Here is a 57,671-nt window from a genome sequence, read left to right on the forward strand (position 1 = left end):
CGCCTTTTTTATGATTCATTATGATTTAATAATTCTGCTTGTAGCTGCGCTAACGCTTTTGAAATATAAACTGGATAATCTGTTCGTTCTGCTAATGTTTGGGTAATCGCCGTTACATTTTTATTTTTAACCTGTTGAATATGCAAAACGTCAGGGCTTTCATACACAACTTGCCCTTGATTAAATACTTGTTGTTGCAATGGTATCGCAATAAAATGCGTTAGTGTTTCTTCTTGAGATTGAACTTTGCCATTGATTCTCTGTCCAATAATTGTATCCATCACCTGTTCATGCTTAAGTGCAATAAGATCGCCAACCATTTGCTGTGTTACACGATCGTACAATCGGTACGTCAACTTTTCTCCAGGTAATGTCACTTTACTAGCTGTACCACTAATTTTAATTTTAGGTATCACTTCTCCATGACGCCTGATGGCAGACAATTTGAACACACCACTTAATACGGGCGATGTTGCACTAGTAATCAATTTCTCGCCAACACCAAAACTATCTAACGGCACATCATCATTGATCATGTCGTGAATAATATGTTCATCCAAGGCACTTGATGCTGTAATTTTAACTTTATGCAAACCAGCCTGATCCAAAACTTGACGCACCTCGCGTGCCAATGCGGCAATATCGCCAGAATCAATCCGAACACCGATTGGCTGGTGGCCATCGGCTGCTAATTGTTTAAAAACTTGAATCGCATGTGGCAAGCCAGAACTTAAAACATCATACGTATCAATCAGCAATAAGCAATTATCAGGATAAATCTCAGCCCATTTTTTAAATGCAGTGAGTTCATCAGGAAAAGCTTGAATCCAGCTGTGTGCCATTGTTCCTGAAATAGGCAAGCCATATTGTTTAGCAGCCAAAACATTTGACGTGCTACTGCATCCACCAATAATAGCGGCGCGCGCACCCAAAACGGCAGCCGAAGGTCCTTGTGCACGACGGGAACCAAATTCCATCACCGCTCTTCCTTGAGCAGCACTCGTAATCCGATGTGCTTTAGTCGCAATTAATGATTGATAGTTAATCAAATTTAAAATAATTGTTTCTAAGAGTTGTACTTGTTCAAGTGGTCCACTTACGGTCAATAAAGGTTCACGAGGTAAAACTGGTATTCCTTCTGGAATTGCTGAAATATCACCCGTGAACTTAAAATTAATCAGCATATCAATAAAAGAGGGCGTGAAAAGATTTAAATTTTTAATATATTGAATATCATCCGCATCAAAGTGAAAATCGCGAACAGCTGTTATGACAGATTCTAATCCTGCTGAAATAACAAAATCTCCGTCATCTGGTACCTTACGATAGAACACGTCAAAAACACCCTCATCTCCAGCTAGTGATTGCTGGAAACCGTTGGCCATTGATAACTCATAAAGGTCCATCACCATTGATAAATTCATTTTTATTAACTCCTAGTGAATTGTGCTATTGCAATTCATTTTTTAGGTATTATTTACTTTTAATAGTAAAGTATAGTCGTTTCTATACTATTAGTCAAAACTTAACGCTTCAATCGGTAAAGCTTTGCTGGTCTCCCCTTCATTCCTGTCGGTTCAATACCCACTTCTTCAAAAATATGCGCATGTGTTTTACGAAAATTCGAATTATCAATTTCTTGATAAGACACACGTAAGAAAACCGCATACACTTCTCTAGCTGTCCGTAGCGTAAAATGATGACCCAAAATGTGCAAAATAGATGGTGCATAATCTAACTTATTGCGAACCCGAATAAAAGCTTCTTTCAAAATTAATCGATGATCAAAAGCTAAACGCTGATTTTCCGGTAAATCATGTTTATTTTGAGCGTAGAATTGTTCATCATTGGTATATTCAGATACCGTCTCAAAACGGTATTGCCCGTAAATGAGGTTATAATTATCATCATTAGCAAAACTCACATCAAACCAACGGGCATCCTTAGCACCATATCCAGGTACTAATTTTGGTGCGCCAGGTAAAAATGTCATGTAGGCTAATGAAAGATGACGAACAGCATTATTCACAAAGCGATTTCGATTGGTAAACGTCTTCAATTGCTCTGTATGAAATTTTGTCAATTGAATACCAATTTTATCTCGAATTAAGCGTAGTGCTGCCTCATCAGCATCTTCAGTAACACGTAGAAATGTCTCTGGTAATCCCCAATAATTTTTAAAAGGTGCTTCACTTTTTTGACTAATAGAATTTGTATTTTTTAGTTTCTTCTTGATATGTCCAAATCACATTATCAATGGCGACAACCGGACGTTCAATAATATCATCAATCATACTTTCTCCAATAAACTGTAGTGATTAATATTTTTACTATACCATACTCAGTTTACTGATCCAGGAATTTATCAATATGTAGTCATTAAAAGTTAAAATAAAAAATATCTTCATAGCTAGAATCACATACTTAACTTAAAGATATTTTTTATTAATAGTAATTTTGGGAATATACAACCCATTCACACTAAATAATGTTGTTATTCATAGATATAGTAACTCATCCGATTATTGATAATTTGGATAATTTTTTGTGATCCATGCCTGATTTGATTGATTATTATAAATATTAATTATCTTATCAACAAACATTTTTTGCTTATCCGGACCATCATACGCCTCATATTGACAAACCGCACTCGTTATCAAGCCGCCTTGCTTTAATCCCTTATAACCTGTTAACCCCTTAAATTCATCATGTGTTGATGCCAAAGGTACGATGCCGGTCTTACCTTTTGCGACAACACTTGGATTATGATTAACAGTATCAATATTTTGTTGCGTTAAGCCAATGCCAAAGAAAACATCTTGGGATTTCAAGGCAGATTCTAACTGTTGGACGCTATTAAATTGTTGCACCGTAATTTCATACTGGTTACCACCCAGATTTTTTACCTCGTCAGCATTTACCACGTATTGCCAAATTTTAGTTTCGTCATTGGTGAGCGTTCCCAAAGATAAGTAAACTGTCGGATTATCTGACGTTTTTCCAGGTGAATACGTCGTTAAACGATGATAAATATTGAATCCAACAATACTAATCGTTAAAATAACCAGAAGTCCTATAATACCTATTAACCATTTTTTCATGACTTAATCCTCTATAAATTCGTAACATCGATTACTTCATCAACACGTGAATAAACATTTGAATCGTGTGTTGCGATAATGACATACGTTTCTTGACTGACTTGATTCAATAAGATATCAATTATTTCTGCGCCTGTTTTCTCATCCAGAGCGCCCGTCGGCTCATCCGCTAAAATAATCTTCTTTTCCTTTAAAATCATTCGTGCAATTGCAACACGTTGGGCTTGTCCTCCAGACAATTCATAAATTTTTGATTTTAAATAGGTGTTATCTAATCCAACTTGTTCTAAAGATTGGCTGATCTGTTGGCTGTCTTTATTGACTAATTTTAAATTTTGTAAAACCGTTTTATTATCAAGTAAGGCATAGTTCTGAAAGACGTAACCCAAATAATTTTTAAAAAAGCGTTTTTCTTTAATCTGCCATATATCTTCATCGTCAATTGTAATTTTCCCGCTAGTGGGGCGATCTAATCTACCAATTGCATTTAATAAAGTTGTTTTTCCTGATCCAGATTGTCCAACCAATGCATATGATTTATTAGGCTCAAAAGACAATTCAACGTTTTCATAAACCGTTTTATGATTAAACTTTTTGCTAAGAGATTGAATAGTAATCATATGTCATTTCCTTTAAGAAGCGTGGTGTAATTATTTCTGATTTTTTGATTAAAAATAGTTGTTGTCATGATTTCCAGAATTATGATAATCACAAATGTTATAATTGCGAGCATTTTTTGTCTCTCGAATGTAGCTATGACCAAAGTCGCAATACCCACTGTTAGCATTAACGGCCACAAATAAGGTATGTAGGTTGTAATTATCGTTGTGCCAATCATTTTCTTCTTGACTATTGTGAGTAACTCAAATTTATAAATCGTGATAATATACGCTGTCACACTAATAATGACTGCACTAAACATCACTACCTGTAATATATTTGCAATTAGCAGTTGATTTTTTAAATCTTTAATATTCAAAATAACTGCCTGATACGGTTCCACCGTGCTACTCGTTAAATGGTCCTGTTCTTGACTAATCATTTTAATTGCTTGCGGACTCAAAATGCCTTTTGTATTTAAGATATTGTTGGCAAAAGTTGCGGCATTATGTTCTAACAATAGACGATCGTTTAGCCGAACTAAAATCTGATTACGTAGACTACCGTAACTTTTAGATAAGTCGTCTACACTACCTGAAAAACGAACTGCATTTTCGTTATACAAAAAACCATTTGGCTTTCAGGAATAACCTTGATTTCAATATCATCTTTTGAGAAATTATAATATTTTAATTGTTCAACGTAGACAGTATTAATTAAGGACTGTTGCTTATTTTGATACCGTTTGGGGATATATATTGTTGCTGCTTTATTCATATGATAGGGATATGTTTGCGATGGATAATCTATCGCTTGTCGATTTATGGCAGTGTTATTTAGATACCACAATTTTTGATTCAAATCTGGATCAGTAATGCCGTCTCTTTTCAACTGATTAACAAATCCATCCTTTGCATCGCCTACCATGAATGGTGCAATATTAGCTGTAGACTGTGTCATATAAATATAGTGATGACTGCCTAATTTTTTAACTAAATCTACATCCCTTTGACTGTTTCCGCTACTATGTAGTTGACCATTTTCTGAAGTTTGGGCGGCATCAAAAGGTTGTGTTTTTTGCCAGCCTTTTAGTGCATACCAAGGCTTCAAATGATTGATTTGAGCACTTAATTGTTGTTTATTACTTTGAACCTGTTCGTTAAGTTTACCGACAGCAATAACCATGATACAGATTAATAAAAGCCAGATAACAAAGATACTTTTACCCTTGGCTTTATTCTTAATCACGTTTAATGGCTTTTCCAAATGAATCATAAATTTCACTATCACCAACGACAAAATGATCATACTACTAAAAATAATGATGTCAGTCATCACTAATGCCATAAATAATTGGGTACTAAGCGTTCGAAATCCCTGACCAAATATTACAGCATAACACAGTAGCATGGCACTACCAATTAATATAATCAATACAACAGGCGATAAAACATCATTGATATTGATAACATTTTTACCAAAAGCAAAACGGATCATACGCTCTCTCATAGATCGTGCATCGAAAATAAAGATACCAGTGAATGCTAGTGCAAACAATATTACTGTTACCACTGTCCTAAATTGCCCATTAAATTGTATCAATCCACCAACAAACCAAGGATAAGATTGATTCGCACTAACCGTAATACCCCTTGTTTTTAGTGCTTTTAATGACTGATCACTCAATTTACCTGAAGTATAGATAATCCCATTTGCACTCACCTTATGTAAAAAATGCTTCTTAGGATATTCAGATAAATTATAGTAATCAACCTCACCTGAAGTATTCACATACGACTTATACATATTTATATTGTCTTTTTTGTGATCTCTTGTAGTGTCTGATAAGTTTTATCATTTGAGGTATTACCAACCATTAGAGAAATAGCACCATCCACCGGTAAAGGTGCTGGCATCGTCGTATTATTAATTGCTATAACCCCAATCATGACAAGCAACGCAAAGACCGTGCCAAGAAAGGTAAATTTTATTTTCAAAATTCTATCCTGTTCACTTTCGTAAAAAATATATTTACAATAGATTCTTCATATATACTCAAAAATGTCATTTTTTGACACAGTATTGAGTATAACGAACCGCAAAATAAAAAGTTACGCCCAAATGGCGTAACTTCACTTTAATTTAAGTTGGGTATGCACTAACAAAGTCGGATTAATTTCAAAATGCGTTGCGATATGAAATATTGTAAACACATCCGGTGTCCGCCTTCCAGTCTCCCAATTTGCAATAGCCTGTTGCCCGACATGAAAAATCTCTCCCAATTTTTCTTGAGATAATTTTCTTTCTTACGCAAATATCTTAGGTTCTCCCCCAAATGAACGCCCATACTGCTCCCCCTTTTATGCTATAGCACGTTGTCTACAACGATAATCATAATAATATCATATAATACGTCACTACTATTAGGAAGTATTAACATCAAAACGCACCTACCAACATCCCATTGGATGATTTATCTTTGGATAAATTAGTCAATCTATATTCATCAATAGGCGTGTTCAAATAAAAACAGGCGCCATGTATTGCTATAATGTCAACACATGGCGCCTGAATAAAAGGAGCAGATATTTAATTTGATCGTTAAGTATGCCCAACACACCATAAGGTTCTATCTAGGATTCGTCTCTACAGTGTGATTAAAATAATCATTTAACGCCGCTGTGACGTTATTAGCAATCTGCTGCTGATAACTGACCCTGCGTATATATCTGAAATCCTTATCATTGTTGATATAACCATTTTCTAATAATACTGCCGGCTGTTGATTATCACGTAGCACTTGGAAATTACCAAAGTCAACACCACGATTCTTTAATGGCAACTTATTTAGACGCTTTGAAAGATATTGCGCGATGATCTTAGAATGATTTTGTTTATGATAATAATATTGTGTTATACCAGAAGCCGTATTAGCTTCATCTGATGAATCAAAATGAAATGAAATAAAAACATCGACATTTTGTTTGCGAGAAATTTCTGGTCGTTGTGCTAGCGAGACGAAATGATCATCATCACGCGTTAGAACAACACGGGCACCGCGTTGTTCTAACAATTTTTGAACCCGTTTTACTGTTTTGAGCGTGTAAGTTTTCTCAAAACTCTTACCATTATTTGCAATAGCACCACTATCTGAGCCACCATGACCAGCATCTAGTTGAATCGTTGCCTCACTCAAGGGCGTGCTACGCTTTAAATGCTTAGACTGTACAACCCAGCTTGCAACCCAACCGACGGTCTGGTCATCATTTTTATCGTCTCGACGCACTTTATACCATGCACTTTTGTTATCAAGTACAATCAGCTTCGTCCCCTTAGGTACTTTTGCCAAAGATTTCGCCGTTGGTTGTGGCGATTGGCGAATCTGTAAATCATCTACCTGATTCACAATCACATTAATACGTAACAATAATATTAATATCACGATAAATATTGTCAATATGACAAAGGTAATCGCAAGACCAATTTTATTATTCAAGATATAATGTTTTATCTTTGACATATGACACCTCCACACCACAATACAGTGTATTAATCGGTTACCTGATCATCATTACGGCATAAATTACATAATCCATATATCTCTAATTTATAGCCCAACACAACATAATCCGTCAACTGAGATTCAAGGTGGTCATCGATTGGTGATTCAATTTTAATGACACGACCACAATTTTGACAAATAAAATGACCGTGATGAGGTGAATGAAAATCACACTGGAATTTAACATATAATTGTCCATTATCCAAGCGTTGTTCCAATAGCCCAAGCTGTGTAAACTCTTTAATATTACGATACGTCGTCGCATGGCTGGCGTTAGGATAAATATCTTGCATATAGTGATCAACATCAATCACTGACACATAATTCTCTTCAAATGTTGCCAAATACTTTAAAAGATCCATCCGCTGTTTTGTCACTTTAAACGCACTCTTTTTTAAAATATCTAATGCTGTATCGTACTCCGTCACCATTCCCATGCCACGCCTACCTTTCTAATTATCTACCTTGTTCCAAGTCAAAGCTAAAGTATAAATCACACCTTCAATAGCTGTAATAAAGAAACTCACTGGCCAATTCGTCAAATAACTCAAGTATAATCCTAACCATGTACCGATTAAAGCAAATATAAACGTTAGAATCATCATCCCAACAACGGTTTTAGCCAAATATTTAGCTGCCGAAGCGGGTATCGTGAGTAAAGCAAAAATTAATAATGAACCGACAACTTGTGCAGTAACACTAACTGTACAAGCAACCAGTACCAAAAATAAAATTGAAACATACATATTAATCGTAGAATTATACTGCGCACCAACACCATCAAACGTTGTGTACTTCAGCTTACGATAAATTAGTGCGACCACTACTAAAATTACTATACTCAATGCAATTAATTCATGCAAGCCATGAATGTCAATTCCTACAATACTCCCAAATAAAATATTTGTAGCATAGCTGGATTGTTTATCAGACAAGGATAGAAATAAAATACCAAGACCAATAAAAATAGCGGAGAAAACGCTAATAGATGATTCGCGTCGGCTAATTTGATTACCAGAAACACCCACAAAAAGCGCACTCGTTATTGTAAACAAAATCATACCACTAATGGGTGAAATTCCCATAAAGACACCAAAAGCTGCACCTGAGAAGCTAATTTCTGACAGTGTATGTGTGAAAAATGCCGTACGTCGTGCAACAACAAAGACCCCCATCACACCACATAATATTGAAATAAACAGGCTCGCAATAAATGCATATTGCATGAAAGCATATTCAAACATCAGCATCCTCCCCCGTCAATTTTTTGAAAGTTCCTGTTTTATTTTCAATATGTAATTCATAATCACCAAATAAATCAACCAATTCAGGATCATGAGTAATGAAAATAACTGCCAAGCTTTTATTTTTAATAATTGTTTTGACTAACGCCAACAAAATATGCCGTGACTTTTTATCTAAATTGGCAGTACTTTCATCTAATATTAATAAACGTGGATCTGTAATTAATGCTTGTGCCAGATAGGCACGTTGCTTTTCACCACCAGAAGCACGCCCTAAACTTTCATTAGCAATATCTGTTAGGTTAGTATCCGATAAAACCCGCTTTAAACGTATTTTTCTTCCTTTTTAACCAAGGTAACATCCCTTTTTGTAAGCTGAGGGCGACAAAATCTTGGATGCGTAAAGGATATTCGTCATCGATATCTCTAAATTGCGGTACTAATTGTATATCAGACTTTTTCACTGAAAAATCAATCTGCTCATTTTTGGTTTCAACTGATCGTAATAATGTCTTAATTAATGTTGTCTTTCCAACCCCATTATCTCCAGTGATACAAGTTAATGAACCATCAGAAATCACAAAAGAAAGGCTCTTAATTAGGAGCCTTTCTTGAACAGAAATATTGAGATTGTTAACAGCTAACACGCTCTGTTTCATAACTATTTCTCTGTTTCTTGTATTTTTTCAATTGATTATATTGTGATAACATCCATTGCTTATAATTTTGTCCCTTTGGCATTGTTTCTGTTACCTTAAGTACCGGCACATCATTTTTCTTAGCCAAACTTACAAGACTATCAACTGTCTTATCCGTTGCCTGTGTATTTTGCACGAAGAACGAAATCTTCTTAGACTTGATGTCATCTTGCATTGCCTTAATATCCTTAGGTGAAGGATCAGTACCATCTTCAACAGACTTAGAGAAGTGATTGTTATTCTTACGGTAACCCAACTCTTGCAATGAATAATCGAAGACTGGTTCGCTGACATCAGCTAACTTATTATCACTATTAGCCTTTAATTCGTCAACTGTTGTTTGAATTGGCTTCAAGCTAGCAATATATTTTTTAGCATTTGCTTCAAACTCTTTTTTGTGACTTGGCTCAATCTTACCAAATTCTTCAGCTAAGTAGTTAGCAACTGCTGGCATTGTCTTGGTACTGTACCACAAGTGTGGGTTATCACCATCTTTTTTGTTCAAGATGTCTTCACCAACACGGACTTGCTTGACTTTACCATTTTTAGCTAATTTTTTCATCCATGAATCATAGCCTATACCATTATACAAGACTAAATCAGACTTTGCGACGTTTTTCGCAACTTTGGCTGTTGGTTCATAATCATGAGGATCCAAATTAGGATTATCAATAATTGATGTTACCTTACCATGATCGCCCAACACTGCTTTCGCGGCTTCGCCATAAAAATCAACTGAGGCAACAACCTGAATTTGGTCTTTATCTTTTTGATCATTGGCATCCTTTTTATGGCCACCAAAAGCAAAAATTAATCCCAAAATAACAACCACTGCAACTAAAATCACACCATAAAATGTTTTACGCTTCATTGTTCTTTCCTTCTATATTAAGTAACAAACTTATGTATGCTAATATGACAAATTATTGTTGCCGACGCTTAGCATCTTTAATAATTTTCAAAGCTCTTTTACGTGTCTTAATATTAGGACTATGTAATCGGCGCTGTGCACTGCTGACATCTTCTCTTTCTGCCATCTGCTCACTCTCTTTCCCATTATTTTTAACTTATCACTTACCGCAACATTATCATTATAGTAATGATTACTTTTAAAGTCAACAAAAAGTAATCATTACTTTTTGAAAAAATAAAAGAACCCATCGGCGGGTTCTTTTATTTAGATAGAAATCGTGGGTGTAAGTTAATGAATGTAAATAAATCACAATGAGGATCAAAACACATATGCATGTCGCTTTGTTCCAAATGATAATGATTACTATCTATAACCAATACTATAGCACCTCTTCATTTAAATATCAACATTAAATAGTAATTATTACTTTTTAGTGTCCGTTATGGTTAAAAAATGAAAATATTCAGCAATCGAATATGACTAATTTTTGAAAACATTCAGGCTGATTTAAGCTGTGTCGTATAGATTTATCTTTTAATTTTCAGAAACTATTGCGTTTTTAATTGGAAGGGCTTACAATGCTTATATCATAATTTAAAGGAGCATTATTAATGAAAGCAGCTGTGTGGCATGGTGTCAAAGATATCCGTGTGGAAGACGTTGAGTTAAAGGCACATAAGGATAACGAAGTCGTTGTTCGTGTGGCATGGGCCGGAATTTGTGGTAGTGACTTACATGAGTACTTGGAAGGCCCTGTATTTATTCCAGTAAACAAGACTGATGAATTGACTGGTGGTCAAGCACCCTTAACTATGGGTCATGAATTCTCTGGTGTTATTGAAGAAGTTGGTCGTGATGTCACACGCTTTAAAGCAGGTGATCACGTTTCCATCAACCCAACAGTGACACGTGGTATTCATGATGATACTGTTGACGTTTATGATGGCTATAGTTTTATCGGCTTAAGTACAGATGGTGGTTTCACATCATTTGTTAATGTACCAGAAGACAACCTATATGCATTACCACAAAATTACGATCTCCGTACTGCCGCTGTTATTGAACCAAGTGCAGTTGCTGTTCAAGCAGTTAAAGAGGGTGACCTGAAGTTCGGACAAACAGTTGCAATCTATGGTGCTGGACCAATTGGTGTTCTCGTCGCTGCCGCAGCTAAAGCAGCAGGCGCAACGAAAATTATCGTTGTAGATTTATCAGCCGTTCGTCTGCAAAAAGCACTTGAAATGGGCGCAACCGATGTGATTAATCCTGCAGATAGTAATGCTGTTGAGGCCATCAAAGCCTTAGTTCCAGGTGGTGTTGATGTTAGCTTTGAAGTAGCCGGCGTACAACCAACATTCGAGCAGGCCATTGCTTCTACAAAACCTCGCGGTAATATGGTCATTGTTTCAATCTTTGCCCGTCCAATTCAATTTGATCCAATGCAATTGATGAATGCGGGTGTCAAGCTCACAACAACGATTGCCTACTCCAAAGAAACATTCCAACAAACTGTTGATTTAATTACAAGTGGACAACTAAAAGTTGAACCTGTCATTACTGATGAGATTGCATTAGACAATATCGTCACTGATGGTTTTGAATCACTCACACATGATAAGTCTCAAGCTAAGATTTTAATTAAATTAGACGAGACGCTTTAATTAACAAAAAAGAACACGATATGATATCGTGTTCTTTTTTGTTGGTTAAGATGCTTTTGGTGTTCTAAAAAATAGCCAGCAACGCCACAAAATGACGATCAATGCTAAGAATAAGACAAATAGTGCCAACTGTGAACCCAAGACTGTTGCTTTTTGATAACCTAGTTGACTGTGATTTTGAACAACATTAATAATTGTAGCAACTAGCGATGTTGCCACTGCACCTGAAAATTGTTGTAATGTATTAAAAATCGCGTTACCATCGCCACGCATTTCATCAGAAACAGCGCTCATCCCCGTTGTCATAAGGTTACTGTACGCTAATCCAGAACCCACCATATATACAACATGGCTAAACACAAATCCCCATAATGGATTAACACCAAGAATAAGCGTTAATAATCCCCAACCCAAGCTGGACAATCCTAGACCAAACAATATCGGTCGTTTAGCACCCCAGTTATCTAATAATTTACCGGATAACGGCGAAAGTAATGCGCCTACTGTGGCACCTGGTAACATGACTAACCCAGCAATAAAAGCACTTTTTCCATTTACAATCTGAATTAGATTAGGTAATACAAACGAGATACCTAATAATAAAAACTGACACACAAGAAAGCCCAACAAAAATAGCCGAAATGTTCGATTTTCCAACACTTTAATGTTAATTAGCGTTTGATCACGATGTCGTGATTGGTGCCAAAAAATCCAAGTGCCCCAGATAGCAAAGGCTAATGCTACCCACCCAAACAGAGTACCTATTTGGCTTAAAAAGATTAATGTACCCGTAAATAATAAGCCTAAGCCAAATAAGCTGACCATATCCAGCCGACCCGTTTTTTCAACCTGATGATAAGGTATAACCTTTAACCCTAATACTAACGATAAAAGTAAAACAGGTACTAAGAAAATAAAAATAAAATGCCAAGACAGTTGTGTCGTTAAGATACCACCATAAGTAGGGCCGATTGCTGGTGCAATTGATGTTGTCAATGTACCAATGCCCATCATTGTACCGCGTTGTCTAATTGGCGCATATACTAAGATGATATGAAACATTAACGGTAATGCTATGCCTGTTGCCACACCTTGCAATAACCGACCAGCCAGCAATAATAAGAATGACGGTGCTAGAAAATCAATTAATAATCCGATTAAAAATGTTAAATTAGCAAAAATAAATAATCCTCGAATACTATAATTCCTAAATAGATAAGTAGATAATGGCACCGTGACAGCAATCGTTAATAAATAAATCGTTGTTACCCACTGGACATCGGCTGTTGCAATGTTAAATTGCTGCATCAATGTTGGAAAAGTAACATTCATTGCCGTTTCAATCAAGACGCCCGCAAAGGACATCACCCCGATCGCTAATATCGCTAATCCTAAATTCATTTGCTTGTTGTTTGTCAAAATCAATTACCTCAACTTTACTATCTCGCAAAAAAGGAGAGACCATTTCTAAATTAATAGAAATCGCCTCTCCTTCTCGACATGCTATGTAGCATGTTATCTGTACGACTAAACGTATATTACTGTAACATGTTCGAAATAGATACGTCAATCACTTCTTAAATTGCGTGTTGGTTATTTGTAATAACTCGTTGTCCCGTCATCGATGGTATATGGATTTTGCCAAATACCTGCAATTTCTTCAAAGTCTAACATTAACATTAAACCAACAAATTGTTCGGTGGACAAATCATTCGTAATCAATTTCTTTTGCTGTAATTGTAATTCAAGATGCGAACGATATTGCTCCATATCAGCATTTGAAGCTAATCTTTGAACATATATCAATTGACTAAGTGCGTAATCAATTGCATCATCTGACAAATCTAACACATCGTGAAAACGATGAGATATTTTTTCTAATTTACTGCGCCGCTGCATAATATTAAAATTACTCATAATATTTCCCCTTTCGCATCCGTTCCTTATACTTATAAGAATACGCTATACAAGGGCATATCGCTAAACATATGATTTTTTTAATAAAATTATGCGTATTAATGATTATTAGCCGATTCATGCTTTGAACGTGTAGCAAAATAAATGATTGACATGATAATCAAAAAGGCAATTCCTACTAATAATGGTACTCGTGTTTCATCATTAATAAACATAAATATCAATGTGATCACCAATGATAATAGGGCAAAATAGTTACTCATAGGATACCACGGCATCTTAAAGGGATGATCCGCCATTTCGTGTAGATGACGATGTCTAAACTTCAATTGACTAATTAGAATAATAAACCAAGGCACCATTCCTGGTAACACACTCGAACTATAAACTAACACAAATATATTTGTACTGCCCTTTAGGAAATATGGTAATACCTCGTTTAAAATCATACCAATAAATATACCAACCGACATCACGATTACTGGTAACGTTGGGACACGGTGGCGTGACAACTTAACAAAGCGTTGTGGCAACTCTTTGCGTAATCCTAAAGTATATAACATACGACTTGAACTAAAGATACCAGAATTACAACCCGACATCGCTGCTGTTACCATAACAAAATTAATGATTGCGGCTGCAGCTGTAATGCCAACACGTGAGAAGGTTTCCACAAACGGAGAACCGACTTTATCCAATTGGTTCCACGGATAAATCGTTACAATCACAAAAATTGCACCAATATAGAAAATTAAAATTCTAGCTACAATAGATTTAATTGATTTTACCACGGTCACTTTCGGATTTTTGGCTTCGCCTGCCGTAATACCAATGACTTCAACACCTTGATAGGAAGCCATAATGATAGATAGCGCAAAAATGAATCCTTTAACACCACCTGTGAAGAAACCACCATGTGACCACAAATTAGAAAAGCCAATCGGTTGCCAATGATTGCCAAACCCTAGCAAAATTACCAAGGCACCCAATATCAGCATAAAGATAATCGTAACCACTTTAATTAACGCAAACCAAAATTCCAGTTCACCGTAGGCCTTCACGGAAATCAAATTAGCAATACACAACGTTACCACTACGATGGTTCCCGTAATCCACCCTGGAACACCTGGCCACCAGTAATCTAAATATTGTCCAACTGCGATAACTTCACTAATACCCACAACTAAATACTGAAAAACATTACTCCATGCTGTTAAATAGCCAGCTAATGGATGAATATATTCGGAGCCATACTTGGCAAAGGAACCTGTGGATGGGTCAAGATACAACATCTCACCCAAGGCACGCATAATAAGATAAAGGACAAAACCAGCAAAAGCATATGCTAGCAACACAGATGGCCCGGTCCATTTTATTGTGGCTGCAGACCCCATAAACAAGCCCACGCCAATCGTTCCACCAAGCGCAATCATTTGCATTTGACGCGAGGATAAATCTCTACTTAATTGTTTTTTGCTCTCCATACTACTTTCACCTGTTCGTTCTACTCATCATTTCCAATCAAAAAGCGTCCCTAGATATGCAATATATCTAGGGACGCTGACACGTGGTACCACCCATATTTAGTCAATTAAAAAATGACAACTCTATATTATTAGGATAACGGCTAATTTCCGATGATAATTTCAGTCATTAAACCAACCTAATCCTATCATAATACAAAGGTAGTTTTCATAAGTCATTGCCAACTATTCACACCAACCATAGTCTCTCTGTTCGACAAAAATACTTACTACTCTTCCTTCTCGAATTTATTACGGTTAATTGTAATATACTTTGACTCATTTATCAAACTGCATTTATTTTCCGTCATTAGTTTGTGAAATAACTTACTTATATTCACAAGCAAATTTGTTCAATTGTGCGCAATATCCTGATATATTAAGAATACGGTGATTACTATCTAAAAATTAGTAGCCACTAAAATCTCATATAATAAAGGATGAAAAATGATGAAAGTTATTGTTGTTGGTTGTACTCATGCTGGAACTGCTGCCGTTAAAGGCATTTTAAAAAACAACCCCGATGCTGAGGTTGTTGTCTATGAAAAAAATGATAATATCTCATTTCTATCTTGTGGTATTGCTTTGTATGTTGGCGGCGTTGTCAAAGACGTTTCTGGCCTATTCTACTCAAATCCTGAAGAACTAGCATCACTTGGTGCCGAAGTTCACATGGAACACGAAGTTGAAAATATTGATACTAATGCAAAGTCAGTCAATGTCAAGTCGCTTTCAACGGGTGAAACTGAAACAGTATCTTATGATAAATTGGTTATGACAACCGGTTCTTGGCCAATTATTCCGCCAATCGAAGGTATTGATTCAAATAATATTTTGTTATGCAAAAACTTTAATCAGGCTAACGATATCATTGCTCATGCCAAGTCAGCACAAAAAATTACCGTTATTGGTGCTGGTTACATTGGTATTGAATTAGTTGAAGCCTTTTCCTCATCTGGTAAAGATGTCACATTAATTGATGGCGCTGATCGTATTTTAAGTAAGTACTTAGACAAGCCGTTTACCGATGTCTTAGAAGATGAGTTACGTCAGCATAATGTTACATTAGCACTTGGCGAAAATGTTGCCTCATTCCAAGCTAATGAAAATGGTGATGTGACGAAAGTCGCAACCGCCAGTGCGGAATTCGAAGCCGATCTTGTGATTATGTGTGTCGGCTTCAAACCAATGACTGACCTGCTAAAGGGACAAGTTGACATGCTACCAAATGGTGCAATCAAGGTCAACGCGTATATGCAAACTAGCCTACCAGATGTCTTTGCTGCAGGCGACAGTACTGTCGTGCACTACAATCCTAACCATTCTGACCAATATATTCCCTTGGCAACGAATGCTGTTCGTCAAGGCATGCTCATCGGTTACAATTTAACTGAACAAAGACTAGCATATCGTGGCACACAAGGTACATCCGGTTTACATCTTTTCGGTTGGAACATTGGTTCAACTGGTATGACAATCGAAAATGCACGTTTGAACCAAATTGATGCTGCTGCAACAACATTCGAGGATAATTATCGTCCGGAGTTCATGCCAACCACCGAGAACGTATTGATGACCTTGGTCTATGAAAAAGGCACTTCACGTATCATTGGTGGACAACTCATGTCAAAATATGACATCACGCAATCCGCCAATACATTATCACTTGCAATCCAAAATCATATGACGGTCGAAGACTTAGCATTGTCTGATTTCTTCTTCCAGCCTAACTTCGATCGACCATGGAACTATCTTAATTTGTTAGCTCAGGCAGCAATGGCTGATATTGAAGCGACAGAATAAATAATTTCAACATCATTTTACGAGCGCTCAGCTTTATATTTCAATCAATTCGCTGTATACTAGTCGTAGGTAATGATAACGCTTTCAATTAATTGGATTTGGAAAGGATGTTTTCTATGATAAATACGATTGTAATTCCCACAGATGGTAGTGATACTGCACTTCGTGCTATAAAATACGGTATTGGATTAGCAAAAAAGTTTGATGCTAAAATCATTATTGTGTCCGTGATTCAGTATCCTATTGTCACCGCGCATACTGGCGGTCCAATTCTTTATGAACCAATTAGCGACGGTTTTGATAAAGCTGCCAATGAAAATGTGAGCGAAGCCATTGATCTTATCAAAGCAGAAGGTGTGGCTTACGATGCATTAATTGAGAAGGGTGATCCTCGATTCGTATTAACAACACAAGTTGTCGACCAATTCCATCCCGATTTGATTGTTATGGGAAAAACCGGAACAAATGCTCTGACACGATTATTAATTGGATCAACTGCACGTTATGTTGCTGAAAATGCTGAAACCAATGTTTTACTTGTCAAATAATGATTTTTATACACGAAAAACGTTGTTCATATGAACAACGTTTTTTAGTATCTAGCGATTCAAGTATGATGAGCGTAGCTGTTTTGTTAACTCTTGATGTTGCTGATCATTCGTTATACTTTCAATTTCAAAACGCGGTCGATGCTTTACTTCAGTAAAAATCTTGCCAATATATACACCAACGACACCAATAGCAATCAAATTAAAGCCACCTAACAACCAAATTGATATCATTAATGAGGACCAACCCGCTTGCGTGTTACCAATTATTTTTTGAGCTAATGTATATATAATTTCTACACCCGCCACACCGAGTACAATCAGACCTAAGCCAAATAAGTACCGCATCGGCTGAACACTAAAACTCGTGATACCGTCAAGTGCAAAATTCAACATTTTCTTAAGGGGATACTTAGATACACCACCTTGCCGGCGACCTCTTTCATAGAACACTTGGCTAGACTGATACCCTACTAGCGGTACCATCGCACGCAAGAATAAGTGTCGTTCTGGCATCTTTAGTAATGCTTGCACCGCTAATCGACTCATTAGGCGAAAATCAGCGTGGTTTGGTATGATCTCAACACCGAGAATAGAGAGCGTTTTATAAAAACCTAATGCCGTATATTTTTTAAACCACGTATCTTGTTCTCGACTTGAACGAACAGCGTATACAATTTCATTACCTAACTGATAGTCTGCCACCATACGGCTAATAATATCAGGATTATCTTGTAAGTCTGCGTCCAGAGTAATCACGATGTCGGCTAACTTAATGCCCTCTGACATGCCAGCAATTAGCGCTGGCTGATGACCAAAATTACGTGATAATTTAACACCTAGTATATTAGGATGTTCCTGATGAGCCGCATATATAATATCCCAAGTCGTATCTGTTGAGCCATCATCGACAATCAGAATAAAGCTATCTAATCGAACCATCCCCTTTTTAATTAAATCCGTTTTAATCTGAACTAACTTATTTAATGTCGTAGCTAAAACGATTTCTTCATTATAGGCTGGTAAAATTAAGCCAAGTCTTGGTCTTTCACTTCGCATCACCATATTCACCACGCCTTTCCTTTATTGATATATGGTTGACAGGTCATATAGTTGACTATTTTGACCTTGTCCCATGGTATTTTGGTTATTCGTTTGCTTATTTTTACTGTAATTAACTTTTACACCGTTTTTTGTACCCAAGAGAGAATCTTACCAATCTGCCCAGAGGAACTGGTGCCTTTATTCCCCATCACGAAGTATTTGACCTGCCCTGACTTAACAAGTTGCTTAAATTCTGATAATGTCATGGTTGGATCGGTGCCATTATAACCGCCCAGTGCCATGACAGCCTCCCCAGACTTAATAATATACCCAGAAGCGGAATTAGAATCAGTTGTCGCAAACAAGTATTTTGCTTGCCCTTGACGCTGTTGTGTATAGCTTAATAGCTGAGCATCAACTTGGCTCCCCATGCTATCACTGCCACCTTGCGTCAATAATGTTGGACTGGCAAATGGTATTGCTGCCGAATTATGAGACAAGGTTGGTGTGAATGACCACCAAGCAGCCATAACACATATCGCAATAATAGATATGACTAATCGCATTTTGGCAAATAAACGCTCACCTAGCCACCACCAGATAGCTAATATAATCGCCACAATGATTAATGCAATACTAATCATTGGATAGTAAGACCATACATAATAAGCTTGTAGTGCTAATGTTGAAACGATACCAAAGCTGATCAATGATTTAGCAAAAATCCGCGTCTTAGCTGATGAATTTTGGTACATTTTGTGCGTTGCTGCAGCACCAATGGCTGTCAAAGCAGCAATTGCTGGAGCTAGCATAATCGTATAGTATGGATGAAAGAAACCAGCGATTGAGAAGAAACCATAAACCGGCACTAACCATGCAGACCATAAAATCACGTGACGCTGTTCTTCTGAAATGGTATACCATTTACTATTGCGTTTACGATAACCAAACCAACCAGCAATGATGCCTAAGATAGCTAGCGGCAAGAACCAACCAATTTGCGATCCCAAATCTGATTGGAATAATCTAAATGGACCAGCCGTTCCAATAGCAAAGGCATTGTTCATACCTACACTGCCACCCTGCTTCTGACCTTTACCATTACGCATTCCAGATGGCTTTTCTTGAGTGGGCTGTTGACCTATCGTTTTCTTCAAATCCTTTGGTGCTTGCCCTGTTGGCATATTTTGAGGCGCCTTACCTTGAGATGGTGCTTGACCACTCGGTGCTGTACCCTTTGTTACGCTCTTTTGGTTAGTTGGTACTTGCTGAGTTGGCTGTCCATTCTTTTGACCGGTTGGCTGTTGGCCAACTTTATTCGACTTTTTGTTATTCGTTGTACCGATACCCGGAAAGGCACCGCCTGTCCCGGTTGATTGACCAAGTAACCGTTCAGTACCATTGTATCCAAAGGCCAATTCTAACAACGAGTTATGCTGTGAACTGCCAATATACGGTCGATTAGACTGATCAACCGAATCAACTGCGACAGGATAAGCTAAAGTGAAGACGGTTAACGATAACAAACCTGCCCCCAACCATAGGATTTTCTTCTTCCATGGCACTTTAATAGCGATCCAATAATAAACCAACATCGCTGGTAGTATCATAAAGGCTTGCAACATTTTGACATTAAAGCCAATACCAACCAAGGCAAAGCTCATCATAACGAGCCATATGTTCTTCTTTTCAACCGCTTTTTGTAATACATATACGGCTAGCAGTAGAAAGAAGACAAGTATGGCATCCATGTTATTCGTTCGACTATTCGCAACAACTGTTGGTGTGAAAGTCAAAACCAGCGCACCTAATCTACCAGCCCATACACCAAATTTTGGTGTTAACATCTGATACATAAGATAAACGGAGCCGATACCTGCCAAAACACTCGGCAATACAACAGACCATCCATGTAAGCCAAATATCTTGGCAGATATGGCCATCAACCATAATGCTACTGGTGGTTTATCAACGGTAATAAATCCCGCTGAATCAAACGCACCATACCAAAAATTGTGCCAGCTTTCCAGCATCGATCTGATTGCAGCGGTATAGTAGCTGTTGGCACTACCAGCATCCCAAATACCCCAGCCATATAGAATGGCACTTATCAATATAATAATGACAAAATACCAATCCATATTCTTTAATTTTTTAATATCACATGCCTACCTCCACTAATGCTAATATCAATTATCATAATGGCGTAGATTAAAATAAACTTTAAGCCTGATTTAAATGAAAATAAAAAACTGAAGTCGATGACTTCAGTTTTTTGATTCATTATATTTAAAATTAATACCAACCATTAGCTAACCAGAAGCTCTTGGCATTTGACCATGAACCATAACGATCGCTAACGTAGCTGTCCGCAACCTTTTCTTGGTTGGCTGCAGAATAATCACCGTTTAAGTATGATGCGCTTAATTGGTATTTACCAATATATTGGCCATTACGGGCGCTATAAGAATTTGTTGATTCCTTGTTAGCAATCCATGATTTGGCTGAGGCATCACTACCTGAAACAGAACTTGAGCTTGTTGCTGTTTCTTCTGTAGATGCTGCTTGCTGTGTTGATGCAGCCTGTTGCGTTGAAGCTGCTTGCTGTGTTGATGCAGCCTGTTGCGTTGAAGCTGCTTGTTGTGTTGAAGCGACTTGCTGTGTTGAGGCTGCTTGTTGTGTTGAAGCGGCTTGCTGAACAGCAGGTGCTTGTGTTTGTGTTGTCGTTGTATTACCTGAAAGGCTAGGGATAACTAGTGTTTCACCAACGAAGATTGAGTTAATATTAGAAATGCTGTTAGCTTGTGCAATTGCTGATACACCAGCTGAAGCTTGTGCGTCACCGTAAGTTGCAGCGGCAATCTTGTTTAATGTGTCGCCAGATTTGATTGTATAGTTTGAGTCAGCAGATGCTGCGCTACCGCCTGCGATAAGTAATCCTGCAGCTGCGGCTGTTCCTAAAATAGCTTTAGTAATAATAGTCAATTTGTTTCCTCCATGTGCATATCAATAACAATGTAATGATTAATATTTTGCACGATAACTATTACAGTGACATTACCCTCATTTTTTCAAATCAAGACAAAAAGTGTATTTTTTAAACGTTTGACATATTCTTAAACTAAATAGCTCAATTAAGTCGTCTAGATGACAGCCATAATAAGAGAACTCCTGTTCGTAATATTTTATGCGATAAACAAAATATCTTCAAACGCATTTTGTAGCTTAACAATGACATCTGTCTGCATTTTCATTGCTTGTTCTTTATCCTTTGAATTACTTATGCCAATTTTAATTGAAAATAGCGCCATTTCAGCATAACCTTTGGCAATAAATAAAATCGGATATTTCGTCTTTACGTTGCGACCAGTTAAGTATTGATATGCCTCACCATATAAAATTTGTCGTATATTTTCTTCCAAATCCATATTCAAAATATGAATCTGAAAAAGCAATTGTAACGCATAACTATTGTCCTCTAAATCATTCATTATATTCAGTATGACGACATGCGCATTGTTATCATCAATGGCTTTAAACCTGTCTTTTATCATTTTTTCGAATTTTTTTGTGTAATCATGGACCACTTGTTCTAGTAAAGCAAACTTATCTTCAAAATAAGTATAAAAAGTTGATTTACTAATTAATGCTGTTTCACATATCTCAACAACAGTAATACGCGCAAAATCTTTTTTCGCAAGCAGTTCAAGAAAAGTACGGTAAATATTATCTTTAGTTTTTATAATACGTCTATCAATCATCCTATCAAAATACTCCAATCTGTTGTTTATCATACTTTTTAACGCATACCGTTTGATAACGGACATTATGCGTTAAAAAGATGATTGTTCTATCCTCTACTTTTGCCTATTCTATAGGTATTAAAAAAGAGGTACTATATTATGTTCAAACATTATGTTGATAATGAGCAATTCAATTTACAAATTAACCGTTTTATAAATGATGAGTATGAAAATAATCCATCTGTTCAGCAGGACTTAAAAATGATTATACCAAACTTAACAGATACTGAAAGTTGGTACCAACTGTGGTTAGAACGTGCGCAATACCGTGAAAAATTAAATGATGACGCAATCGCCGCCACTTATTATCAAGCAGCTGAATTTTACTTGGATCAACAAGATCCTAGATCAGAAGCAGCATATCAAAAATATCGTGATTTATTCTATCGTTCATACAAAGATTTTAAATATGAAAGTTATCAAGTGCCATATGAGGACCATTATCTTCCGGTAACAAAATTAATTAATCCTAACGCTACCAAAAATTTAATTATGTTTGCAGGTTATGATTCCTACATGGAAGAAATGATTAAATCTGCTAAATATCTAAAAGGCATTGATTATAATATTTATGTTCTGGACGGTCCAGGACAAGGTACGGCATTACGTAATGGTCTTCATCTCATTCACAACTGGGAAAAACCTATATCGACAATCATTGACTATTTTGATTTTAATAAGGTTAGTGTCATTGGTGTGTCATTAGGTGGCTACCTCGTCATGCGGGCCGCAGCATTTGATAAACGTATCGATAAAATTGTTGCTTTTGACATATTCTATAGTATTATGGATACCTTAACAATGCGTATGCCCCAAGACTTAACTGCCAAAATTAACATGTTACTTGACTCACACCAGGCAATTGAAGTTAATGAACTTTTTCAAAATCTAATGGATCAAAATATTGATTTAAAATGGAAAATAAACAAAGGTATGGAAAATACAGGTACGTCGTCACCTTATGATTTACTGATTTCTTTTAAAAAATATACTGTAAAAAACATACTATCACTTGTAAATCAAGAAGTTCTATTATTAGCAGGAGAAAATGATCAATATGTGCCTAGTTCACGCCTAGTCGATATTGAAAAAGGACTCATAAATGCCGGTAAAGTATCATCCATTCTATTCTCTAAAGAAAGTGGCGGTGACCAGCATTGTCAGGCTGGGCATCGTGAGTTAGGATTTAATGCCATCAAATCATTCTTAGCCTAAAAGTAATTAAAAAAGTATTCCTCATCAAAAATAATGAGGAATACTTTTTAATTACTTCTTTTCTTGATAATGAATACCGATGCCTGTAAATCCACTCAACGCAGAAAACAACGGTGATAATAGGCTAAAGAATACAAACGGCAAGTAATCCATTGTCGCAACATGGAATGTCCCTGCCACAAAACTACCAGCAACCCCCCAAGGTATGAGGTAATTAATAACTGTTCCACCATCCTCTAGCACACGGCCCAAGACAACTGGTTTCAAACGGTGCAAATCATAAACTGGTTTAAAGGCATTCCCTGGTAAAATAACCGACAAGAATTGTTCACCAACGAAAATATTAACACCAATAGCCGAGAATAGTGTTACCAATACTAATGAACCTGTTCGCTCTAGCTTTTGAGCTAAAACTGTCATTAATGGTGAAATTAATTCTAACTTCATTAATATGCCACCCAATGATAAGGTTACAATAATTAGTGCGACTGTTGGCATCATACTTTCAATACCACCACGTGATAATAGAATATTGACTTCTTCATTACCTGTGTGCGCTACATATCCATGCTCAAGCACTTTAGCAATTTCAATGATATTAAAGTGATCATTCTGAATAGCCATAATCACAATTGTTAATAAAATATTGAGTAAAATAGTGAAAATAGCTGGAATTTTTCGCCAAGCACAAAGGAACATGAAGAGAATTGGAATCACAGCTAACCATGAAATGTTGAAATTTGTCATCAAAATAGATTTAACATGTTCAATTTGATCGATTGTGGCATTACTATTCGTTAGTCCAAAGAACGTAAACAATATCAAAGAAATAATAAATGCTGGTACAGTTGACCACATCAAATTTTTAATATGTTCAAACAAATCAGCACCAACTACTGCTGATGCTAAATTAGTAGATTCTGACAATGGCGACATTTTATCACCAAATACCGCTCCTGATACGATTGCACCAACAATTAAAGGTTGGCTCAATCCTAATGATGTCCCAATACCAAAAAATGCAATCCCAATCGTTGACATAACAGTGAACGCACTACCAATCGCACTACCAACAACAGCACAGACAATGAAGACCGACGGCACAAAGAACTTAACACTCAAAATATCAAAACCAAAAACCATTAATGAAGGAATAATACCAGCTTTAATCCAGACAGCAATCAAGGCACCGACTAAAATAAAGATAAAAATTGGAATAATACCCGGCTTCACACCCGCCATAATCCCTTCATTCAGCATTGATAACGGGTAGCGTTTTACAAAAGCGTAAATCATGGTAATGACCACGGCAAAGAGTACCGCGATAACTGGTGACAAATGCAATCCAATAACCGACACAGCAATACATGTAATAATAATGCCCAGTATTATAGTAGATTCAATTAAATTATGTTTTTTTGCATCATATTATTTTCCTATCGTTTTAAAATGACTCAATATAGCCTAACTATTACTACAATGAATAATAATATCGGCAAATACCGCCACAACCATGGTAAAATTCTTGAATTGTCATGCGTACTACTCATTTCCTTTCAAAATAAAAAGCCCTTAGCATTAAGTAAGCTAAGGGCGAATTGATCCACGGTACCACCTTATTTTAAAGACAAATGTCTTTCTCAAAAATATTGAATTGTTAAAGTTTATTTTAGTGTAATTCGATGATTAAATCTGATCGGTTCGCAGTGCCCACCGATTTCCTGATACTCAAAATATTAATCTCTACTAATCCAAAACGTTCGTATGCTTATTCTAACATCAAACGCAACAATTGCAAACTCTTAATTTACTAGACAATGCGACTAGCGCATATTAAATAATGGATACAACATGACAATGATATGTAAAATATAGTATATTTTACATATTAATTCTTGGGAGTAAAGGTATGGAAAAAAGAAAATTAGGTTTGGGTCTAGCAGCAGCTGGCCCCGTTTTATGGGGAAGTTCTGGTACAGTTGCACAAAATCTTTTTGATCATCATGATATTTCACCAACTTGGTTAGTCGCTATTAGAATGATTTTCGCGGGATTTTTATTGCTTGTTTATGGGGCAACACAACATCAAGATATATTAGCCGTTTTCAAAAACAAGCACGATAGTTTTAAACTACTCCTATTTACATTATTTGGTATGACCGCTGTACAGTTAACCTACTTTATGGCAATTAGTACAGGAAACGCTGCAACGGCAACCATCTTACAGTATCTTTCACCAATCATGATCATTCTTTATCTGGCCATTAAAGATTGGGTATTGCCAAGTCGTATCGATGCTTTATCAGTGATCATTGCTATCATCGGTACTGCCCTCATTGTTACGCAAGGTAATTTCCAATCACTGGCACTTCCATTGCCTGCCATTATTTGGGGAATTTTAGCTGCCGTAGGTGCGGCTGTTTACACTTTAATGCCACAGCAATTGTTACGACGCTACGGTGCTATCGCAGTTGTTGGGTGGTCCATGTTTTTGGGCGGTATTATAACCGGTATTTATTATCGCGTCTGGGAAGCAACACCATCAATGAATTTGAGTGCCTTTATTCAAATTCTCTTTGTCATTATTTTTGGTACAATGTTAGCTTATCTCTTTTTTTACAGAGTCTCGAATATATATTACCAACAACCGCTAGTGTTCTCGGGGCAATTGAACCAATGTCTGCTGCCATTTTAAGCTTTTTATTTCTCCATGTTTCGTTTAACCTTTATGGCATTATTGGTATTCTGTTTGTCATCAGTGTGACCTTTTTACAATTCATTTACGCACAAAAAATGACACAAACAAATTAAACGAACATTCATTAAACTGGCTTAATCTTTTGATGTGTGTTGCTCTAAGTAAAACACATCACCCGTAACACCCAACATTTGTTCAATATGCTCTTTTAATTGGTCCATTGCCGGTGCCAATCGTTGTTGCTGTTCATCGTTAATGGCTTCCATTACTAAGATGGCATCCGTTGTTGCTTCGGTAAGCATTGTCCTTTGGGCATCACGCCAATTTAGGCAACGGCAAATCGCACCGGTTTGATCATAATAAATCACTTCACCATTTAATGCAGGTTGATCTTCATCCTCACCTAATGGTCTAAACGATTCACCGCCTTCAGCAATACCTAAGCGCATCGTACCATCTATTTTGTTTAAGTCTTCACCACCACATGGCATGGCAAAAGATAAAGAAACACTATTATAGATATCCACTAAAGGATTAATTGATTGTAACGCATTTCCTTGATCAATCCGCTTTAAAAGTGCCTCAATCGAAGAACGCGCACCCTTCTTCTTTTTAAATTGTGTAAATGCTGTTCGCCATTGACTAATCACTGCATTATCACGGAAAACATCTTCTACCAAAAATTGGCGTGACTTCTCTGCTGATGCATCTAATAGTTCCTGAAAATGATTTGTCTGCTCTGCTTTGACATGATTATCAATACCGTGAACAGTCAGTACACCAATTTTGGCATCTGGAAATAGTTGCCAAAAACCTTCATCTACATTAATTGTTGTCATATTGTCATCCTTCTTATATGTATCTTGGTTGTCAACAAGTTATAATCACAAAATTATGACCAGTTGTTTATGATTATAGGCTATAATCGTTCATTCTATCAATACTTGATATAATGCTTACCTATTTCATTACTACTTAATCATAAATCACTTAACACCTTGACTCATGTACGTTAATTTGTAACAATGGATTTAATATTTAACACCACCGGGTGTCATAGCATTTGTATAGCTCATTAGGTCAATGAAGAGCTGTATAGGTGCTTTTTATTTTATTTAAGGAGATTATACAATGACTTGGATATATTTAATCATTGCAGGTATTTTTGAAGTTGTCTGGGCAACTACTATGAAATTGAGCCATGGTTTTACTAATACTATGTTTACCCTTGCAACACTGGTTGGCATGATTTTAAGTTTTGGTTTTTTGGCATTAGCAATCAAACATTTACCATTAGGTATTGCTTATCCTATTTGGACTGGTATTGGTGCCGTTGGTTCAATTATAGTTGGCATCATCTTTTTTAAGGACCAAATTCCATCTATCACTTGGCTTTTCATTACGCTACTCATTATTGGTATCATTGGGATTAAAGTCACAACCGGTCATTAATCGACATGCAAAAAGAGCTGTTCCGAAGAACAGCTCTTTTTATGGAATATCCCAAAGGTCGCCAACTTTACGTCAGTGCTCCCACTAGGACTCGAACCTAGGACCTTGGGATTAAAAATCCCCTACTCTAACCAACTGAGTTATGGGAGCAATCTCTTGTGCCTTAGCACATTTATATATAATACGCCTTTTATAAAAAATGCAAGCAGTTTTTATACTTTTTATGAATTAATTGTTGTTGTACGAACTAAATCTTGCCAATCATGTTCCCAAACAACGGCAATTGCGCCAGCACCAGTATGAACCGCGATTGAAGGTGCCATAGCACTACGTTCAAATTGGATGGTTGGGTACTCTTTTTGTAGTTCTGCTTGCCATTTATCACCAAGTTTTTGGTTATTCGCATCAATTACTGTAATACGAACCGGATAGGCTACGGTACTCAACGCTTCGGTAAGTGCTAGTTTAATTTCTTTCAGCGCCCCGCTCATTTTACGTGACTTCCCTACTGCCGCAATTTTACCATCTAGCACCAAATTAATAGATAGAATTGGTTTAATATTGAGCAAACCACCAATTAAGGCCTGTCCCGTACTAATTCTACCAGTACGTTGTAAATGGGAAATATCATTTACTGCAAAACGCACACCCATGGTTTGTCTCAATTGGTTTAATGCAGCCATAATGCGTTCTGCATCAACACCTTGATCAGCCAATGTTGCTGCTAATAAGGCTTGGTGTCCAGCAGCAATAACTGTGATGCGCGAATCCCATGTATAAACAGCCATCCCCTCATAACTGGCAGCAACATTCGTCACTGTTTGGTAACTACCAGATATACCTGACGATAGCGTCATCAAAATAGCAGTATCATAGCCTATTGCTTTGGCTTGATTTAAAGCTTCAATCCACTCACCTGGTGATGGTTGAGAAGTGGCCGGTAGATCTTTCTTTTCATCGATAAGTTTAATTAAAGCAGCAACATCTTGAATATCGCTTTCTTCGCGATAAGCTTCATCACCAAAAATAATAGGCAAGCTCACTTGCATAATATGATAACGATTGCGTTTTTCTAACGGAATAGCAAATGAGCTATCAACGATAATGGCGATTTTTGACATATTATTATATTTCTCCTAAATTAACATATTTCTTTTATCGCAAAATAAAATGGCTGAATAACAATCCTAAAGCTAAGCTGAAACATCCGCAAATTGTTTGCAATAGTAAGTAGCCAATTTGCCGTCGTAGACGCTTTTGAGCACTCTGCGTCATCATGGTACTAAATGTTGTAAAGCCACCTAAAAAGCCGGTAATCAGGATTTCGCGCCAAAAAGAGGCATGCACCTGTGTTAGGACTATTCCCAAAATAAAAGCACCGATAATATTAACCACGAAAACTGCCGTAAAATATTGAAAATGCGGTGGCCACCAGGTCATCACGGCAAATCTTAGCATCGAGGCAATGCCCGCACCTAATGCAATCCAAAGTAATGTCATCATTATGTCCTATTCACAATTCTTCTCGCAAACAAACGTCCCCAAACAACCATTAACATACCGCCGACTATTGTCATCACTAAATATAGTACGGCTTCCTCTGGTTCATCCATTAACAACTCATAGCTCTGTAAAATAAGCGCACTGAATGTCGTAAAGCCACCAATAACGCCTGTTCCAATAAATGATTGCCAATGGCTTAATCGACTATCCGTCAATAATAAGTATTCACCCAACATTGCCAAACAAAAAGTGCCGAGTAAATTAATAAAAGTAATCATGATTGGCCAATGACCAATATGCGGTATTAATTGTAGTAAATAACGTAAACTACCACCAATGGCTCCACCCAAACCAATAATTAATAATTTAATTATAAAATCACTTTGTTTTTGCATACTTTATATTCTAACAATTTTAAAGTTATTTGCCAAAAATAGTCTTGACATTTAACATATTTCTTAGTATTCTTAACCTATTCAGAAAACTTGGAGTAATATAATGCACAATTTATTATTAATTTCTAATAAAGCCTGGTGGCGTCGGTAAAACAGCTTGTTCTTAAAAGGATAAAGCTGGCGGATTTCAGTTTTATCCATACCGACTATTTTGTGTATAACTCAAAGTCTGTATGGTAATGACCATACAGACTTTTCTTTTGACCTTGAATTGTCCTGTATGGCAAATCAAGGTCATTTTTAATTGAAATAATATTCTAGGAGAAACATTATGAATAAACGACTAATGAGTGTAATAAGCATTATTGTAATCTTCTTGGCAATTGCTTTTGTCACAACTAATCGTACACAAAAAATAAACAACAAGTACCAACGGTTGGTATTTTACAACTGGTCACCCACCCCGCACTCGATCAAATTAACAAAGGCGTAGTTGCTGGTTTGAAATCAGAAGGTTTTGTTAATGGTAAAACCGTTAAGATTGATTATCAAAATGCGCAGGCTGATCAAAGTAACTTAAAAACCATGGCCGAGAAATTTGCTAATGAGAACGCTGATATCACGGTCGGTATCGCGACGCCTGCTGCTCAGTCACTTGCTAAATCTGCTAATGGCCAAAATCCTGTCATTCTAGCTGGTATCACTGATCCAGTAGGTGGCGGACTCGTCAAATCTAATAACCGTCCCGGCGGTAATATTACAGGTACTTCTGGTGAATCACCCCTTGCCTCTCACCTTAACTTAATTAAGCGTGTTGTACCGAATGCTAAAAAACTGGGCATTATCTATACCTCCTCAGATCATGGTGGTGAATATAATGCTAAAAAAATGCAAGCTCTTGCCCAAAAAGCTGGCTACGATGTGCATATGTACACTATTTCAACCACCAATGACATGCAGCAAATTGCCGAAACAATGGCTAATCAAGTAGATGCTGTCTATGCACCACAAGATAATGGTGTGGCGTCAGCAATGAAGACATTAGTTGGCGTAACAAATAAGGAAAAGGTACCCGTCTTCCCTGCTGTTAACACAATGGTCAAAGATGGTGGTCTTGCAACTGTCTCAGTTAATCAATTTGAACTGGGTAAAGCTTCTGGTATTATGGCCGGACGCGTTCTTAAAGGTAAGAACCCAGCCACCTATCCCATTAAGTTTATTACCAAAGGGGATATGACAATTAATACTTCAACTGCTAAAACACTAGGCATCACCTTACCCGACGACATTGTGCGTGAAGCTGAAAATAAAGGAGAAATTTACAAATGAGTATGATTGTTTCCAGTATTGGTCAAGGCCTCTTATGGGCTGTCTTAGGTGTCGCTCTCTTCTTGACTTTCCGTATATTAAATTTTCCAGATATGACAGTTGAAGGTTCTTTTCCACTTGGTGCCGCAACAGCCGTCACTTTAATTAGTCATAATGTTTCACCAATTTTAGCCACGATCATTGCCTTTGGTGTTGGTGCCTTGGCTGGTTTAGCGACAGGGTTACTTTATACAAAAGGTAAAATCCCAATTTTACTAGCCGGAATTCTTGTTATGACTGCTTCTTTGTCTATTAACTTACGTATTATGGGATCAGCCAACATTTCCTTGTTGGGTAAAGATACTCTCTTTTCTGCCCATTTCTTGTCAACACTACCTAAATATTTTGACTCTGTCTTGGTTGGCTTTATTATTATCAGTGTTATTACTGCATTACTTGTCATTTTTCTACAAACAGAAATTGGTCAAGCGTTCATCGCAACTGGTGATAATCCAACAATGGCACAATCTATTGGTATTCGTACAGATCGCATGACTATCATGGGCTTAATGATATCTAATGGTTTGATTGCCTTTGGTGGCGCTGTCATTGCCCAAAATAATGGATACGCTGATATTAACATGGGTATTGGTATTATTGTCATTGCCCTTGCTTCAATTATTATCGGCGAAGTCGTTTTCGGCGAATTGACGCTAACAGAACGTCTCATCGCTGTTGTTGTTGGTTCCATTTTATACCGCCTTGTATTATTAGCTGTCTTAAGACTTGGTTTTTCAACCAACGATCTCAATTTATTGTCAGCCATCGTCTTAGCGATTGCCATGATGTTACCGCAAATCAGCAAAGCACTAAAGTTGGATAAAGTAATTAAGAAAGGATTGGCTAACCATGACTGAACCCGTATTTAGACTTCAAGATGTTGATGTTACTGTAAAGCAAGGTACATTAGCTGCAACTAAAATATTAAAAGGTATTAATTTTGATATATATGAAGGTGATTTTATCACTGTATTGGGAACAAACGGTGCTGGTAAATCCACTTTATTCAATGCTATCGCTGGCAATCTCCAATTGAGTCACGGCCACATCTTGCACCACGGTACTGACATCACACAAAAAAGTCCAGTTGAACGAACAGATTACATTGCGCGCGTTTTTCAAGACCCTAAGATGGGTACTGCCCCTCGTATGACTGTTGCAGAAAACCTGTTGCTTGCCGAAAAGCGAGGCGCAAAACGACGCTTACGCGGACGTAATCTATCTAAAGAAAAATTAGCGCAATATCGTGAATTAACGCAAACAATGGGGAATAACCTCGATACCCGTTTACAAACAGCCACTGGCAATCTATCCGGTGGACAAAGACAAGCCCTAAGCTTCTTAATGGCAACGCTTGTTAAACCAGAATTATTGTTATTAGATGAACATACTGCTGCTTTAGATCCTAAAACTTCCGAACAACTGATGACAACAACTAATCAGCAAGTCACACAAAATCAGTTAACCGCCCTTATGATTACGCACAATTTAGCTGATGCGCTAAAATACGGTAACCGTTTAATTGTTTTGAATGCTGGAGACATCGTGCTGGATGTTCGTAATGAAGAAAAAGCAAAATTATCCGAAGAACAATTACTCAAATATTTTATTGCATAACAACAAATAAGATGGTATTGTTTCCCATCTTCAAAGACCACTTTTTAGATCAAACAGGTAATATTTCTTTTGAAAAAGCTTTTGAAAAAGCTGTCACGTAAAATTTAGTTTGTTCGTTTTTTAATAAAAAGCATACTTAGGTATGCTTTTTATTTTGCTTAAAGGTCATCATAAACAAACCACCACTAATCAGAATCATCATGATAAACACTGACAAAAAAGAGCCCTCATCCAACCTCGGTCCATCATAAATCCTGAATATAGCGGACCAACCACGCGTCCTGAACTAATCATCATTGTCACAAAACCTTGTGCCTGCCCAGCAACCGACTGTGGCGTCATTTGAGCAACCCACGCTGGAACTTGTGGACTTTGCAACATTTCACCCACAGTTAATAGTTCAAATACAATCACAATTTGCCAAAAATCTCGAACAAAATTAAAAGAAAAACTAGAAGCAAAAATGACGCTCCCAATCAAAATGGATACTTCATAGCGATGTTTATTAGCCCAATTAGAAATAACTCTTTGGAACAAAATAATCGTAATGCCGTTAATCATCCATAAATCCGCATAATTTCTTGTCGGCATCCCCAATGTCTTCATATGTGGTGCCATCACTGTCTCCCATAAGATATACGACAAGTAAGTAATAAATAGTAAGGCACCAATGGCAATTAATAACGGTGTGAGTTGCAATTTCTTTGGTGTGAGATTTGTATGACGATCAGTACGTACAACAGGAACTGTTGGTATATCAACGCTCACATTGAACTTAAAAAGACAACCAACCACAATAGTAAATAAATAAAGCTCGAAATGATCATTAGTAGATAAAAACCATAGTCAAAAAGGTAACCCACAACTAATGTACCTAAAACCATCCCTACATTTAATACGATATACAGATTATTAAAAACAACACGCGTCTTTTCAGATCGAATCGTTGTTGCATAAGCATTAACTAAAGTTAATTCGATTCCCATACCAAAATTCGCAACCCATATTAAAATCGCAAACATTGGCCAGCCATTCCAAAAAATCAGGCTTGCGACAGCCAAAAAATAATAGCAATCGTTACTAGTAACGCCTTATAAGGTTGCCAGTGATCAAATAATTGCCCACCAATGAAAGAACCAAAGACGCTTATCATTGATCCTATCATCAAAACAAGACCTGCAGTCATAAAACTTTGATGTAGCTGGCCTGTCATATATAGGGTAGATACCGGCCATATCATTGAATTACCGATATTAGATAGCAATGTTCCAATAAGTAACCATTTTTCATCTAATGTGTGATTGACCATCTGCTTTTGTTCAATATGCATAAATCCTCCAAAACTTTAATTAGTATAGCATGAAAAAGGATTCGCTCAGCCTAGCACCATAAAAGTATGGTTTGACGTCCAAATGTACCCCTAACCCTTCTGATTTATACAAGCTTTGACATAAATTACGCCTTACAATGATGTAACCGTTTTATTCTCGTTGTTCAACAGTGAACATTTGCGTTATACTAGTACATGAAAACGATAAACTTTTAAGGGGAACATCATGGTTTCAGAAATTAAAACTTTGGTAACTTTCTTTGGTGGTACTGGTGATTTAGCAAAGCGTAAGCTTTACCCATCAGTCTTTAACCTTTATAAAAAAGGCTACCTACAAGAACACTTTGCCATTGTCGGTACAGCACGTCAGGATTTAAGCGATGCTGAATTTAAGCAATTAGTTCGTGAATCTATCGCAGACTTTACTGAAGATCAGGCACAAGCAGAAGCCTTCATCGAGCATTTTTCATATCGTGCACACGATGTAACCGATGCCGCATCATATAATGTCTTAAAGCTCGCGATTGAAGAAGCAGCACAAAAGTTTGACATTGAAGGCAATCGTATTTTCTATATGTCTGTTGCACCACGTTTCTTTGGTACAATTGCACAATATCTGAAATCAGAAGGATTGTTAGCCACAACTGGTTATAACCGTTTGATGATTGAAAAGCCATTTGGTACATCATACGCAACCGCCGAAGCACTACAAAACGATTTGGAAGATGCTTTCGATGATAACCAACTATTCCGTATCGATCACTACTTAGGTAAGGAAATGGTTCAAAATATTGCGGCGCTACGTTTTGGAAACCCAATTTTTGATGCTGCTTGGAACAAAGATTACATCAAAAACGTACAAGTAACCCTTTCAGAAGTACTTGGTGTTGAAGAACGTGCTGGTTATTATGATACTGCTGGTGCCCTACTTGATATGATTCAAAACCATACAATGCAAATTGTTGGTTGGCTAGCAATGGAAAAGCCAGAATCATTTAATGACACAGATATCCGTGCTGCAAAAAATGCTGCCTTTAATGCTTTGAAAATCTATGACGAAGCAGAAGTTAACAAGTACTTTGTGCGTGCACAATATGGTGCTGGTGATTCTGCTGACTTTTTGCCTTACTTAGAAGAAAAAGATGTCCCTGCTGATTCAAAGAATAACACCTTTATCGCCGGTGAATTACAGTTTGATCTACCGCGTTGGGAAGGTGTGCCTTTCTACGTCCGTTCAGGAAAGCGTTTAGCTGCCAAGCAAACACGTGTTGATATCGTCTTCAAGGCTGGTAAATTCAACTTTGGTTCAGCCACACCTGCACAAGAATCTGTTTTGTCTATTTTGATTGATCCAAAGGGTGGCGTTCAATTCACAGTTAATGCCAAGCGTGTATCAGACGCCTTTGATACACGAACAATTGACTTAGGTTGGCAAGCATCTGCCGAAGATAAGCAAAACACACCAGAACCTTACGAACGTATGATTCATGATGCTATGGACGGTAATGGTTCTAACTTCGCAGATTGGAACGGTGTTGCAACTGCATGGCGTTTCGTTGATGCTATCTCAGCCGTTTATACAGCTGATAAGGCACCACTTGAAACTTACAAGTCAGGTTCAATGGGACCAGATGCATCTGACCAACTACTTGCTGCTAACGGCGATAAGTGGTTCTACACTGGTCAATAATTTATTACCTACTACAAAAACGTTGATTCTCAATTGAATCAACGTTTTTTATTGACTTTATATCATAAAAAACGGTAGCATCAAATGATGCCACCGTTTATTTTGTCATTAATCCATTACTGCACTAATCATAATCTTGCCGTCCACAAGGTCCGCTTGTAGCTGCTTCTCGCCAGGATTATCCAAGTAGAAATCCGTCACCTGATCACGAATTTGTTGCTCGATCACACGACGTAACGGCCGTGCACCAAGCGCTTCATCGTAGCCAAGTTCAATCAATTCATTTTTGGCTGCATCGCTGACGGTTAACGTTAGCGATTTTTTGGCTAAGGTCTTATTGACATCGTCTAACATCAAATCAACAATCTGCTTCAAATCATCCTTTGATAAGGCGCTAAATTCAATCACGCCATTAAATCGGTTCAAAAACTCTGGACGGAAGTAAGGAGCTAATCGGTCCATCAATGCCATATCATCATTGTCATGACCAAATCCTGCGTTAGATGTTGCAATCACAACAGTGTTCTTAAAGTTAACCACATTACCCTGACCATCTGTTAAACGACCATCATCCATTACTTGTAGTAATAAGGTCAACACTTGTGGATTAGCTTTTTCAATCTCATCCAACAAAACAATGGAGTATGGATTACGGCGAACACGCTCAGTTAACGTATTACTGTTATCGTCATAGCCCACATAGCCAGCCGTCGTACCAATCAGCTTCGATACCGCCGTCAAATCGGAATACTCACTCATATCTAAACGAATGATATTATCTTTTGACCCAAACATATCCAAAGCTAACTGCTTAGCTAACTCAGTCTTACCAACACCTGTTGGTCCTACAAATAAGAATGAACCAATTGGTCGGTTTCCTTCATCAAATCCTGCACGATTACGACGGATAGCTCGCGCAACCATTTTGACTGCTTCTTCTTGACCAATTACCTTACCTGACAACCGATCACCGATTGTCTTTAAGCGTTCAATATCAGAAGCACCCATTTGTGATACCGGAATACCCGTTAAGCGTTCCACTGCTTCAGCAACATCATTTGGCGTTGCTTTCACATTGACATCCTTGTCTGAATGCTCAAGCTTTTTTGAATTGCTTCAATATCTTGCTTTGCTTTTAATGCTGTTTCGAAGTCCTCTTCTTGTACGGCTTGATCTTGCTTTACTTTGGCTTCATCTAATTGCTTTTGTAGTGAAACAGCATCTGAGGCTGGATACTTTGCGCTTAGATGTGCAGCAGTGACATCCAACAAATCAATTGCCTTATCAGGTAATGAACGTTGTGGAATATACTGTACGGCGTAGTCTACTGCTGCCTTCAAGACATCGTCTGGTAGTTCCACATGATGATGCTTCTCATACAACTTGGCAATCCCCTTCAAGATAAGTAATGTATCTTGTGGACTTGGGGCATTAACTTGCACTTCGTTAAATCGCCGTGCCAAAGCCGCATTCTTCATAATCGTATTACGATATTCATCCTGGGTTGTAGCACCAATCAATGAAATTTCACCACGACTTAATGCTGGCTTAATAATATCAGCCAAACCCTTACCACCATCTTCGCCGCCAGTAGAACCTGCACCTAATATTTGATGAATTTCATCAAAGAATAAGATAATGTTACCAGCAGTCTTAACTTCTTTTAATAAGTTTTGAATATTTTCTTCAAAAGCACCTCGGAATTGGGTTCCTGCCTCCAATGAAGAAATATCAATTGAATAAATCACCTTGTCTTTAATTGCAGCTGGGACATCGCCATTCACAATGGCTTGTGCTAAGCCTTCGACAACAGCTGTTTTACCAACACCGGCATCACCAACGAGCACCGGATTATTCTTAGTACGACGGCTCAAAATTTCTGCTGTTTCCTGAATCTCTTTATTACGGCCGATTACGGGATCCAATAAACCATCACGTGCTTCTTGTGTCAAGTTACGACCCAATTTAGCTAACATACCTTCTTGTGCCGGTCCTTGTGGTTGTTGGGCAATCGGACGCCCATTACCTGCTACTGGTCTTGGTTGACCAGTTACACCAGAATTACCGGGTAACTGACCGTTTTGTCGATAAGCCATAAATTCTTCAGGTGTCACTTCACGACCATTAATTAAGTAACGACGCTCAGAATTCATCCCATTCATGTTGCCCATCATATTGTTAAAAATATCATTCATGTCTGATCCAAATGGATCGTTAAAAAAGTTATTTGCCATAAATTGAACTCTCCTTTTTAATCATCTATATATAATCGTTCAAGTTCCCTCAATACCTCCCACATTGCTTTATGTTGTACTTTGGCTAATGCATCAAGGTCTCTTAAATTTAAGGGTGTCGCATCAGATTGTGCTTTATTAAACGATTTGTGAATTGTTGTATAGCCATACCCAGACTCCTTCGCTACACGATATATCGTTAATGAATTGTCGTCCAGATAAGCCTTAATATCAAATCTCATGTCATATTCGACCTCTTTTCTTTAATATATGCAGTAGCTGCATGGGTGCTTATTTATCAGTTCATCTGTCAGTGATGCACACCACTTCTGAACTTCTCTACATCATTATTATACCACATATGTGATATAACACAAACGTGTTATACTTTTTCAAAAAGATTATCTCATGTTATGATAGAATGATTGTTTACATTGACTGCCTTTGTAGAAAGAAAGAGAAATAATGGAAAATAAAAAGAAGAAATCTTACCGTCCTTATTCACATAAACGCTCTACTCCAAAAGATGTACTGGTTAAAGTCGGCCAGAAGTTCCCGCTCACCATTAAAAGATTGGGTATTAACGGTGAAGGTATTGGTTATTATAAAAAGAAAATTGTTTTCGTGCCCGGCGTATTACCTAATGAAGTTGCTGTGGTTAAAGTAACCGAAGTTTCGCCAAAGTTTTTGAGTGCAAAAGTGATGAGTATCCGTGAAAAATCACCTGATCGTGTAACGCCCTTGGATGAACATGCGAATATTGTTGGTGGCTTTGAACTAGAACATATGACATACGCAGCGCAATTGGCATTCAAAAAAGACGTCATTGCACAAGCATTAGAAAAATTCCAACCGCGTGATTGGCAATCCATTAACTTGCGCGACACAATTGGTATGCAACACCCCTATGAATATCGTAATAAAGCCCAATTCCCCGTTCGTAAAATACAAGGTGAACTTAAAATGGGTATGTATGCTCGTGGTAGCCATGAACTCATTGATTTGCCAGTCGTACATACACAAGATCCGTTGACAATGACAGTAATGCGTAAAGTCCGCGATTTATTAGAAAAGCAATCCATCAGTATTTATAATGAAGAAAAGAATAAAGGGACCGTTAAAACTGTGGTTGCCCGTGCCTCACAAACCAGTGGACAAGTCCAACTGACATTTGTAACAAATACTGATGGTTTCCCCGGTGATAGTGAATTAATCCAAGCAATACAAAAAGAACTACCACAAGTCGTTGGTATTTTCCAAAATTATAATCCAGGTCGTACTAGCCTCGTTTGGGGTGATGAAACCATTAAGCTATGGGGACAGGATTATATTGAAGAAACAATACTCGGTAAAACATTCCAACTCTCTCCTAGAGCATTTATGCAGCTCAATCATACACAGATGACTGTTGCATATGAAACAGCTATTGCAGCACTTGATCTCAAGCACGCTGATAGATTGGTGGATGCCTATGCCGGTGTCGGTACAATTGGTATCACCTTAGCAGATAAAACCGGTGAAGTCCGTGGTATGGAAGTCATTCCGGAGGCCGTTGACGATGCCATGATTAACGCTCAAATTAATGGCATTGACAATGCTACTTATGAAGTGGGTACTGCCGAACAACTATTACCACAATGGCAAAAAGAAGGATGGATTGCTGATGCATTAGTCGTTGATCCACCACGTCCTGGCCTAGAACCCGCCCTTAAAAAAGAAATTTTACGTACTAAGCCAGAAAAATTCGTCTATATGTCTTGTAATCCTTCAACACTAGCACGTGATCTCGTTGAATTATCTAAAGTATATCGTGTCGATTACATTCAATCGATTGATATGTTTCCACAGACACCGCGTTGGGAGGGAATTGCCAAATTAACGAGAAAAAATAATACAAGCAACAAAAAAGCTCACCGGACGGTGAGCTTTTTTATTATTCAGCTTTTGCTTTTTTAGTAAATGTTGCGAGATACTGTTGGTTCTTTTCCATATCGAATTCTTTTTCAGATTTACCAATAATCATGGCAGCCAAAGAGTTACCAACAACGTTGACCACTGTACGACCCATGTCTACTAGTCGATCAATACCAGCAATAAAGGTAAGCCCCTGAACAGGAACCCCAATAGATGAAACAGTTGCTAGCAATACGACGAATGATGCGCCTGGTACACCAGCCATACCCTTGGATGTAATCATTAATATCACAACTAAGGTAATTTGTTGACTAATCGACAAATGAATATTGTAAGCTTGCGCCAAGAACAGTGCAGCTAAGGATTGATAAATCGCTGAACCATCTAAATTAAACGTATATCCAGTAGGAATTACAAAGGAGACAATGCCCTTGCTAACACCAAACTTGTCCATTTTATCAATGATACGTGGTAATACTGCTTCCGAACTAGCAGTAGAAAATGCCAAAATCATTTCATCTTTAATCACTTTAAAGAGATCCCAAATATTTAAGTGATAAATTCTGGCAACTAAGCCCATCACAACAATAATGAAGAAAGCCATCGAAGCGTAAGCCAATAAAATAAAGTAACCCAAAGGCGCTAAGGATTGAAGCCCCATTTGTGCAACAGTTGCACCAATTAAGGCACAAACACCGATTGGCGCTGTATGCATCACCCAACTGGTCACTTTGAACATGACTTCAGAAACAGCACGTAAGAAATCAGTTAATATTTCGCCACGTTTACCAACTGCAGCAATACCTAAGCCGAAGAAGACTGAAAAGAAAATGACTGGAATCATATCACCTGCTGACAAAGCCTTGAAAATATTAGTTGGTATGATTTCCATAATTGTTGACCATATTCCAGTATGTGATGCCGTTTTGGCTGTTGCCATATACTGACTAATATTTTGGCTATGTAATTGATGAATATCAATATAGTGTCCCGGTTGGAAAATATTTCCCACCAGCAACCCTAATATAATCGCCACAGTCGTCATTAACTCAAAATATATGAGTGTCTTACCACCAACACGACCCAGTTGATGCATATCTCCCATATTGGCAATACCAACCGTTAAGCAGGATACCACAATTGGCAAAACAATCATTTGTATCAAGCTAATAAACATTGTCCCAATGTTTTGCATCGCAGTAATGGCCATCTGATTTTCATAGAAAACAACGCCCAATATCACGCCCAAAAATAAGCCAACTAAAATCTGCCATCCTAAACTTATCCGCCAAACGCGTCTTGGTTTCATTTGTGCTTTTTCAGCCATCCCAACCGTCCTCACATTGTCCGTTGATTTTCACATACGTTTATAATATTACCACACTTAATCGTTAAAATTAACTCTAATTCCGATAGATTAATTAAAAAACGCAGTAAACATTCTTTTAATCATGCTGAATTAAGTGTTATTCCTATATTTTTATGCTAAATGTTAACGTTTTGTTGTGTCATCTAAATGCCAATAGCACTAAAACAACGCAGAAAAAAAGGACAATAGCATGTATTGTCCTAAAAAATATGTCAATTACCGATTAATATCAACCTCAAGCTCGCTAAAAATTGGTCGGGCCATACTCAAATAATCTGCAATTGTAATATGCTCACTGCTGCGCAATACGTAAAAACACCTGCTGGAATCGTAGCAGTATAGCCACTTTCCAAAATGCCATTCTTTTGATAAAATCTATAACGCTTTTGTCGTTGCTCATAATTATCTGCTGTTTCATCTAGATATTCACACTCTAATACAAAGCCATCTGGAAACATCGATTTAAAACATGATAACGCTTGTGCACCCAAACCCTCGCCACGTAAATTTGGATCAACTGCAAAAAACAGAATAAAGGCTTGATGCACATTCTGCGTATTGAGTTGATAAACGACTAATCCCACTGGTCGTGCGCCATCCAAAATAATCCCCAGATTAAGACCCTCGTGTTGTCGGGCCAATTGCTGTAGCGTTTCAAACTCAAAACGTTCAATTGCAGGGAACGCTTCTTCATATAATTGTTGCCAATACGCATTATATTGGGGCGTTAACGTTGCCACTTCTAACATACATACCTCTTAACGTTTATCTAAAATTCAATACTAATTTACCCACAGTATGCTTACGATCGTGGAATTCTCTTAAGTTATCTACATTAAATGGTTTAACTTCTGCTATTTTAACGATTAAATTATCATGAGCAATCGCTGATAATACAGCAGATAAACTCTTCCCACTAGATTTCAAGAAAAAACTAGATACACGAGGGTCATCATTACTGCCTAAAGTAGACACTAATTGACCTGTTGGCGATAGGATTGTCAAAGAATCCGTTAACGTCTGCCCACCAACTGTATCCAATATCTTATCAACAGTATCAATGACCTGATTAAACCGTACTGCTTTATAATCAATCACTTTCAAACTATGATCAAACTGCTTCAGAAAGTCCGCACCTTTACCACTGGCCGTAGTATAGATAGGTGTAGCACCAATCTTCTTAGCAAATTGAATTGCTGTAAATCCTACACTACCTGCACCACCATGAATCAAAATGCTTTCATTTGGCTTTAATTGCAACGCATCATAGATCGCTTGGTAGGCTGCTTGCGCACCCAATGCTGAAGCTGCCGCTTGCTCATAAGTCACATTATCAGGAATTTTAGCCAATAAAGATTGTCCTACTGGCACATATTCCGCATAACTTTTATGATGTGGATTAGCTGCCACACGATCACCAATATGAAAACCAGTGACTTCATGACCAACAGCAACAATATCTCCAGCAACAGAAGACCCACCAATCAGTGGCATCTCACTATCAGTACCCATTAACCCTGCTCTAAACTTAACATCATAAGGATCAATGGCCGTTGCATGTTGCATCACCAAGACCTGTTTGGGTTTAATCTCTGGAGTCGCTACATCCGCTTCAGTCAATACACGCACATCACCATAACCTGTCATTTGAATTGCTCGCATTATGTCGTCTCCTTTACTTTCTATTTTAAAGTAAAGTACTCCCAATTGCTTACGATACGTTTAATTCCCTTTGATTCGCTGCCAGAAGGATTTTTTATCTTCCTTTACTTTTGATTCATCATGACTTTCTTCTACCGATTCATGATCAATCACTGCATCACCATCTTTATCTTCACTCTTTTCATCGTCCATCGTCAATCTCAATTGCAGTTGCTGCGACTGATCGACCAATCGCGTTTGATTCGTTAATAGTTGTTTGAGGTATTCATTAGTGCTGCGCAGTTCGGCAATCAATTCTTCTTGTTGCTCAATCGTATTTTGCAAAACATCTGCAGATAAATCCTGTGTTTCTTCTGTTGCTACTTCTGTAATTTCATATTGTTCAGCCAAGGCAGCATAAGTTTTTTGACCATATTCGTTAACCTGCCGCTTATTTCTAACCGTTCGTGAAGAGTCATCTGACAAATCATGGTCTTTAATAAAACGATTGAGTGTTGATGAACTAATATTAAAAATTTTCATTAACTCATCTTTTGTATATTTTTCTTGTTTAGACATATTATCACCTTTATCATTGCTTTATCTCGATTATACAATGAACCACCTATCATATACCAGCGATAAATCATGAATATGACACAAAAATTCAAAATAAAATAATTAAACTAATATATGACAAGCTGATCATTTGTGAAAAGATTAGCAATAGGCATATAATGGTGGTGTTATTACAATATAAGTCATGGAGGAAAGAAAGATGACGCAGAAAGTTGCAATTATTACTGGTGGTGGACAGGGTATTGGTGAAGGTATTGCGCTCCGCCTTGCTGATGATGGTTATGCCATTATTATTAATGGTCGAACACAATCCAAGCTTGATAAGGTTGCCAAAAAGATTACGGATAAGGGTGGCAAGGCTGTTACCTTTACCGGTGATGTTTCTCAACGTCAAACCAACGAAGATTTAATTGCTCTGGCAGATAAAGAATTTGGTCGCCTAGATATATTTGTTGCTAATGCGGGTATTGATTGGGTTGATAGTATTGAAGAGACCCCTGCTGAAGAAATCGATACAATTCTGAATATCAACCTCAAATCACAAATTTGGGCTCTTCAAACTGCGCCATCTCTCATGCGTAAAAGTGGTGATGGTGGGTCAATTATTTTAGCTTCCTCAATAGCTGGTATGGAAGGTATGGAATTATTGGGTATCTATTCAGCCACAAAGTTTGCGACACGCGGTCTAGTGCAAGCCGCAGCTAAGGAACTCGCTACTGATAAAATTCGTGTCAACGCCTACAACCCTGGTATTGTATTGACGCCAATGTGGGATGACATCGATCAACGTTTTGCTGAACGTAAAAATGTACCAATCGGCGCAACACGTCAAGCCTTTATCGATGGTATTCTGTTAGGTCGTGGTGAAGAACCAGAGGACGTTGCTAAATTAGTTAGCTTCCTAGCCGGTGATCAAGCCGATTACATTACTGGCCAATCTATTGCTGTTGATGGTGGTATTAAGTTTTCATAAACCTGAAATAAAAAAGCAATCCTGTGTGATTGCTTTTTTATTTGACCCTCTTGTCCTCATTAAAATAACAAAGCATGTCATATCAAAATATTGAATGTAATGCCTTGTTTCACGTGAAACACTTGTAATCACTAATCCCATCTTCTGTAGCATCTAATGGTTGCATGACGATTTATAACAGATGTAAACAATCTAGTTGCAATAAATAGACTACAAATGTAGACTAACAATATGAACAATACAGAAAAATGACGACAAGTGAATGGGAAGTTATGCGCATTGTCTGGACTCTAGGGCAAGCAACTAGCCGAGAAATTACTGATATTTTACAAAAAAGCATTCTTGGCAGCCCTCAACAATCAAAACCTTGATTGCGCGTTTAGAACATAAAGGCTATCTCCAGCACAATGGCGCGGTTCGTGACCGTCACTATCAATCTACTATAACTGAAAACGTAGCGATGAAAAGTATCTTGATGGATACGCTTAATGCTATGTGCGCCATGCATATTGGTGCCACTTTGGCAGACATTATAAAAGATATCCCTTTATCACAAACAGATATTACCCATTTAGAGGTGCTCTTAGCAGACAAAAAACAGACAGCACCTCAAACCGTTGCCTGTAACTGTTTATCAATAGAAAGGAAGTGTTGAAATGGATCATCACAATATGGACCATCATAACCATATGTCCATGCAAGAGCAGCAACATACACCGTCTTCGCACAATAATCATCACCATAATAGTATGGATATGGATATGGATGACTTAACCAAACGTTTTTGGTGGTCTCTAATCTTAATGGTGCCAATTATTATTATGGCGCCATTTATGGGTCTAAGTCTCCCATTCACATGGACTTTTACAGGGAGCATATGGCTGGTTACAGTTTTAGCTACTATTTTATTTATCGTGGGTACACCGCCTTTTTTCAAAGGCGCTAAAATGGAACTTAGTCATCGCAAACCCGCAATGCTGAGCTTAATTAGTATGGCCTTAATTGTGACTTATTTTTATTCCATATACACCGTTATTGCTAATGAAATGTTCCATATGCATCCACATATGATGGATTTTTTCTGGGAATTTGCCACACTAACTGTCATCATGTTATTGGGTCATCGTATTGAAATGAGTGTCACTATGCAAGCTGGTGACGCCACGTCTAAACTACAAGCATTGTTGCCACGCATCGCGCATGTTAAACACGATGATATGGTTCATGACATGCCTTTGGCCGAAATTAAGCAAGATATGATACTGCAAGTGTTAGCTGGCGAAAGCTTTCCCACAGATGGCATTGTTTTGGAAGGACATAGTCAAGTTGATGAGTCATTAATGACTGGGGAAAGTCGTTTAATTGATAAGCAAAAAGATAGCGCCGTAGTAGGTGGTACGATTAACGGCAATGGTACCTTATTAGTCAAAGTAACGTTTATCGGTGATTATTCATTCATTGGTCGCTTGCAACAGGCACTTACTACTTCCCAAGATAACAAATCTCAAATTGAAACAGTAGCTGATCGTGTGGCTTCATGGTTATTCTGGGTAGCATTAGTTGTCGCTGTGTTGGCCGTTGTGGTCTGGTTACCAATTACTGGCCTCAGCAATGCAATTAATATTGCAGTTACCATACTCGTTATTGCTTGTCCCCATGCTTTAGGCTTGGCTGTTCCCATGGTTATTGCCCGAACTAAGTCATTAGCTGCAGCACGTGGCATTTTGATTAAAAACCGCAAAGCTTTACAAAATACTGACATGCTGCGCTATGCCTTAATGGATAAAACAGGTACCCTAACAACTGGTCAATTTACGGTAACTGCAGTGACAACTTACGACTTTGATGCGCAAAGGGCATTAGCTATTATGGCAGCTCTCGATCAACAATCAACGCATCCTCTAGCGGCATCCATCGTGGCACATGCAAAAGCAAAAAAGCACCACAACTAATCGCCCATGATGTGAATAATATTGCTGGTATCGGTGTTAGTGGCATCATTGATCAGCAACGTTATATCCTAGCCTCATCTCGATATCTTGATGAACACCATATTGACTACTCACCAGTAGATACGACAGTTGGTAACAGCGTTTCTTACTTACTTGCTGATACAAAAGTTATTGGTGCTGTGAGTCAAGGCGACGCCATTAAAGAATCGGCTAAGGCCTTCATTGATCATTTGAAAGCACAACATCTGATACCAGTCCTTGTAACCGGTGATAATCTCAGTAGCGCGCAAAAAGTTGCGCAAGCATTAGATATTGATGACGTGCACGCCCTTGTTTCACCACAAGATAAAATCCAGTTGGTCACACAATATCAGCAAGATGGTCCTGTCATGATGATTGGCGATGGTATTAATGATGCACCTGCACTAGCTCAGGCAGATTTGAGTATCGCTATTGGTGCTGGTGCAGACGTCGCACAAGCTTCTGCTGATACTGTCTTAGTTTCCGACCATTTACCACAAATTATGAGTTTCTTAACACTTTGCCAACGCTCACATCGTAAACAAATTCAAAATCTCTGGTGGGGCGCTGGTTACAATATCTTTGCTATTCCACTAGCTGCTGGTGTTCTCGCACCAATTGGTTTTTTGTTAAATCCAATGATTGGTGCTATTTTGATGTCGGCCTCAACTATCTTGGTTGCATTAAATGCCTTAAGTTTCACAGAAAAATAGCATAAAATGTAAGAAGTGAGTGTATTATTTAACAACCGTTTAATCTACTATTGTATAATGGATTGTGTTATTAAATTTGTGCTTTGCACATTCATATAAGGAGAGTTAATTCATGCGTAAATATATCGCAGAGTTTATAGGAACTTTCATCTTGGTAGCAATTGGAACAGGAAGCGTTGTTTATTCAGCCGCTACTGCACAATCTCCTATCACTATTGGATTGTCATTCGCCGTTGCATTAGCTGTTGCTATCTATGCTTTCGGCCCAATTTCAGGTGGTCACTTTAACCCAGCCGTGTCATTATCAATGGCTATTCAAAAGCGCTTGAGTTGGATTGACTTCATCGGTTACATCTTCGCACAGTTCTTAGGTGCTATTCTTGCATCTGCTGCTATTTACGGTGGTGTTGCCCCTTACTTAAAGTCATCAACTGTGACTTCTGCACTTTCAGGTCAAAGTATGACTGTTTCACAGTTCGTTAACTTAGCTGGTTTGGGACAAACAAACTTCTCAAATGGTCAAGAATGGTATGCATTAGCCATTGAATTTGTGATTACTTTCTTGTTCGTATTGGTTGTTTCTATCTTAACTTTGCAACGCCATACACCAGCACCAATTATCATTGGTCTTTGGCTCGGTATCTTAATTATTGTTGTTATGCCAATCACTGGTGGCTCACTTAACCCTGCTCGTGCATTAGCTCCTGCATTGTTCGTACAAGGGAAGGCATTAGCTCACATTTGGGTTTACTTGATTGCTAACTTTGCTGGTGGCGCATTGGCTGCCGTTGTAACAAAGTTCTTCTTGACAAAGGAAGAAGAAACAGAAGTACAAGCTGAAGCTTAATCTGTTAATAAAAATCGTCTATGGACGATTTTTTTGTTGCTCTAAATCAGTGATTTGTCATGATCAATCATCGTGCATTTATTTTAATATAAAAAAGAGGACGCATATGCATCCTCTTTTTTACTCGAACTGTTTATTTTAATCAATTAATACGGTATTTTATAGCGGTCATCTAGTTCATACGTTAGTTTTTTAGAGACCATGTATAGTTCTTCTATATATTCCTGTGCCAAAGCATTTACAATTTTAACGATATACAAGTCCTTAATATCAGCAAATAGAGGGTCTACTTTAGCAAAAGATTTCCTAAAGTCATCTATTGAATATTCACTCACATCTTCAGTATTAACTAGTAAATTAGTTGAACTCAGTATCTTACTAAAAGTTTCCCAAGTGCCTCCCATATCACCTAAAGCTAAAGCCAAAGATACTGGGCGCCTAAAAGAGTCCCCTAGTTGGTCTGCCATCTCACTGACCGCCTGAGATAGTAACCTTACATCTTCTATCATTGTTCCCCCTAATAATATTATTCTAATTGCTTAATAATTATACAACATCATCAATGCCTAGTTATAATGCGCTTTCTCTGTAACATGCCATTATGAATCATTTGTTTATAATCGTTTTGATAATACAATAAATACTTTTTAATTTGTGCTTTTTTACGACCAGATATCTTGTCTTCCGAACTCAAAAAATGACCTTCTTGATCTACGATAACTTTAGCACTAAAGGTTATATCAGAGTCATTACTTTCCGATAGAATCACTTCAAAAGTGTCCCGTCCATGAACATCAACGGTTAACTTTCCTTTTTTAACAATAACATCAATCTTTTGCTCAGATAATGGAAAACCAATGAACCCCGCTGGTAAAATATAAGTCCAATACTTTGTCCCATTTTGATATAATTCATAGGCATTACCGCCTGAAGCAGGATTCGTATCTAATTTCCAACCATTGGATTGGAGATTCGCACGATAGATCGTTTCATCATGCTTTAACTTCTGATTATACCCAATATACGATACAACAATTATACTTAATATAACGAATGCAATTTTATATAATTTAAAATGTTTCGCTTTTTTACTTGTTTCCCTGACCATTATACTATCCTCTCTCAATAACTTATCAAGAGATATTTCAAAAAGATCACTAATAGCTACAATAGTCTCTAAGTCTGGATAATTGCGTCCAACTTCCCAACTTGAAACAGTGGAGCGTGATACATTTAAAAAATGAGCTAACTGTTCTTGGGTCCAAGATTTATATAAACGCTGTTCTTTAATTCTATCACCAATGTTCAACTGAAATACCTCTACCATCTATTATGAAGACAATTATCTAGTAAAACGAGCTATCAATTATACCATGGCTATAAAATCGTGATACGTAGCGTATCATGTCTCCAAAAATCATGTCAAATCAACGAACTAATAGTCATTTAAAGCATATATCTTATCTTTATCATTCAACTACCATTTCTTGGATCGCCTGGGAAAAATGTACGGTATTTTTTAGTGTTTGTTTTAATGCTTCTTCTGATGAGGTATTTACACTCAGATTATCATGTTTTTTAGAATAAGTGAGTTGATTAATCGCTGCAACATTACTTTTCGACACCGTATTGACCGCTTCTCCCGGCACAATTCTAGCTATTTTAACGTAACTCCCCTTGTGATATGCCATAACATATGGTTCCTTTAATCCTGGATTCAAACCGGTTGTCACTGTTAATTTCGACCATGATGTACCCATCTCATTATCAGAAAACCATCGTGTCCAATAACCTCTATTGATACGATTACGAGGATTAATAACATCATCATTTGGTAACTTCGTATAGCCGACTTGGTACTGCAAAAACGGATTAAAGCGATCAATTTGACTAATACCATTATGATAGCCTATCGCTAGTGTTATAGCCCAAATGGCTACTAAGCTTAATATGACACCCAAGAAAAGCGATATTCGCTTATATTTATGCTTTAATAAAATATCTGTGTCAATAGTGGTTGCAATGTTAACTTCTTTGTTGTCTGCCATAGTTGGTTTCTCTCCAAAAATAATTTGTTCGAAAGATACGTTGAATAAAAGACTTAAACTCCGCAAAACTTCTAAACTAGGATAGTTCTTTCCTGTCTCCCAAGTAGAAACTGTTTGACGGCTAACATGAATACTCTCTGCTAGCTCTTGTTGTGTTAGCCCCTTTTCTAGTCGCATACGTTTAATATCTTGTTCAAAGCCCATATCTTTCCACCCTACTTTATCTGAAGTCCCTCATCCATACTAGCAATCAGTAATAGCGTTTGTCACGCAAATAAAACTAGCGTATTTTTCATTATGGTGTTGCTTTCTTGATAGTAAGCGCATTATCTAATGACGTTTTGTGTTTTTACACTACATCGTGATGATTTATCATGATTAATCAATAATCAATACATGCGCAATCTTAATTGCTCAAAAAAAGTGGTGAATGTCATTCACCACTTCACCATTAGGCTATTAGTTTTATATTACTGTCTTTTAAACTCGTACATATAAATAAAAACACCACATTATTTACTTCATAATTTCAGTTGATTAGGAAAGTCTTTAGGTAAAGTCCCCGTTACAAAATGAGTTTGCCGGCTAAATGGCATAATCATACCAATGCTCATAGCGTGTAATAACATCCGAGGATAGACATTTTCGTCACCATATAAGCTATCCCCAACAATTGGATGTCCATGGAACGCGAGATGAACTCGAATTTGATGCATACGACCTGTATCTAGTTTCAACCGCAATAGTGTATTTTGATAAACGGCGTGCACACGATACCAGTTCGTAATCGCTGGTTGCGCTGCCAGCCCATTGACAGCCCGTTTACGCTCATCTCTTTCATCTATACCAATTGGTTCATTCATCATACCTGATCGAGCTGGTACACTTCCCGTCACCCAAGCTAAATATGTTCGTTGAATTTTTTGTCGGCTAATAAGCGGTTCATAATAGGTACAACAACTGGATTTTTCGCCACGATAACTAGCCCGGATGTTTCACGATCCAAACGATGAATCATATAAGGTCTAGCTACCGTACCCGCGCTTGTTGTTTGCTGCACTTTAAAATATCCTGCAAGATAATGCAATAATGTATCTTGTTCAGTAGGTGAATGCGGATGCATCTTCATTCCAGCAGGTTTATCCACAATGACTAAATCATCATTCTCAAAAATAATGGGCACGGTACATGCTGTATTGGGCTGATACTGTGAATCTGATGTTCGAAAAAAGTCCGCCAAAAAATCAATTTTCAAGTCGTCGTCCTGCTTTAATAAGTAATTAGTTGGAACATACTGGCCGTTAACTTGATAAGTCCGATGAATACGTAAAGCACCCCGAATGCGTTGTGGTAGATACCATGCTTCCCACAATTCTTTAATTGTTTTACCGGCTTCCACCGCATCGATTTTAAAGTGATATGTCCACATTGTCATACATCTCCACATAAAAAAAGCCCGTAACTGATACGTGCTTTTTACATCTTTTCTTCTAATTCAACATCAGGATATTTATCCATAAACCAATTCATCGCAAACTTATTTTCAAAGAGGAAGACTGGATTATCAAAGCGGTCCTTTACCAATAAATTACGTGTTGAACTCATTTTCTCATCTAATTGATTTGGATCAATCCAACGTGCTACCTTACTACCCATTGGTTCAAACTGAATCTCGGTATTATATTCGTTTTCCATTCTGAATTGGAAGACTTCAAACTGCAATTGCCCTACAGCACCAATAATATAGTCACTACCCAACCAAGACTTATACAATTGAATCGTTCCTTCTTGCACAAGCTGGTCAATCCCTTTATGATATGATTTTTGTTTCATCACATCCTTGGCAATGACCCGATTAAATAATTCAGGCGTAAAAGTAGGTAATTCAGGGAATTGAACTGCTTTTTTACCTGAGAAAATTGTATCCCCAATTTGGAAATTACCAGTATCGTAAAGGCCAATAATATCACCAGGTACGGCTGTTTGCACGTTTTCACGTTCCTCGGCCATGAACTGTGTCACATTAGACAAGCGCATTTTTTTACCATTGCGTTGCAACGTCACATCCATGCCACGATTAAACTCACCACTGACAATACGAACAAAAGCAATACGATCACGGTGCCTTGGATCCATGTTGGCTTGAATTTTGAAGACAAAGCCAGTAAACTGTTCATCCTCTGGCTGCACTTCACGGTCATCTACTGTCTTAGCAGCAGCCGGTGAAGGGGCATAATTCAAATATTCACGCAAAAATTCGGTAACCCCAAAGTTCACCAATGCTGATCCGAAGAATACGGGTGTTAACTTGCCCTTCGCAATAGCTTCTTGGTCAAAGTCATTCCCCGCATCTTGCAATAATTCCACTTCGTCCATCGTCTCATCAACAACTTCTGGATGAGGCGTTGCATTCGGAAAATCGATTAGTTCTTGGCGACGCAAATCATAAATGCCTTGTAATATATGACCTGAACCTACTGGCCAATTCATTGGATAAGCTTGAATACCCAAGGTACTCTCTAGCTCGTCAACCAAGTCCAATGGATGACGTGCATCACGATCAATCTTGTTAAAGAATGTGAAAACTGGGATACCACGCTGTGAAACAATTTCAAATAGCTTTTTTGTCTGTGGCTCAATACCCTTTGCGGCATCGACAACCATAACAACTGAATCAACTGCCATCAATGTTCGATAAGTATCTTCAGAGAAATCTTCGTGTCCAGGTGTATCCAAAATATTAATGCGCTTACCTTCATAATCGAACTGTAAGACAGAGGAAGTTACTGAAATACCACGCTGTTGTTCAATGGCCATCCAGTCAGAAGAAGCTAACTTGTTTGAGCCACGGCCCTTAACTGTTCCAGCTTCGCGAATCACACCACCATGCAAAAGTAATTGTTCTGTTAATGTTGTTTTACCGGCATCAGGATGAGAAATAATCGCAAAAGTACGCCGATCTTTTAGTTGTTCTTGAAAGTTTTCCATAATCAATAGTTTACCTTAAAAACGTTGGTAACACTAGCCCTCGTGCCATAATTATTCATCAACATCGACCGTCATGGCCGCTGGTTCTGGTGAGACAACTTGATGTCCAGTTTGTTGTTGAATGGTTTCAAATAAAATACCTTCACGCAAGCCACTTTGTGAGAAGATAACCTGTTGACTTACCAGTCGTAACGATAGCTCAATCAATGGTAAAAGACCGCCAACAATGATATCTGCACGTTCTTTAGCTAATCCCGGTACTTGTTTACGCGCTTCCAACCCTTTACTGAGAATGCTGTGATAAATCTTTGTCGCGTCTTGACTACTCAAATGATAACCATGAATTGGCAAGTCGATATCTTGACCTTGCCGCCGAGATATCTTGGCAAGGGTTCGATTACTACCGCCCAATGCAATGATGGGCAGTCGTTTAGCATCGGCTAGCCATGACACATCGTTGAATAGTTGGCGCAATGCCAATGATGCTTGAAACAATCCAGCAGCAGAGATTATGTCCTTTTCTAAGTAGGCCTCACTAATAGATACAGCGCCCACTGGTAAGCTGATGACATGGGCTGCTTGGTTCTGACGAACTAATACTAATTCAGCTGATGCACCACCCGTATCTAGAATCAATGCATTCGGCACCTGCAACGTATTCACAATACCCACATAATCATAATAAGCTTCTTCCTCGCCTGTCAGTACCCGCAAGTCCATTTCAAGTTCTTCTTTAAAGCATGATAAGAACTCAGCCTGATTACTAGCTTGCCTTACTGCAGCTGTCGCAACTGCTACGACCTGTGCCTTTGGGTAATCCTTTAATGTCATTTTAAAGGATTTTAAAGCTTTCATCGTTCGAGCTATTGCTTCGGGCTGTAAGATCTTATGCGTTCCCATTTTTTTGGATAAGCGTACCATTTCTTGACGACGTGCCAAAACACGATACGAACCATCTTGATGATATTCGCTAACTGTCATTCTAACAGAGTTGGAGCCTAAATCAATTATTGCTATTATTGCCATATTATACCTTTCAGATGACTAAATTTATTGCGTAAATGGATTATTTAGTGGTTCAAATTTGGGTATTGTTTTTGTTTTTGCTCATGGCGCACACGTTCTACCTGCACTTCGGCTTGTTGAATAAAGGCCTGTTGTGCATTAACAGTTGCAACGCCACGACGGTCTCTTTTGGCATAAGTGCCATCCGTTTGTGCAACGCGGGTTTTGACATTATCTTCCCACATCGTATTAAAAATATTGAGTGCTTCGTCACGTAAAGTTGCCTGTTTAATGGGAAATAACAACTCTACACGGCGATCAAGATTACGCGTCATCAGATCAGCACTGGATAGATAGATTTGTGGATTACCATTATTATGAAAACCATAAATACGACTATGTTCCAAGAATCTGCCAACAATAGAATGTACTTCGATATTTTCGCTAATACCTGGAATGCCAACTTTTAACATGTTAATACCGCGAATAATAAGACGAATTTTAACACCAGCTTGGCTAGCACGATATAGATGACGAATCATGCGCTCATCAGACAAAGAATTAAATTTCATAAAGATTTCAGCTGGGTTACCTGCTTGCGCATTTTTAATTTCATCATCGATTTTACGATAAATATACTCACGAATACCATCTGGTGACATATGCAATTGATGGAAATATTCAAGATCTGAATAGCCAGTCAAAATATTAAAAATGGCGGCCACGTCAGCTCCTATTTCACTATCAGATGTCAAAATTCCCATGTCCGTATAGAAATTGGCCGTGACATCATTATAATTCCCTGTTCCCAAATGAACGTAGCGACGAATAGTATCGTCTTCACGACGTACAACCAAGGCAGCTTTGGCATGTGTTTTGAGACCACGAAGACCATAAATCACATGAACGCCACGCTTTTCAAGTTCACGGGCCCAATGCACATTATTTTCTTCATCAAAACGCGCTTTAATCTCTACTAACACCGTCACTTGCTTGCCTTGCTCGGCAGCATAGCCCAACGCCTTAATAATAGGTGAGTTTCCTGAAACACGATACAATGTCATTTTAATCGCTAAAACCTGCGTGTCTAATGACGCCTGTCGGATGAAATCAACAACTGACTTAAATGTATCATATGGGTGATGTAATAGATAATCATGCACATGTAGATTTTCAAATATATGTTCCGCATCTAATCCAGGATTTTCATAAGCTTGAAACGGCTTATATTCTAATTCTGGTTCATCTATTAACTTAAGCCAGCTCTTAATGAATGATAAATCAATCGGACCGTTAACATCATAAACGCGTGATTCATCAATGCTTAATGGATTCAAAATTTGTTTTCTGAGATGTTTACTAGCCCGCGAACTAAACATCACACGAATCACTTGACCGCGTTCACGTTCTTGGAGCTTAGTTTGTACCTCTTGCAAGATATTTGGTGTATCTTCGTCATCGGCGACGTCTAACTCCATATCACGCAAAACATGAAAAACAGCCGTTTCTTTTACGATAAAGCCAGGGAATAATGAGGCAATGAAATGTTGAATAATATCTTCAACTAAAATACTTTGTCCCGCTTGCGGTAATTTAATAACACGCCCGGACGTATTAGGCACTTGTAACACGGCAAATTTTTTATCATCATTATTATCATTTTGCTGTTTTAAACGTACCGCAATATTCAATGTGTCGTTAGCCAAAAAGGGAAATGGTCGCGTGCCATCAATTGCCATCGGCGTTAGAACCGGTAATAATTCTTTTTCAAAAAAGCGTTGTGCAAAGGCAATTTGATCCGGCGCTAACGCTTCTGGCTTTACCAAAGTATACCCTGCTCGTTCCATTGCCGGTAGAATGCTACGTGCCAGCGTTTGATATTGATTTTTTACTTGTTTCCCAGCTAAGGCACTAATTTGTGTTAGTTGTTCGAGCGGTGTCATCCCCGCTGCATCTAACTTAGTATGTCCCAACTTCACTTGTTGACGCAAACTGGCAACACGTACCATGTACCACTCGTCTAGGTTACTTTGCGTAATAGCCAAAAACTTGGCACGTTCGAGCAATGGATTCTGTAAATCACGGGCTTCTTCCAAAACACGATCATTGAATTTTAGCCAGCTTACCTCACGATTAACGTAATATTGTGGATTTTTTAGTTCATTTGTCATGAGAAATGTTGCCTCCGTTGCTTCAATTTAACCGCACGACCAAACACAGACTCAAAAAAGCGCGCTTTTTGATTAAACACTAGGATTTCTAACTGCAAATCTTGTTCACTACTAGCCACAACGACAATATTTTGATCTTTTAATGAGATACTTAATTTCGTTATTTTTTGCCGACGACTATCATCTAATGCATCAGCTAATCTGAGTAATGCTGATAATTTAGCAATGCGAATACGCTGAACCGGTGAAAATTCTTGTACCTCTTGTAAATTACTATCTGGCACTTCTGCACTATGATAACGCGCAATGGCAGCAATCATGCGTTGTTCAGTGGTTGATAAGCCATAAAAATCAATGCCCTTCAAAATTTCTTCTGAATATTGATAGTGGCGCTGAGAATTGATAAAGCTCCCCACATCATGGACGAGCGCGGCAACACCCAACAATAAACGGTCTCTATTTTCTAAACGATGCACTCTTTTTAACCGATCAAATAGTTGCCATGCAAAATCCAAAACAACATCACGATGTTGTCGTTCCACCAAATAACGATCTGAAATACCACGAGCAGCTGTCATGATATCTTTTTCACCATTTTGATGGCGGGATAAGTTTGCTACGATACCGTCTAATACATTAAGGCGCACGATATAAATTTGCTTGGCACCAATTGCCTGACGCACATGTTCGACTAAAAGCATCTCTGTTAGTGCAAAGGGTACTTGGCTCACTTCAATATGATAGCTATCACTCACAGCTTGATCAGACATGAGATTAAAATCATGCAATAACGTATCAAGATGTTGCTGATTCAAAAATGTACTGCTGGCTTGATCCGACAGCAATATTTTCTGTAACATTTCGCTACCTTGAATAATCAGCGTTTCACTTTTCTGATGCTCAGGCAACATATGCCAGAAATCAGCCATTTTACTACTAATGTATTCATTTGTGAACGCCATTTGATCAACTGTCTCTACAGCTAATTGGTTAATCGTTTGAGCTAAACGAATTGGCCCTATCGCTGAATGTTGATTAAAGCGAAATTGTTGTGCTTCATAATAACCCAAGTCTAGTCTGTCGGATGTCATCCCCATAACAAACACATTTTGTGCCAACATATCATTGATATTATCACCGTTAGCGCGCATTGCAATTTGTCGGTAATAACTCTCTTGATTCGCATTTAACCATTTTAACCGTAAGCCTGTCTCACTTTCGATCTGATCCACTAGATAAACAGCATTGACAATACGACTCAAACGCTCAGTACCAAACAAATAAACCTCGATTACGCCATAATCACGTAAAAGTTGGTTAAAACGTTGCAGCTGTTCTAATGTACGTTGTACCAAATCAGGCGAAAATTTCTGTTTACTTTTCCTCAGGTCAACTTCTGTAAGGTTACGTTTCACAGCTTCAATTATTTTGCCACTTTGATTAGAGATTTGTAACTCCGCCATGTTACTACTTAATAAGATATTGCCAATAAAATGTTTTACCATTGCCGCTCCCTCTGACACTAGTA

The 57,671-nt window shown here is 37.8% G+C and carries 46 protein-coding genes, 1 tRNA gene, 10 pseudogenes and 1 other annotated feature; of the genes and pseudogenes, 15 read left to right on the forward strand and 42 right to left on the reverse strand.

The features are described 5' to 3' along the window. Positions 1-8: 8 nt before the first annotated feature. The 14 genes and pseudogenes from LEUFL_RS0103030 to LEUFL_RS12860 form a co-directional block, all read right to left on the reverse strand. Positions 9-1,424 (reverse strand): nicotinate phosphoribosyltransferase, encoded by a 1,416-nt coding sequence (locus tag LEUFL_RS0103030; RefSeq protein ID WP_010007376.1) that lies wholly within the window; start codon positions 1,422-1,424, stop codon positions 9-11. 101 nt (positions 1,425-1,525) lie between these two features. After that, positions 1,526-2,083, reverse strand: a complete 558-nt coding sequence (locus LEUFL_RS11210) for an NrtR DNA-binding winged helix domain-containing protein (RefSeq protein WP_010007377.1) — start codon at positions 2,081-2,083, stop codon at positions 1,526-1,528. Between the two features lie 439 nt (positions 2,084-2,522). Further along, entirely contained in the window at positions 2,523-3,104 is a 582-nt protein-coding gene (locus LEUFL_RS0103040) for a hypothetical protein (RefSeq protein WP_010007379.1), read from the reverse strand. Between the two features lie 11 nt (positions 3,105-3,115). Continuing rightward, positions 3,116-3,724 (reverse strand): ATP-binding cassette domain-containing protein, encoded by a 609-nt coding sequence (locus LEUFL_RS0103045; protein WP_010007380.1) that lies wholly within the window; start codon positions 3,722-3,724, stop codon positions 3,116-3,118. After that, entirely contained in the window at positions 3,721-4,329 is a 609-nt protein-coding gene (locus LEUFL_RS0103050) for a hypothetical protein (protein ID WP_010007381.1), read from the reverse strand. The genes LEUFL_RS0103045 and LEUFL_RS0103050 overlap by 4 nt, the downstream gene beginning before the upstream one ends. Further along, a complete protein-coding gene (locus tag LEUFL_RS0103055; RefSeq protein ID WP_029508622.1) occupies positions 4,290-5,510 on the reverse strand; it encodes a bacteriocin-associated integral membrane family protein in 1,221 nt (406 codons plus the stop codon). Before LEUFL_RS0103055 ends, LEUFL_RS0103050 begins: the two co-directional genes overlap by 40 nt. A 2-nt stretch (positions 5,511-5,512) precedes the next feature. Beyond that, positions 5,513-5,701 carry a hypothetical protein gene (locus LEUFL_RS0103060; RefSeq protein ID WP_029508623.1) on the reverse strand — a complete coding sequence of 63 codons (189 nt, stop codon included), beginning with the start codon at positions 5,699-5,701 and terminating at the stop codon, positions 5,513-5,515. Positions 5,702-5,836: 135 nt separating this feature from the next. After that, positions 5,837-5,998, reverse strand: a pseudogene (locus tag LEUFL_RS13495) (helix-turn-helix domain-containing protein); the annotation flags it as partial. Between the two features lie 335 nt (positions 5,999-6,333). Continuing rightward, a complete protein-coding gene (locus tag LEUFL_RS0103065; protein WP_010007382.1) occupies positions 6,334-7,224 on the reverse strand; it encodes an N-acetylmuramoyl-L-alanine amidase family protein in 891 nt (296 codons plus the stop codon). 29 nt (positions 7,225-7,253) lie between these two features. Next, positions 7,254-7,697, reverse strand: coding sequence for a Fur family transcriptional regulator (locus LEUFL_RS0103070; RefSeq protein ID WP_010007383.1), 444 nt, complete (start codon positions 7,695-7,697; stop codon positions 7,254-7,256). A gap of 21 nt (positions 7,698-7,718) precedes the next feature. Then, on the reverse strand, positions 7,719-8,510 hold the full coding sequence (locus tag LEUFL_RS0103075; RefSeq protein ID WP_010007385.1) for a metal ABC transporter permease: 792 nt from the start codon (positions 8,508-8,510) through the stop codon (positions 7,719-7,721). Next, positions 8,503-9,169 (reverse strand): annotated as a pseudogene (locus tag LEUFL_RS11215) (ATP-binding cassette domain-containing protein). Before LEUFL_RS11215 ends, LEUFL_RS0103075 begins: the two are co-directional and overlap by 8 nt. Beyond that, the gene (locus LEUFL_RS0103085; RefSeq protein ID WP_010007387.1) at positions 9,144-10,079 is read right to left on the reverse strand and encodes a metal ABC transporter solute-binding protein; all 936 of its coding nucleotides are present in this window, start codon (positions 10,077-10,079) and stop codon (positions 9,144-9,146) included. The pseudogene LEUFL_RS11215 and the gene LEUFL_RS0103085 overlap by 26 nt, the downstream one beginning before the upstream one ends. Before the next feature lie 52 nt (positions 10,080-10,131). Beyond that, on the reverse strand, positions 10,132-10,245 hold the full coding sequence (locus LEUFL_RS12860; protein WP_010007388.1) for a putative metal homeostasis protein: 114 nt from the start codon (positions 10,243-10,245) through the stop codon (positions 10,132-10,134). A gap of 487 nt (positions 10,246-10,732) precedes the next feature. On the opposite strand from LEUFL_RS12860, the gene LEUFL_RS0103095 reads away from it, so the two are divergent. Continuing rightward, complete coding sequence (locus tag LEUFL_RS0103095; RefSeq protein WP_010007389.1) at positions 10,733-11,782, forward strand: 2,3-butanediol dehydrogenase; 1,050 nt, start codon at positions 10,733-10,735, stop codon at positions 11,780-11,782. A 45-nt stretch (positions 11,783-11,827) separates the two neighbouring features. On the opposite strand, the gene LEUFL_RS0103100 is transcribed toward LEUFL_RS0103095, so the two are convergent. From LEUFL_RS0103100 to LEUFL_RS0103110, 3 genes are all read right to left on the reverse strand, one after another. Then, on the reverse strand, positions 11,828-13,183 hold the full coding sequence (locus LEUFL_RS0103100; RefSeq protein WP_033192905.1) for an MFS transporter: 1,356 nt from the start codon (positions 13,181-13,183) through the stop codon (positions 11,828-11,830). A gap of 192 nt (positions 13,184-13,375) precedes the next feature. Next, positions 13,376-13,699: a hypothetical protein gene (locus LEUFL_RS0103105; RefSeq protein ID WP_010007394.1), complete on the reverse strand. Its 324-nt coding sequence runs from the start codon at positions 13,697-13,699 to the stop codon at positions 13,376-13,378. Positions 13,700-13,797: 98 nt separating this feature from the next. Further along, positions 13,798-15,183 carry an amino acid permease gene (locus LEUFL_RS0103110; RefSeq protein ID WP_010007395.1) on the reverse strand — a complete coding sequence of 462 codons (1,386 nt, stop codon included), beginning with the start codon at positions 15,181-15,183 and terminating at the stop codon, positions 13,798-13,800. A 66-nt stretch (positions 15,184-15,249) separates the two neighbouring features. Next, positions 15,250-15,477: a binding site (T-box leader), on the reverse strand. 195 nt (positions 15,478-15,672) lie between these two features. On the opposite strand from LEUFL_RS0103110, the gene LEUFL_RS0103115 reads away from it, so the two are divergent. After that, complete coding sequence (locus tag LEUFL_RS0103115) at positions 15,673-17,025, forward strand: FAD-dependent oxidoreductase (protein ID WP_010007396.1); 1,353 nt, start codon at positions 15,673-15,675, stop codon at positions 17,023-17,025. A 116-nt stretch (positions 17,026-17,141) separates the two neighbouring features. Beyond that, positions 17,142-17,573 (forward strand): universal stress protein, encoded by a 432-nt coding sequence (locus LEUFL_RS0103120; RefSeq protein ID WP_010007398.1) that lies wholly within the window; start codon positions 17,142-17,144, stop codon positions 17,571-17,573. Positions 17,574-17,624: 51 nt separating this feature from the next. On the opposite strand, the gene LEUFL_RS0103125 is transcribed toward LEUFL_RS0103120, so the two are convergent. The 4 genes from LEUFL_RS0103125 to LEUFL_RS12400 form a co-directional block, all read right to left on the reverse strand. After that, positions 17,625-18,638 (reverse strand): glycosyltransferase family 2 protein, encoded by a 1,014-nt coding sequence (locus LEUFL_RS0103125; protein ID WP_010007400.1) that lies wholly within the window; start codon positions 18,636-18,638, stop codon positions 17,625-17,627. Between the two features lie 116 nt (positions 18,639-18,754). Next, positions 18,755-20,758, reverse strand: coding sequence for an ArnT family glycosyltransferase (locus LEUFL_RS11220; protein WP_010007401.1), 2,004 nt, complete (start codon positions 20,756-20,758; stop codon positions 18,755-18,757). A gap of 154 nt (positions 20,759-20,912) precedes the next feature. After that, positions 20,913-21,602 (reverse strand): aggregation-promoting factor, encoded by a 690-nt coding sequence (gene apf / locus LEUFL_RS0103135; RefSeq protein WP_010007403.1) that lies wholly within the window; start codon positions 21,600-21,602, stop codon positions 20,913-20,915. 200 nt (positions 21,603-21,802) lie between these two features. Continuing rightward, entirely contained in the window at positions 21,803-22,378 is a 576-nt protein-coding gene (locus tag LEUFL_RS12400; protein ID WP_010007405.1) for a TetR/AcrR family transcriptional regulator, read from the reverse strand. A 141-nt stretch (positions 22,379-22,519) separates the two neighbouring features. On the opposite strand from LEUFL_RS12400, the gene LEUFL_RS0103145 reads away from it, so the two are divergent. Beyond that, positions 22,520-23,635 (forward strand): alpha/beta fold hydrolase, encoded by a 1,116-nt coding sequence (locus LEUFL_RS0103145; RefSeq protein ID WP_010007406.1) that lies wholly within the window; start codon positions 22,520-22,522, stop codon positions 23,633-23,635. Between the two features lie 51 nt (positions 23,636-23,686). Here the strand turns inward: LEUFL_RS0103145 and nhaC are convergent, their stop codons facing one another. Next, positions 23,687-25,039 carry a Na+/H+ antiporter NhaC gene (nhaC, locus tag LEUFL_RS09420; RefSeq protein ID WP_033192903.1) on the reverse strand — a complete coding sequence of 451 codons (1,353 nt, stop codon included), beginning with the start codon at positions 25,037-25,039 and terminating at the stop codon, positions 23,687-23,689. A 505-nt stretch (positions 25,040-25,544) separates the two neighbouring features. Between nhaC and LEUFL_RS11225 the strand changes: the two are divergent. Beyond that, positions 25,545-26,347, forward strand: a pseudogene (locus tag LEUFL_RS11225) (DMT family transporter); the annotation flags it as partial. Positions 26,348-26,467: 120 nt separating this feature from the next. Here the strand turns inward: LEUFL_RS11225 and LEUFL_RS0103160 are convergent. Continuing rightward, positions 26,468-27,172, reverse strand: coding sequence for a B3/B4 domain-containing protein (locus LEUFL_RS0103160; RefSeq protein ID WP_010007412.1), 705 nt, complete (start codon positions 27,170-27,172; stop codon positions 26,468-26,470). A gap of 292 nt (positions 27,173-27,464) precedes the next feature. On the opposite strand from LEUFL_RS0103160, the gene LEUFL_RS0103165 reads away from it, so the two are divergent. Continuing rightward, on the forward strand, positions 27,465-27,785 hold the full coding sequence (locus tag LEUFL_RS0103165) for a DMT family transporter (protein ID WP_010007413.1): 321 nt from the start codon (positions 27,465-27,467) through the stop codon (positions 27,783-27,785). Between the two features lie 76 nt (positions 27,786-27,861). Here the strand turns inward: LEUFL_RS0103165 and LEUFL_RS0103170 are convergent. The 4 genes from LEUFL_RS0103170 to LEUFL_RS0103185 form a co-directional block, all read right to left on the reverse strand. After that, a tRNA-Lys gene (locus LEUFL_RS0103170) sits at positions 27,862-27,935 on the reverse strand. Between the two features lie 71 nt (positions 27,936-28,006). After that, positions 28,007-28,906: a DegV family protein gene (locus LEUFL_RS0103175; protein WP_010007415.1), complete on the reverse strand. Its 900-nt coding sequence runs from the start codon at positions 28,904-28,906 to the stop codon at positions 28,007-28,009. 34 nt (positions 28,907-28,940) lie between these two features. Next, complete coding sequence (locus LEUFL_RS0103180; protein ID WP_010007416.1) at positions 28,941-29,288, reverse strand: fluoride efflux transporter FluC; 348 nt, start codon at positions 29,286-29,288, stop codon at positions 28,941-28,943. Continuing rightward, positions 29,288-29,683 carry a fluoride efflux transporter FluC gene (locus LEUFL_RS0103185; protein WP_010007417.1) on the reverse strand — a complete coding sequence of 132 codons (396 nt, stop codon included), beginning with the start codon at positions 29,681-29,683 and terminating at the stop codon, positions 29,288-29,290. Before LEUFL_RS0103185 ends, LEUFL_RS0103180 begins: the two co-directional genes overlap by 1 nt. A 331-nt stretch (positions 29,684-30,014) precedes the next feature. Here LEUFL_RS0103185 and trpX point away from each other — a divergent pair. From trpX to LEUFL_RS0103205, 3 genes and pseudogenes are all read left to right on the forward strand, one after another. Next, positions 30,015-31,012 (forward strand): annotated as a pseudogene (gene trpX / locus LEUFL_RS11230) (tryptophan ABC transporter substrate-binding protein). Beyond that, positions 31,009-31,908 carry an ABC transporter permease gene (locus LEUFL_RS0103200; RefSeq protein WP_010007419.1) on the forward strand — a complete coding sequence of 300 codons (900 nt, stop codon included), beginning with the start codon at positions 31,009-31,011 and terminating at the stop codon, positions 31,906-31,908. The pseudogene trpX and the gene LEUFL_RS0103200 overlap by 4 nt, the downstream one beginning before the upstream one ends. After that, positions 31,901-32,668, forward strand: a complete 768-nt coding sequence (locus LEUFL_RS0103205) for an ABC transporter ATP-binding protein (protein ID WP_010007421.1) — start codon at positions 31,901-31,903, stop codon at positions 32,666-32,668. The genes LEUFL_RS0103200 and LEUFL_RS0103205 overlap by 8 nt, the downstream gene beginning before the upstream one ends. 136 nt (positions 32,669-32,804) lie before the next feature. Here LEUFL_RS0103205 and LEUFL_RS11235 read toward each other — a convergent pair. After that, a pseudogene (locus LEUFL_RS11235) lies at positions 32,805-33,977 on the reverse strand (MFS transporter). 247 nt (positions 33,978-34,224) lie between these two features. On the opposite strand from LEUFL_RS11235, the gene zwf reads away from it, so the two are divergent. Beyond that, complete coding sequence (gene zwf / locus LEUFL_RS0103215; protein WP_010007423.1) at positions 34,225-35,688, forward strand: glucose-6-phosphate dehydrogenase; 1,464 nt, start codon at positions 34,225-34,227, stop codon at positions 35,686-35,688. Between the two features lie 108 nt (positions 35,689-35,796). On the opposite strand, the pseudogene LEUFL_RS11240 reads toward zwf, so the two are convergent. Then, a pseudogene (locus tag LEUFL_RS11240) lies at positions 35,797-37,922 on the reverse strand (AAA family ATPase). Between the two features lie 17 nt (positions 37,923-37,939). Beyond that, positions 37,940-38,164, reverse strand: a complete 225-nt coding sequence (locus LEUFL_RS0103225; protein ID WP_010007424.1) for a hypothetical protein — start codon at positions 38,162-38,164, stop codon at positions 37,940-37,942. Between the two features lie 223 nt (positions 38,165-38,387). Here LEUFL_RS0103225 and rlmD point away from each other — a divergent pair, with 223 nt between their 5' ends. Then, positions 38,388-39,878, forward strand: a complete 1,491-nt coding sequence (gene rlmD, locus LEUFL_RS09445) for a 23S rRNA (uracil(1939)-C(5))-methyltransferase RlmD (RefSeq protein ID WP_010007425.1) — start codon at positions 38,388-38,390, stop codon at positions 39,876-39,878. Here the strand turns inward: rlmD and LEUFL_RS0103235 are convergent. The 4 genes from LEUFL_RS0103235 to LEUFL_RS0103250 form a co-directional block, all read right to left on the reverse strand. Further along, complete coding sequence (locus LEUFL_RS0103235; protein ID WP_029508625.1) at positions 39,856-41,145, reverse strand: dicarboxylate/amino acid:cation symporter; 1,290 nt, start codon at positions 41,143-41,145, stop codon at positions 39,856-39,858. The genes rlmD and LEUFL_RS0103235 overlap by 23 nt on opposite strands. A gap of 326 nt (positions 41,146-41,471) precedes the next feature. Then, positions 41,472-41,954, reverse strand: coding sequence for a GNAT family N-acetyltransferase (locus LEUFL_RS0103240; protein ID WP_010007427.1), 483 nt, complete (start codon positions 41,952-41,954; stop codon positions 41,472-41,474). 16 nt (positions 41,955-41,970) lie between these two features. After that, positions 41,971-42,867 (reverse strand): NADP-dependent oxidoreductase, encoded by an 897-nt coding sequence (locus tag LEUFL_RS0103245; RefSeq protein ID WP_010007428.1) that lies wholly within the window; start codon positions 42,865-42,867, stop codon positions 41,971-41,973. Positions 42,868-42,927: 60 nt separating this feature from the next. Then, positions 42,928-43,425: a hypothetical protein gene (locus LEUFL_RS0103250; RefSeq protein ID WP_010007431.1), complete on the reverse strand. Its 498-nt coding sequence runs from the start codon at positions 43,423-43,425 to the stop codon at positions 42,928-42,930. 199 nt (positions 43,426-43,624) lie between these two features. Here LEUFL_RS0103250 and LEUFL_RS0103255 point away from each other — a divergent pair, with 199 nt between their 5' ends. The 4 genes and pseudogenes from LEUFL_RS0103255 (at position 43,625) to LEUFL_RS0103270 (ending at position 47,931) form a co-directional block, all read left to right on the forward strand. Continuing rightward, positions 43,625-44,398: a glucose 1-dehydrogenase gene (locus LEUFL_RS0103255; RefSeq protein WP_010007432.1), complete on the forward strand. Its 774-nt coding sequence runs from the start codon at positions 43,625-43,627 to the stop codon at positions 44,396-44,398. Between the two features lie 272 nt (positions 44,399-44,670). Then, positions 44,671-45,053 (forward strand): annotated as a pseudogene (locus LEUFL_RS11245) (BlaI/MecI/CopY family transcriptional regulator). Between the two features lies 1 nt (position 45,054). Next, a pseudogene (locus tag LEUFL_RS11250) lies at positions 45,055-47,084 on the forward strand (copper-translocating P-type ATPase). A 112-nt stretch (positions 47,085-47,196) separates the two neighbouring features. Beyond that, positions 47,197-47,931, forward strand: coding sequence for an MIP/aquaporin family protein (locus tag LEUFL_RS0103270; protein WP_010007435.1), 735 nt, complete (start codon positions 47,197-47,199; stop codon positions 47,929-47,931). A 146-nt stretch (positions 47,932-48,077) separates the two neighbouring features. Here the strand turns inward: LEUFL_RS0103270 and LEUFL_RS0103275 are convergent, their stop codons facing one another. The 8 genes and pseudogenes from LEUFL_RS0103275 to LEUFL_RS0103310 all read right to left on the reverse strand — a co-directional run bounded on the left by LEUFL_RS0103275 (position 48,078) and on the right by LEUFL_RS0103310 (position 57,648). Next, positions 48,078-48,440 carry a hypothetical protein gene (locus LEUFL_RS0103275; protein WP_010007437.1) on the reverse strand — a complete coding sequence of 121 codons (363 nt, stop codon included), beginning with the start codon at positions 48,438-48,440 and terminating at the stop codon, positions 48,078-48,080. A gap of 50 nt (positions 48,441-48,490) precedes the next feature. Then, a complete protein-coding gene (locus LEUFL_RS0103280) occupies positions 48,491-49,240 on the reverse strand; it encodes a helix-turn-helix domain-containing protein (protein ID WP_010007439.1) in 750 nt (249 codons plus the stop codon). A gap of 160 nt (positions 49,241-49,400) precedes the next feature. Beyond that, positions 49,401-50,183: a helix-turn-helix domain-containing protein gene (locus LEUFL_RS0103285; protein WP_010007440.1), complete on the reverse strand. Its 783-nt coding sequence runs from the start codon at positions 50,181-50,183 to the stop codon at positions 49,401-49,403. Between the two features lie 317 nt (positions 50,184-50,500). Continuing rightward, a pseudogene (locus LEUFL_RS11255) lies at positions 50,501-51,414 on the reverse strand (RluA family pseudouridine synthase). A gap of 41 nt (positions 51,415-51,455) precedes the next feature. Further along, entirely contained in the window at positions 51,456-52,967 is a 1,512-nt protein-coding gene (locus LEUFL_RS0103295) for a peptide chain release factor 3 (protein WP_010007441.1), read from the reverse strand. Positions 52,968-53,018: 51 nt separating this feature from the next. Next, positions 53,019-53,993 (reverse strand): Ppx/GppA family phosphatase, encoded by a 975-nt coding sequence (locus LEUFL_RS0103300; protein ID WP_010007442.1) that lies wholly within the window; start codon positions 53,991-53,993, stop codon positions 53,019-53,021. A 24-nt stretch (positions 53,994-54,017) separates the two neighbouring features. After that, positions 54,018-56,143: pseudogene (locus tag LEUFL_RS09465) on the reverse strand (RNA degradosome polyphosphate kinase). Then, positions 56,140-57,648: an HD domain-containing protein gene (locus LEUFL_RS0103310; RefSeq protein ID WP_010007446.1), complete on the reverse strand. Its 1,509-nt coding sequence runs from the start codon at positions 57,646-57,648 to the stop codon at positions 56,140-56,142. Before LEUFL_RS0103310 ends, LEUFL_RS09465 begins: the two are co-directional and overlap by 4 nt. Between the last annotated feature and the right edge of the window lie 23 nt (positions 57,649-57,671).

Source organism: Leuconostoc fallax KCTC 3537 (genome assembly GCF_000165675.1).
Classification (GTDB): Bacteria; Bacillota; Bacilli; order Lactobacillales; family Lactobacillaceae; genus Leuconostoc_B; species Leuconostoc_B fallax.

Coding starts and splice junctions, on each gene's coding strand:
- LEUFL_RS0103040 (WP_010007379.1), bottom strand. CDS start 3,104: ATGAAAAAATGGTTAATAGGTATTATAGGACTTCTGGTTATTTTAACG.
- LEUFL_RS0103065 (WP_010007382.1), bottom strand. CDS start 7,224: ATGTCAAAGATAAAACATTATATCTTGAATAATAAAATTGGTCTTGCG.
- LEUFL_RS0103205 (WP_010007421.1), top strand. CDS start 31,901: ATGACTGAACCCGTATTTAGACTTCAAGATGTTGATGTTACTGTAAAG.
- LEUFL_RS0103200 (WP_010007419.1), top strand. CDS start 31,009: ATGAGTATGATTGTTTCCAGTATTGGTCAAGGCCTCTTATGGGCTGTC.
- LEUFL_RS0103085 (WP_010007387.1), bottom strand. CDS start 10,079: ATGAAGCGTAAAACATTTTATGGTGTGATTTTAGTTGCAGTGGTTGTT.
- zwf (WP_010007423.1), top strand. CDS start 34,225: ATGGTTTCAGAAATTAAAACTTTGGTAACTTTCTTTGGTGGTACTGGT.
- LEUFL_RS0103270 (WP_010007435.1), top strand. CDS start 47,197: ATGCGTAAATATATCGCAGAGTTTATAGGAACTTTCATCTTGGTAGCA.
- LEUFL_RS0103275 (WP_010007437.1), bottom strand. CDS start 48,440: ATGATAGAAGATGTAAGGTTACTATCTCAGGCGGTCAGTGAGATGGCA.
- LEUFL_RS12860 (WP_010007388.1), bottom strand. CDS start 10,245: ATGGCAGAAAGAGAAGATGTCAGCAGTGCACAGCGCCGATTACATAGT.
- LEUFL_RS0103075 (WP_010007385.1), bottom strand. CDS start 8,510: ATGTTTGAATATGCTTTCATGCAATATGCATTTATTGCGAGCCTGTTT.
- LEUFL_RS0103110 (WP_010007395.1), bottom strand. CDS start 15,183: ATGGAGAGCAAAAAACAATTAAGTAGAGATTTATCCTCGCGTCAAATG.
- LEUFL_RS0103120 (WP_010007398.1), top strand. CDS start 17,142: ATGATAAATACGATTGTAATTCCCACAGATGGTAGTGATACTGCACTT.
- LEUFL_RS0103105 (WP_010007394.1), bottom strand. CDS start 13,699: ATGAGTAATTTTAATATTATGCAGCGGCGCAGTAAATTAGAAAAAATA.
- LEUFL_RS0103095 (WP_010007389.1), top strand. CDS start 10,733: ATGAAAGCAGCTGTGTGGCATGGTGTCAAAGATATCCGTGTGGAAGAC.
- LEUFL_RS11220 (WP_010007401.1), bottom strand. CDS start 20,758: ATGGATTGGTATTTTGTCATTATTATATTGATAAGTGCCATTCTATAT.
- LEUFL_RS0103285 (WP_010007440.1), bottom strand. CDS start 50,183: ATGGGCTTTGAACAAGATATTAAACGTATGCGACTAGAAAAGGGGCTA.
- LEUFL_RS0103225 (WP_010007424.1), bottom strand. CDS start 38,164: ATGAGATTTGATATTAAGGCTTATCTGGACGACAATTCATTAACGATA.
- LEUFL_RS0103165 (WP_010007413.1), top strand. CDS start 27,465: ATGACTTGGATATATTTAATCATTGCAGGTATTTTTGAAGTTGTCTGG.
- LEUFL_RS0103030 (WP_010007376.1), bottom strand. CDS start 1,424: ATGAATTTATCAATGGTGATGGACCTTTATGAGTTATCAATGGCCAAC.
- LEUFL_RS0103250 (WP_010007431.1), bottom strand. CDS start 43,425: ATGTCTAAACAAGAAAAATATACAAAAGATGAGTTAATGAAAATTTTT.
- LEUFL_RS0103180 (WP_010007416.1), bottom strand. CDS start 29,288: ATGATGACATTACTTTGGATTGCATTAGGTGCGGGCATTGCCTCGATG.
- LEUFL_RS0103145 (WP_010007406.1), top strand. CDS start 22,520: ATGTTCAAACATTATGTTGATAATGAGCAATTCAATTTACAAATTAAC.
- LEUFL_RS0103070 (WP_010007383.1), bottom strand. CDS start 7,697: ATGGTGACGGAGTACGATACAGCATTAGATATTTTAAAAAAGAGTGCG.
- LEUFL_RS0103255 (WP_010007432.1), top strand. CDS start 43,625: ATGACGCAGAAAGTTGCAATTATTACTGGTGGTGGACAGGGTATTGGT.
- LEUFL_RS0103310 (WP_010007446.1), bottom strand. CDS start 57,648: ATGGTAAAACATTTTATTGGCAATATCTTATTAAGTAGTAACATGGCG.
- rlmD (WP_010007425.1), top strand. CDS start 38,388: ATGGAAAATAAAAAGAAGAAATCTTACCGTCCTTATTCACATAAACGC.
- LEUFL_RS0103045 (WP_010007380.1), bottom strand. CDS start 3,724: ATGATTACTATTCAATCTCTTAGCAAAAAGTTTAATCATAAAACGGTT.
- LEUFL_RS0103295 (WP_010007441.1), bottom strand. CDS start 52,967: ATGGAAAACTTTCAAGAACAACTAAAAGATCGGCGTACTTTTGCGATT.
- LEUFL_RS0103300 (WP_010007442.1), bottom strand. CDS start 53,993: ATGGCAATAATAGCAATAATTGATTTAGGCTCCAACTCTGTTAGAATG.
- LEUFL_RS0103115 (WP_010007396.1), top strand. CDS start 15,673: ATGAAAGTTATTGTTGTTGGTTGTACTCATGCTGGAACTGCTGCCGTT.
- LEUFL_RS0103125 (WP_010007400.1), bottom strand. CDS start 18,638: ATGGTGATGCGAAGTGAAAGACCAAGACTTGGCTTAATTTTACCAGCC.
- LEUFL_RS0103160 (WP_010007412.1), bottom strand. CDS start 27,172: ATGACAACAATTAATGTAGATGAAGGTTTTTGGCAACTATTTCCAGAT.
- LEUFL_RS0103235 (WP_029508625.1), bottom strand. CDS start 41,145: ATGAAACCAAGACGCGTTTGGCGGATAAGTTTAGGATGGCAGATTTTA.
- LEUFL_RS12400 (WP_010007405.1), bottom strand. CDS start 22,378: ATGATTGATAGACGTATTATAAAAACTAAAGATAATATTTACCGTACT.
- LEUFL_RS0103055 (WP_029508622.1), bottom strand. CDS start 5,510: ATGTATAAGTCGTATGTGAATACTTCAGGTGAGGTTGATTACTATAAT.
- LEUFL_RS0103185 (WP_010007417.1), bottom strand. CDS start 29,683: ATGCAAAAACAAAGTGATTTTATAATTAAATTATTAATTATTGGTTTG.
- LEUFL_RS0103100 (WP_033192905.1), bottom strand. CDS start 13,183: ATGAATTTAGGATTAGCGATATTAGCGATCGGGGTGATGTCCTTTGCG.
- LEUFL_RS0103175 (WP_010007415.1), bottom strand. CDS start 28,906: ATGTCAAAAATCGCCATTATCGTTGATAGCTCATTTGCTATTCCGTTA.
- LEUFL_RS0103240 (WP_010007427.1), bottom strand. CDS start 41,954: ATGTTAGAAGTGGCAACGTTAACGCCCCAATATAATGCGTATTGGCAA.
- LEUFL_RS0103245 (WP_010007428.1), bottom strand. CDS start 42,867: ATGCGAGCAATTCAAATGACAGGTTATGGTGATGTGCGTGTATTGACT.